Source organism: Sagittula stellata E-37 (genome assembly GCF_039724765.1).
GTDB lineage: Bacteria > Pseudomonadota > Alphaproteobacteria > Rhodobacterales > Rhodobacteraceae > Sagittula > Sagittula stellata.
On sequence record NZ_CP155730.1, the window covers coordinates 227134 to 283457 of the forward strand.

55 protein-coding genes and 3 pseudogenes (2 of these 58 only partly in view) are annotated in these 56324 nt (G+C 63.7%); 30 read left to right on the forward strand and 28 right to left on the reverse strand.

Annotated features, from left to right (window positions below):
• The 3 genes from ABFK29_RS22500 to ABFK29_RS22510 all read left to right on the forward strand — a co-directional run.
• Positions 1-790: the 3' portion of a LysR family transcriptional regulator gene (locus tag ABFK29_RS22500; protein ID WP_005859858.1), read on the forward strand. The gene continues 98 nt to the left of window position 1, outside the view; 790 of the gene's 888 nt are visible here — the last part of the coding sequence; its start codon lies beyond the left edge, outside the window; its stop codon occupies positions 788-790.
• A gap of 127 nt (positions 791-917) precedes the next feature.
• Complete coding sequence (locus ABFK29_RS22505) at positions 918-1079, forward strand: hypothetical protein (RefSeq protein ID WP_157136509.1); 162 nt, start codon at positions 918-920, stop codon at positions 1077-1079.
• Positions 1080-1140: 61 nt separating this feature from the next.
• Entirely contained in the window at positions 1141-2391 is a 1251-nt protein-coding gene (locus tag ABFK29_RS22510; RefSeq protein ID WP_005859856.1) for a glycosyl hydrolase family 8, read from the forward strand.
• A 28-nt stretch (positions 2392-2419) separates the two neighbouring features.
• Here the strand turns inward: ABFK29_RS22510 and ABFK29_RS22515 are convergent, their stop codons facing one another.
• From ABFK29_RS22515 to ABFK29_RS22560, 9 genes are all read right to left on the reverse strand, one after another.
• Complete coding sequence (locus tag ABFK29_RS22515) at positions 2420-2641, reverse strand: hypothetical protein (protein ID WP_005859854.1); 222 nt, start codon at positions 2639-2641, stop codon at positions 2420-2422.
• Positions 2642-3058: 417 nt separating this feature from the next.
• Positions 3059-3871, reverse strand: coding sequence for an ABC transporter ATP-binding protein (locus ABFK29_RS22525; protein WP_005859852.1), 813 nt, complete (start codon positions 3869-3871; stop codon positions 3059-3061).
• Positions 3868-4911 (reverse strand): FecCD family ABC transporter permease, encoded by a 1044-nt coding sequence (locus ABFK29_RS22530; RefSeq protein WP_040604645.1) that lies wholly within the window; start codon positions 4909-4911, stop codon positions 3868-3870. Before ABFK29_RS22530 ends, ABFK29_RS22525 begins: the two co-directional genes overlap by 4 nt.
• Positions 4908-5993, reverse strand: coding sequence for an ABC transporter substrate-binding protein (locus ABFK29_RS22535; protein ID WP_005859849.1), 1086 nt, complete (start codon positions 5991-5993; stop codon positions 4908-4910). The genes ABFK29_RS22530 and ABFK29_RS22535 overlap by 4 nt, the downstream gene beginning before the upstream one ends.
• A 14-nt stretch (positions 5994-6007) precedes the next feature.
• Entirely contained in the window at positions 6008-6724 is a 717-nt protein-coding gene (locus tag ABFK29_RS22540; RefSeq protein ID WP_040604644.1) for a Crp/Fnr family transcriptional regulator, read from the reverse strand.
• Between the two features lie 10 nt (positions 6725-6734).
• Positions 6735-8126, reverse strand: coding sequence for a PepSY-associated TM helix domain-containing protein (locus ABFK29_RS22545; protein ID WP_005859845.1), 1392 nt, complete (start codon positions 8124-8126; stop codon positions 6735-6737).
• Positions 8127-8171: 45 nt separating this feature from the next.
• Positions 8172-8558, reverse strand: a complete 387-nt coding sequence (locus ABFK29_RS22550; RefSeq protein ID WP_005859842.1) for a DUF2946 family protein — start codon at positions 8556-8558, stop codon at positions 8172-8174.
• A 3-nt stretch (positions 8559-8561) separates the two neighbouring features.
• Positions 8562-9035, reverse strand: coding sequence for a copper chaperone PCu(A)C (locus ABFK29_RS22555; RefSeq protein WP_005859841.1), 474 nt, complete (start codon positions 9033-9035; stop codon positions 8562-8564).
• Positions 9036-9258: 223 nt separating this feature from the next.
• Positions 9259-9618, reverse strand: coding sequence for a hypothetical protein (locus ABFK29_RS22560; RefSeq protein WP_040604643.1), 360 nt, complete (start codon positions 9616-9618; stop codon positions 9259-9261).
• A 300-nt stretch (positions 9619-9918) separates the two neighbouring features.
• Here ABFK29_RS22560 and ABFK29_RS22565 point away from each other — a divergent pair.
• The 4 genes and pseudogenes from ABFK29_RS22565 to ABFK29_RS25195 all read left to right on the forward strand — a co-directional run.
• Positions 9919-10276, forward strand: a pseudogene (locus ABFK29_RS22565) (IS66 family transposase); the annotation flags it as partial.
• Between the two features lie 67 nt (positions 10277-10343).
• Positions 10344-10703: a hypothetical protein gene (locus ABFK29_RS22570; protein WP_005859835.1), complete on the forward strand. Its 360-nt coding sequence runs from the start codon at positions 10344-10346 to the stop codon at positions 10701-10703.
• Positions 10700-11185, forward strand: coding sequence for a hypothetical protein (locus ABFK29_RS22575; RefSeq protein WP_005859833.1), 486 nt, complete (start codon positions 10700-10702; stop codon positions 11183-11185). Before ABFK29_RS22570 ends, ABFK29_RS22575 begins: the two co-directional genes overlap by 4 nt.
• The gene (locus ABFK29_RS25195; RefSeq protein WP_005859831.1) at positions 11133-11669 is read left to right on the forward strand and encodes a hypothetical protein; all 537 of its coding nucleotides are present in this window, start codon (positions 11133-11135) and stop codon (positions 11667-11669) included. The genes ABFK29_RS22575 and ABFK29_RS25195 overlap by 53 nt, the downstream gene beginning before the upstream one ends.
• Before the next feature lie 89 nt (positions 11670-11758).
• Here the strand turns inward: ABFK29_RS25195 and ABFK29_RS22585 are convergent, their stop codons facing one another.
• The 9 genes from ABFK29_RS22585 to ABFK29_RS22625 form a co-directional block, all read right to left on the reverse strand.
• Entirely contained in the window at positions 11759-12676 is a 918-nt protein-coding gene (locus ABFK29_RS22585) for a LysR family transcriptional regulator (RefSeq protein WP_005859829.1), read from the reverse strand.
• Between the two features lie 61 nt (positions 12677-12737).
• Positions 12738-14192, reverse strand: a complete 1455-nt coding sequence (locus ABFK29_RS22590) for a M20 family metallopeptidase (protein WP_005859827.1) — start codon at positions 14190-14192, stop codon at positions 12738-12740.
• Positions 14193-14269: 77 nt separating this feature from the next.
• Positions 14270-15814 (reverse strand): ABC transporter substrate-binding protein, encoded by a 1545-nt coding sequence (locus tag ABFK29_RS22595; RefSeq protein ID WP_040604641.1) that lies wholly within the window; start codon positions 15812-15814, stop codon positions 14270-14272.
• Positions 15815-15916: 102 nt separating this feature from the next.
• Complete coding sequence (locus ABFK29_RS22600; protein ID WP_005859823.1) at positions 15917-17545, reverse strand: dipeptide ABC transporter ATP-binding protein; 1629 nt, start codon at positions 17543-17545, stop codon at positions 15917-15919.
• On the reverse strand, positions 17542-18360 hold the full coding sequence (locus tag ABFK29_RS22605) for an ABC transporter permease (protein ID WP_005859821.1): 819 nt from the start codon (positions 18358-18360) through the stop codon (positions 17542-17544). The genes ABFK29_RS22600 and ABFK29_RS22605 overlap by 4 nt, the downstream gene beginning before the upstream one ends.
• The gene (locus ABFK29_RS22610; protein ID WP_005859818.1) at positions 18357-19301 is read right to left on the reverse strand and encodes an ABC transporter permease; all 945 of its coding nucleotides are present in this window, start codon (positions 19299-19301) and stop codon (positions 18357-18359) included. The genes ABFK29_RS22605 and ABFK29_RS22610 overlap by 4 nt, the downstream gene beginning before the upstream one ends.
• A gap of 7 nt (positions 19302-19308) precedes the next feature.
• Positions 19309-20235, reverse strand: a complete 927-nt coding sequence (locus ABFK29_RS22615; protein ID WP_005859816.1) for an alpha/beta fold hydrolase — start codon at positions 20233-20235, stop codon at positions 19309-19311.
• A complete protein-coding gene (locus ABFK29_RS22620; protein ID WP_005859814.1) occupies positions 20225-21115 on the reverse strand; it encodes an alpha/beta fold hydrolase in 891 nt (296 codons plus the stop codon). Before ABFK29_RS22620 ends, ABFK29_RS22615 begins: the two co-directional genes overlap by 11 nt.
• A gap of 318 nt (positions 21116-21433) precedes the next feature.
• Positions 21434-22252, reverse strand: coding sequence for a LysR family transcriptional regulator (locus ABFK29_RS22625; protein ID WP_232281568.1), 819 nt, complete (start codon positions 22250-22252; stop codon positions 21434-21436).
• On the opposite strand from ABFK29_RS22625, the gene ABFK29_RS22630 reads away from it, so the two are divergent.
• From ABFK29_RS22630 to ehuD, 11 genes are all read left to right on the forward strand, one after another.
• Entirely contained in the window at positions 22251-22817 is a 567-nt protein-coding gene (locus tag ABFK29_RS22630) for a hypothetical protein (protein WP_347100553.1), read from the forward strand. The genes ABFK29_RS22625 and ABFK29_RS22630 overlap by 2 nt on opposite strands.
• Positions 22818-23297: 480 nt before the next feature.
• Entirely contained in the window at positions 23298-24260 is a 963-nt protein-coding gene (locus ABFK29_RS22635) for an ABC transporter substrate-binding protein (protein WP_347100555.1), read from the forward strand.
• Positions 24260-25321, forward strand: coding sequence for a betaine/proline/choline family ABC transporter ATP-binding protein (locus ABFK29_RS22640; RefSeq protein WP_005859807.1), 1062 nt, complete (start codon positions 24260-24262; stop codon positions 25319-25321). Before ABFK29_RS22635 ends, ABFK29_RS22640 begins: the two co-directional genes overlap by 1 nt.
• Positions 25318-27330, forward strand: a complete 2013-nt coding sequence (locus tag ABFK29_RS22645; RefSeq protein ID WP_005859803.1) for an ABC transporter permease — start codon at positions 25318-25320, stop codon at positions 27328-27330. Before ABFK29_RS22640 ends, ABFK29_RS22645 begins: the two co-directional genes overlap by 4 nt.
• 8 nt (positions 27331-27338) lie before the next feature.
• Complete coding sequence (locus tag ABFK29_RS22650) at positions 27339-29003, forward strand: GMC family oxidoreductase (RefSeq protein WP_005859801.1); 1665 nt, start codon at positions 27339-27341, stop codon at positions 29001-29003.
• Between the two features lie 20 nt (positions 29004-29023).
• Positions 29024-30424 carry an amidase gene (locus ABFK29_RS22655; protein WP_005859797.1) on the forward strand — a complete coding sequence of 467 codons (1401 nt, stop codon included), beginning with the start codon at positions 29024-29026 and terminating at the stop codon, positions 30422-30424.
• Positions 30425-30488: 64 nt separating this feature from the next.
• Complete coding sequence (locus tag ABFK29_RS22660; RefSeq protein WP_005859795.1) at positions 30489-31040, forward strand: ureidoglycolate lyase; 552 nt, start codon at positions 30489-30491, stop codon at positions 31038-31040.
• A gap of 228 nt (positions 31041-31268) precedes the next feature.
• Positions 31269-32081, forward strand: a complete 813-nt coding sequence (gene ehuA / locus ABFK29_RS22665; RefSeq protein WP_050772427.1) for an ectoine/hydroxyectoine ABC transporter ATP-binding protein EhuA — start codon at positions 31269-31271, stop codon at positions 32079-32081.
• A 47-nt stretch (positions 32082-32128) separates the two neighbouring features.
• Positions 32129-32965 carry an ectoine/hydroxyectoine ABC transporter substrate-binding protein EhuB gene (gene ehuB / locus ABFK29_RS22670; protein ID WP_005859791.1) on the forward strand — a complete coding sequence of 279 codons (837 nt, stop codon included), beginning with the start codon at positions 32129-32131 and terminating at the stop codon, positions 32963-32965.
• A gap of 85 nt (positions 32966-33050) precedes the next feature.
• Positions 33051-33716 (forward strand): ectoine/hydroxyectoine ABC transporter permease subunit EhuC, encoded by a 666-nt coding sequence (ehuC, locus tag ABFK29_RS22675; protein ID WP_005859789.1) that lies wholly within the window; start codon positions 33051-33053, stop codon positions 33714-33716.
• A 2-nt stretch (positions 33717-33718) separates the two neighbouring features.
• Entirely contained in the window at positions 33719-34387 is a 669-nt protein-coding gene (gene ehuD, locus ABFK29_RS22680) for an ectoine/hydroxyectoine ABC transporter permease subunit EhuD (RefSeq protein WP_005859787.1), read from the forward strand.
• Between the two features lie 82 nt (positions 34388-34469).
• Here the strand turns inward: ehuD and ABFK29_RS22685 are convergent, their stop codons facing one another.
• Positions 34470-35462 carry a LysR family transcriptional regulator gene (locus ABFK29_RS22685; RefSeq protein WP_005859785.1) on the reverse strand — a complete coding sequence of 331 codons (993 nt, stop codon included), beginning with the start codon at positions 35460-35462 and terminating at the stop codon, positions 34470-34472.
• Positions 35463-35913: 451 nt separating this feature from the next.
• Positions 35914-36585 carry a DUF2848 family protein gene (locus ABFK29_RS22690; RefSeq protein WP_005859783.1) on the reverse strand — a complete coding sequence of 224 codons (672 nt, stop codon included), beginning with the start codon at positions 36583-36585 and terminating at the stop codon, positions 35914-35916.
• 258 nt (positions 36586-36843) lie between these two features.
• On the opposite strand from ABFK29_RS22690, the gene speB reads away from it, so the two are divergent.
• Positions 36844-37797, forward strand: coding sequence for an agmatinase (gene speB / locus ABFK29_RS22695; RefSeq protein WP_005859781.1), 954 nt, complete (start codon positions 36844-36846; stop codon positions 37795-37797).
• 1 nt (position 37798) lies between these two features.
• Entirely contained in the window at positions 37799-38737 is a 939-nt protein-coding gene (locus ABFK29_RS22700) for a 2-hydroxyacid dehydrogenase (protein ID WP_005859779.1), read from the forward strand.
• A gap of 112 nt (positions 38738-38849) precedes the next feature.
• On the opposite strand, the pseudogene ABFK29_RS22705 reads toward ABFK29_RS22700, so the two are convergent.
• The 4 genes and pseudogenes from ABFK29_RS22705 to ABFK29_RS22720 all read right to left on the reverse strand — a co-directional run bounded on the left by ABFK29_RS22705 (position 38850) and on the right by ABFK29_RS22720 (position 42632).
• Positions 38850-40119: pseudogene (locus ABFK29_RS22705) on the reverse strand (IS3 family transposase).
• Between the two features lie 118 nt (positions 40120-40237).
• Positions 40238-40555, reverse strand: a complete 318-nt coding sequence (locus ABFK29_RS22710; protein ID WP_347100667.1) for an SDR family NAD(P)-dependent oxidoreductase — start codon at positions 40553-40555, stop codon at positions 40238-40240.
• Between the two features lie 98 nt (positions 40556-40653).
• A protein-coding gene (locus ABFK29_RS22715; RefSeq protein WP_085983406.1) for an IS5 family transposase occupies positions 40654-41411 on the reverse strand; the annotation gives its coding sequence in 2 pieces (ribosomal slippage) (positions 40654-41090 and positions 41090-41411; 759 coding nt in all).
• Positions 41412-41438: 27 nt separating this feature from the next.
• A complete protein-coding gene (locus ABFK29_RS22720) occupies positions 41439-42632 on the reverse strand; it encodes a peptidase S41 (RefSeq protein WP_347100561.1) in 1194 nt (397 codons plus the stop codon).
• Between the two features lie 623 nt (positions 42633-43255).
• Between ABFK29_RS22720 and ABFK29_RS22725 the strand changes: the two genes are divergently transcribed.
• The 6 genes and pseudogenes from ABFK29_RS22725 to ABFK29_RS22750 all read left to right on the forward strand — a co-directional run bounded on the left by ABFK29_RS22725 (position 43256) and on the right by ABFK29_RS22750 (position 50203).
• Positions 43256-45136, forward strand: coding sequence for a PhoX family protein (locus ABFK29_RS22725; protein ID WP_005859768.1), 1881 nt, complete (start codon positions 43256-43258; stop codon positions 45134-45136).
• Positions 45137-45667: 531 nt separating this feature from the next.
• A pseudogene (locus ABFK29_RS22730) lies at positions 45668-46197 on the forward strand (tyrosine-type recombinase/integrase).
• A 480-nt stretch (positions 46198-46677) separates the two neighbouring features.
• A complete protein-coding gene (locus ABFK29_RS22735) occupies positions 46678-47802 on the forward strand; it encodes a CobW family GTP-binding protein (RefSeq protein WP_005859762.1) in 1125 nt (374 codons plus the stop codon).
• 23 nt (positions 47803-47825) lie between these two features.
• The gene (locus tag ABFK29_RS22740) at positions 47826-49037 is read left to right on the forward strand and encodes a GTP-binding protein (RefSeq protein WP_005859760.1); all 1212 of its coding nucleotides are present in this window, start codon (positions 47826-47828) and stop codon (positions 49035-49037) included.
• A gap of 8 nt (positions 49038-49045) precedes the next feature.
• Complete coding sequence (locus ABFK29_RS22745; RefSeq protein ID WP_005859759.1) at positions 49046-49522, forward strand: hypothetical protein; 477 nt, start codon at positions 49046-49048, stop codon at positions 49520-49522.
• 15 nt (positions 49523-49537) lie between these two features.
• Complete coding sequence (locus tag ABFK29_RS22750) at positions 49538-50203, forward strand: DUF1826 domain-containing protein (RefSeq protein ID WP_005859757.1); 666 nt, start codon at positions 49538-49540, stop codon at positions 50201-50203.
• Positions 50204-50234: 31 nt separating this feature from the next.
• On the opposite strand, the gene ABFK29_RS22755 is transcribed toward ABFK29_RS22750, so the two are convergent.
• From ABFK29_RS22755 to ABFK29_RS22765, 3 genes are read right to left on the reverse strand one after another with little or no spacing between them, the layout of a single operon-like run.
• Positions 50235-51047, reverse strand: a complete 813-nt coding sequence (locus ABFK29_RS22755) for a metal ABC transporter permease (protein ID WP_005859756.1) — start codon at positions 51045-51047, stop codon at positions 50235-50237.
• Complete coding sequence (locus ABFK29_RS22760) at positions 51044-51784, reverse strand: metal ABC transporter ATP-binding protein (RefSeq protein ID WP_005859754.1); 741 nt, start codon at positions 51782-51784, stop codon at positions 51044-51046. Before ABFK29_RS22760 ends, ABFK29_RS22755 begins: the two co-directional genes overlap by 4 nt.
• On the reverse strand, positions 51781-52275 hold the full coding sequence (locus tag ABFK29_RS22765; protein WP_347100565.1) for a transcriptional repressor: 495 nt from the start codon (positions 52273-52275) through the stop codon (positions 51781-51783). The genes ABFK29_RS22760 and ABFK29_RS22765 overlap by 4 nt, the downstream gene beginning before the upstream one ends.
• A 92-nt stretch (positions 52276-52367) precedes the next feature.
• Here ABFK29_RS22765 and ABFK29_RS22770 point away from each other — a divergent pair, with 92 nt between their 5' ends.
• From ABFK29_RS22770 to ABFK29_RS22780, 3 genes are read left to right on the forward strand one after another with little or no spacing between them, the layout of a single operon-like run.
• Entirely contained in the window at positions 52368-53432 is a 1065-nt protein-coding gene (locus tag ABFK29_RS22770) for a zinc ABC transporter substrate-binding protein (protein ID WP_005859750.1), read from the forward strand.
• A 43-nt stretch (positions 53433-53475) separates the two neighbouring features.
• On the forward strand, positions 53476-54129 hold the full coding sequence (locus tag ABFK29_RS22775) for a DUF1007 family protein (protein WP_005859748.1): 654 nt from the start codon (positions 53476-53478) through the stop codon (positions 54127-54129).
• Positions 54120-55025, forward strand: coding sequence for a nickel/cobalt transporter (locus ABFK29_RS22780; RefSeq protein WP_005859747.1), 906 nt, complete (start codon positions 54120-54122; stop codon positions 55023-55025). The genes ABFK29_RS22775 and ABFK29_RS22780 overlap by 10 nt, the downstream gene beginning before the upstream one ends.
• Here the strand turns inward: ABFK29_RS22780 and ABFK29_RS22785 are convergent.
• The gene (locus tag ABFK29_RS22785; protein ID WP_040604670.1) at positions 55022-56038 is read right to left on the reverse strand and encodes a GlxA family transcriptional regulator; all 1017 of its coding nucleotides are present in this window, start codon (positions 56036-56038) and stop codon (positions 55022-55024) included. The genes ABFK29_RS22780 and ABFK29_RS22785 overlap by 4 nt on opposite strands.
• Before the next feature lie 124 nt (positions 56039-56162).
• Between ABFK29_RS22785 and ABFK29_RS22790 the strand changes: the two genes are divergently transcribed.
• Positions 56163-56324 carry the 5' end (the start) of an S-(hydroxymethyl)glutathione dehydrogenase/class III alcohol dehydrogenase gene (locus tag ABFK29_RS22790; RefSeq protein ID WP_005859744.1) on the forward strand. 1002 nt of this gene lie beyond the right edge of the window, so the window shows 162 of its 1164 coding nt (coding positions 1-162); the start codon lies at positions 56163-56165; its stop codon lies beyond the right edge, outside the window.

Consider the following 56324-nt stretch of genomic DNA (forward strand, 5'->3'; position numbering starts at 1 on the left):
GCAATCGGCGCTTTCGACGCAGGTGCGTCAGCTTGAGAAACGGCTGGGTCACGACCTATTCGAGCGCACGGGCCGGGCGATGATCCTGACCGAGGCCGGGCGCATCGCGCTGGACCATGCGGAACGCATCTTCGATGTCGGCGACGATCTCGTGGCGACCTTGAAGGCCAGCGGCACGGCGTCGAAGCCACTGCGGGTCGGCGCGCTGTCGACCCTGTCGCGGAACTTCCAGCTGCGGTTCCTGCAGCCCGCCCTGGCACAACAGACCGAATTGATCCTGTCTTCTGGAAACGGGCTATCGTTGCTCAGGTCCCTTGAGGATCTGGCGCTCGACGTGGTGCTGCTGACGGATCCGCCGCCAAGGGACACCTTCCCCGATCTCGTTGCGCACCGCATCACGGAGCAGTCGGTCGGCATCCATGGCCATGCGCATCGGCTCAAATATGGATCGCTGCCTGAACTGCTCGCTGCCGAACCGGTGATCCTGCCCACCGAAAGCTCGATCCGCACAGGGTTCGACAGCCTTGTCACTCGGCTTGGCGTCATGCCCAGGATCGCGGCCAACGTCGACGACATGGCAATGATCCGTCTGCTCGCCCGGGAAGACGTTGGTCTCGCCATCACGCCATCGGTCGTGCTGGCCGACGAATTGGCGCAAGGACGTCTTGTCAGCGCGCCGTTCCCGCTGGACATCGTCGAAAGTTTCTATGCGGTGACGGCTCCGAGGACCTTCCCACACCCGCTGCTTGGAAAGCTCGTGGAGCGGCTGGAAAACACTGGCAACGATTGATCCGAAACCGCCGGATGGACAGCACCGCAACGGGCCGGTCCCCTCGTTCGGTCTTGGGCGCAGACCAACGTGCAAGAAACGATCCGCGCGTCCGGAGACACCTCAGTCCCCCAAAGGACCCACTCCCATGTCTGAAGACATCGTTCTGACGCTGGCGGCGGCAAAGCCAGCAGAACAAACTGCGGAAGGCAGCGCCCAAAAAACTGAACAGACCACTCGTTTGACCAATCCCGGTCACCAGATCGGCAACCTCGACCCTGAACCTTTCAAGTCCCGAGAATGCTGGTAGTCTGCGCGAGATTTCCATCTTTCGAGCCGTCGCGCAGCCCGGAACCAAAGGGAAGAACCGAATGGGGAACATCCGGTCCAGATCGGGTTATGCGATCGTTGCATTTTCGGTATCAGCGGCGTGGACCACATTGGCCGCCGACGTCGCCGCCGGCCCAACCCTGCCCGTGGCGCCCGAAGACGCTTCGGTCATCTATCCGTCGGTGGACAAAGATCACCGGCGGGCCGTGTTGGATCGGTTCTGGCGGGAATGGAAGCGCGTCTATCTGCATCAGGGCTGCGGCGGTGCCTATGTCGATATAGCCGGCGACGGCAAACCGACGTACGGAGACAGCGTGCCGAACACGCTCACCGTGTCGGAAGCTCATGGCTACGGCATGCTCGCACTCGTCAGGATGGCCGGTCGGGACACGCAGGCAAAACCTCTCTTTGACGAGATGCTTGCCTATTTCCGGCTGCATCCCGCCGAAAGCGGACCCGGCCTGATGGCGTGGAACCAGACCCGCGATTGCAAGGATGCACCTGACGGTGAGATGACAGCCAGCGACGGCGACATCGACATAGCTCTGGCACTGCAAATGGCAGAGCGGGTATGGGGTGGCTACGCCGAGGATGCCGCCGAGGTCCGTGAGGCCGTTCTGAGCCGCGAAATCACCCGACACGATCTGGTCAAATTGGGCGATTGGGCGAGTTACGATGTGTATGCCGAGGCCTCCCGGTCGTCGGATTTCACGCCTTTCAATTTTTTCGCCTTTGCCGATGCCCCGGGTGGCGACGCGACCCGGTGGACCGACATACGGAACACGGGCTATGCCGTCTGGGGCCAGATTTCCGAAACCTATGCGCCGGATACCGGCCTTGTGCCGGATTTCATGGTCGGGATGCCCAACGATCCGCGCCCGGCCCCGGCGGAGTTTCTGGAAGGGGAGTACGACGGTTTTTATTCGTGGAACGCCCTGCGCTATCCGTATCGGCTCGCCGCCGATTTCCGGGTCAGCGGAGATCCTCGCGCGGCTGAGCGCCTGCGACGGATCAATAAATGGATACGCGCCGCAACAAACGGAGAGCCGTCCCGTATCGCCTCGACGTACCAGCTTGACGGCAGCATCCCGCAGGATGGCAGGTGGACAGGAGAACCGGGCTGGATTTCCATGTTCACGGCCGGTGCGATTGCGGGCAGCGGCGACCCGACGGCGGATCAGGCCTGGATGGATTCTCTCTGGGCGGCCATGGTCTCCATTCCCATCGAGGAGGGAGATTACTTCGGCAACACGCTCAAGCTGCTCGCGATGATCGATCTGGCCGAGATGTGAGCGCCGCGCCATGCGTGGATGGACGCCTTTATTCTGGACGAGATACAGTTTCCATTTTCTTGCAGTGAAGCCTGAGCAAGCGCCCAACGCTCTGTTGCGCAAAGAAGGTGATTGCGGCACGTCCCCTTTCCCGGGGCGCACTCACCTGCCTGCGGCTCAACGCCAGCAAGTTCGCCGCATTGCCCGCCGCCATGCGGCCCTGGACGACCAAGCTCAGAATCTCGATGCGGTTCTGATCTCGTTCGCTCATCAGCACCAATCCCACGGTTCACTCGAATCCTGTCGGACACAGGCGCAAGCTCAGAGCCCATCGAATTGAGCCGAAAGGCATGATTCACCGCACGAAAAAAAGCGGGATCTCTTCTGGCTGGAGGCGCGTTGCCAGGCGCTATGACCGTTGCCCTAAGGTCTTTCTCTCGGCCATCGCCCTCGCAGCGACGGTCATCTACTGCTTATGTGTCCTGAGCTTAAGCAACTTGACTACAGACCTTGGCGCAACTGCAGCGAACGGTGGCTTCTCCGTCGGCACTGCGGACCTTCCGATCCAGCCGGGGTTCGCAAGTGCGGCGAACGGCTGCTCGACCCGGCGGTGGGTCTCACAGCACCGTCGCATGTCTGATCCGAGCCCAACTCAACCATGTCTATAGCCGCCTGTCGGGCGCACGCTTCAAGGGCGGAGCAGGGTGAGCTGAGAGTGCTTGTTGCACTGCCGAATATCGCCATCGTTGCCATCTTCCGGATGGCGCTCTTCCGGACGATGGGCGATTACGACGGGGGCGTTGTTACGGTCCGACAGAATCTGGCTGTCGATGGCGTAGACATGGTCGAGGTGCATCGAATGCAGGACGATCTTCGGTTGGCCTGCGGTTCTCACCGCGCCCTGTTCGATCAGGACGACCTGCTCTGCGAAGCGACCGACAAGGGTCAGGTCGTGCAGGCTCACGAGCACCAGCCTGTCCCGAGAAAGCCGCTGCAGATGCGTGAGCACCTCGAGCTGGTGGTGCAGGTCGAGCGCGCTCGTCGGCTCGTCGAGGATCAGCAGGCGCGGGTCGCGCAGCAGCTTCTGCGCCAGCAGGACGCGCTGTTGCTGGCCCCCGGACAGTCGGTCCATGCGCGCGCCTGCAAGCGCCCCGAGATCGAGGTGCGCAAGGACGCGGGCGACCTCGGCCCTGTCGCGGGCGGTGATCCACCAGCCGAGCCGTTCGCGCCTTCCCAGAAGCACGCATTCAGCGACCGACATTGCTGCGCTGACGGTGAAATCCTGCGGCAGGTAACCGATCCCCGCAGGGTCGGGCCAGCCGCCCTCCAGCGATTTCTGCCCGTCGTGGGGAATGACCCCGGCCAGCGCCTTCATCAGTGTCGACTTGCCTGCGCCGTTCGGGCCGATGACACCGACAAGCCCGCGCGAGGGCAGCTCCAGCCCGGCGATGTCCAGCAGGCAGCGGCGGCTTGCGTGGACGCGAAACTCGGTCAGGATCATGAGCGGCCTTTCATCAGGATGACTGCCAGCAGCATCGGGATGCCCGCGATGGCGGTGATGATTCCGACGGGGATCACCGCGCCGGGCGAGAGGATCTTGCCGGTCACCGAGGCGGCGACGAGCACGATGGCGCCCATGATCCCTGCCATGGGCAGGCCAAAGCGGTGATCTTCGCCCACCAGCGCCCGGCCCACATGCGGCGCGATCAGCCCGACAAAGCCGATGGTGCCGGTGAAGCTCACCGCGCCTGCGGTCAGCAGCGCCACTAGCACCAGAACCCGGCGGCGCAGCGCCGCGACGTCGAGTCCGAGGCTTGCCGCGTTGCTGCTCCCGAGGCGCAGCGCGGTCAGGTTCCAGACCTCGCGCAGCACAAAGGGCAGCGTCAGAAGGAGGATTACCGTCAGTACCTTGACGCTGGTCCATGTCGCCTTGAGCAGACTGCCGAAGAGCCAGAAGACGATCTGCTGCAGCACCTCGGGCGCGGCCATGAATTGCAGCAGCGATTGCAGCGACTGGAAGAAGAACAGCACCGCGATCCCCGCCAGCACCAGCATCTCGGGCGAGGCGCCCCGGTAATGCGCCACAAGCTGCACCAGCCCGGCGGCGATGAGCGTTGCGGCAAAGGCCGCGACGGGAATACCGATCCAGGTGGCGACCGGCAGCGCCGTGCCGAACAGGATCACCAGTGCCGCGCCGAAACCGGCGGCGGCGGAAAAGCCCAGCGTGTAGGGGCTCGCCAACGGGTTGGCGAGGATGGTCTGCATGAGCAGCCCCGCAATTCCCAGCGCACAGCCGACCAGCGTCGCCATCAGCGTCTGAGGCATGCGCAGGTGCCACAGGATCGTGGCAAGGCGACGGTCCTCGCCCTGCGGTCCGTCCGACAGGCCGCGCAGCACTTCGTCCAGCGGCAGCCCCGCCGGTCCGGTCACCAGATCCGCCACCATCAGCGCGCTCAGAACGGCGAAAGCGGCAACAACCGCCCCCGCCCGGGGTATGCCGGAGCGGTCGAAACCGCTCCGTTCACTTGGTGCAAAGCTCATTCCGCGTGCAGCATGAAGGTGCCGTCCAGTTCAATCGGCAGCCAGTCGGCGTAGAACTGCGCCAGCTCGGCCTGCGGATCGACGTCCGCGAAGGCCTCGGGGTGCAGCGCTTTGCCCATGAAGCGGAAGTAGGCGAAATCCGACAGGGTGCGCGACCCGCCGTGATAGATGCCATAGACTTCGCTCTCTTGCACGGCGGGCAGATCGGACCAGCCCGGACGCGCGAGATAGGCGTCCATGCGGTCCTGCGCCAAAGCTGGGTCGGCGGCAAAGCCCATCGGCACGGCGGCGGGCCTGTTCAGCCATTCGGAGCCCGACAGGAAGATCACCTCAGGCGCCTCGGCCAGCACGTATTCGGGCGACAGCGGCCCCCAGTTCTCGATCTGGCCATTGGCGATGTTGGTCCCGCCAAGCCGGTCGATCACGCCGCCCCACATGCCGCCCGCATAGGTGTTGCCCACCTCGTCCGGGCCCTTCTGCGCCAGCTCGACATAGACCTTCGGCGAGGCCGTTGCATTCTCAACGCGGGCGGCGGTGTCGGCGGTCATGTCCTCATAGAGGGTTGCAAGCGCCTCGGCCCGATCCTCTGTGCCCATCGCTTTCCCCAGCGCGCGGGTCGACGCAAGGTGCGCGTCCAGCGTCTGCGCGTTGTAATCGAGCACCAGCACGGGGATGCCCGCCGTGTCGAACTGCTGCGCGGACTCACCTAGCGAGTCGTACTGCCAGCCCGCGAGGATCACGAGGTCCGGGTCCGTCGCCAGCGCCGTCTCGATGGAGAAGGTGCTGCTTTCGGTGTCGCCGACGTCGGGCAGATCGGCCAGCTGCGGGAAGGCGGCGGTGTAGATCTCCCACTGCTTCGGGCGCCAGTCGGCCCAGGGGCCACGCGACAGGCCGACGATGCGGTCCACCGCACCTTCGCCTGTCACGGCAAGGAAATCCTCGTAGTAGAAGCCCAGCAGCACCTCCTGCGCGGCGGAGTCGAGCGTCACCTCGCGGCCGCGCAGGTCGGTGATGGTGATCTCGGCCCAGGCGGGCGCGCTCAGCGACAGCAGGGCGAGGGCGGGAAAGGTCAGGTGTTTCATGGTGTTTCCTTTGGTCAATGAAGGCGTTGCGTTCGGGCGTCGCCGGACAGAGTTTGCAGCGCGCCCGGGTCGATCACCCGGACACGGCTTGGCAGCGGCAGATCGATGACGCCTGCCTTTTCGAAAGCACGGACCTGCCGCGACACGGTTTCCATGGTGAGGCCCGCCATCTGCCCCAGCTCGGTGCGGTTCACAGGCAGATGCAGCTCGGCGGGGGCGCCCTGCCGCGCGTGGAACCAGTGCAGCATGGAGGCGACCCGCTCGGAGGCGTTCTTGCGGCCCAGCAGCACCTGCCAGCGGTGCGCCTCGGCCAGTTGCTCCTGCACCAGCCCGAGCAGGTTGAGCCTCAAGCGTGGCACAGCCTGCGCGATCCGCTCGAACCCATCTCGGTCACAGGTCAGAAGCCGCACCGCGCCAATGGCGCTCAGCCGTCCCCTGCAGCGGCGCGGGCCGAGAGGCGAGAGCGTCTCGCCGGGAAAGGTCAACGCAAAGAGCCGTTCGCCGTCCGGCGATGTGGCGTCCTCGCGCAGGCACCCGTCCAGCAGCAAGCCCACGAAGGGCGCGCGCGCGGGATCACGGGGAACCGCCTCGTCGCCCTCGTAGAGGTCTTCGGTGAAGACACGGCGGACACGCCGCATCTCGGGCGTGGTCAGCCCCCGGAACAGCGCCGGGCGAGCGGGACGTGCCGCCGGAGGATGCCCCCATGCGTGAGATTGCGGTGCGATCTGCATGCCAGCCCCCTCACGACACTGCGCGCTTGAGGCGCGGAGCGTTGGACAGCACCAGAAGATCCACGGCGATCACCGACAGCAGCGCCACCCCCGCCATCGGGAAGGCCATGGCCAGAACCAGCGCCACCAGCACCGCGCCTTTCCACATCGGCATGTCCGCAGGCACCGGCGGCGCGGCAAGCCGGCCCGCCCCGGCCGGGCGACGTTTCCACCACAGCACCAGCCCCGAGATGGAAACGAAGATCATCGCGACAATGAAGGCGGTGTTCAGCGCAAAGTTCCAGACGCCGAGGTCACCCTCGTGCAGCGCGATGCCCCAGGCCATCGCCTTGGCATAGGTGGAATAATCGGCGTAGCGCACATCGGCGAGCACGTTGCCCGAGTAGCGGTCGATATGGATCGTCCGGTCCGCCGCCGGGTCCGGCCCGTCGTTCGACATGCTGTCATGGCTGATCGTCCACACGCCTGACGGGCCGTCGGGCAGGTTCAGGTTGTAGCGCCGGTCAAAGCCCAGCCCGTCGGCAAAGGCCGCAACGCTGTCGATGGTCACCGGCCCTTCGATGGCCCGCGTTCCGGCCAGCGAACCCGACAGTGGCATCGGCGTCTGCTCCAGCGTCCAGGGCACCTCATGGGAGCCTTCGTGGTTCATGCTGGCATGGGTTTCGTCCGACAGGGGCGCGCCCCATTTCTCGGCGGGAAAGGTGTTCCACGCCTGCACCATTTTGCCGCCCCAGATCCCGGCCCAGCTGAGCCCAGAGATCAGGAACAGCACCAGCACGATCGAGAACCAGAAGGCCGTCACCCCGTGCAGCGACTTCCACAGCGCCCGCCCGCGTTTGTGCAGCGCCGGCACCAGCATATCGCGCAGGCCCGATCCGTTGCGGGGCCAGTGCAGGTAGAGTCCGGTGATGACCAGCAAAAGCCCGAGACTGGCGGCGGCCTCGATCAGCAGGTCTCCGGTGGTGCCGATGAGCAGCGTTCCGTGGATATCGTTGGCAAGGTCATACCAGCCTGCCCGCCACGGGAAGCTGTGCAGCACCTCTGCGGTATAGGGGTCGAGCGTGACGCCGGTGGCGGTGCCCTCAAAGCTCACCCGGAAGACGGCGGCATGGTCGGGGCCGAGGGGCGCGACATACTGGCTGGCGGTGCTGCCCGGCACAGCAGCCTCGGCCGCGGATTGCAGGGCGCTGACGGGCAGCGGCACCTCGCCGGGGATGACGCTGCGCTTCTCGTCGCCGATGCCCTGGACATACGCGATCCAGAGCATGACGAGGCCGGTCACGGCCAGCATCAGGAGGAAGGGAATGACGTAGAGCCCGGCATAGAAATGCCAGCGCCACGCGGCGAAATAGAAGGCGCGGTCACGCTTTTGCGTGTCGGCCGCGTCCAGGGGGGATGTCATGACTATATGTCCTTGTCCGACGGAAAGAGTTGAAGGCTTTCGGGGTCAGACGGGACGTGGCGGCGCGCGGGCTGCGGCGATGCGCAGGGGCGGGCCTCGGGCAAGGATCTGGTGCTCCCTGCGCCAGAGGTTCACACGGTGCGCCGCCCCCTTGAGCCGGACGACGGTGAGATCCGGAACGAGCGTCGGTACGAGCCCTGACAGGATGCAGGACGCGCTACGATGATCTTCGTCGGGTGCGTCACCGGTATCATCGTCGGGGATCGGCGCACCGCTCGCATCGACGGTGATCTCCTGCGGACCGTCCCCGGTACAGATCACGAGGCGTATGCCCTCGGGGCCGGATACGCGCATGAAGCCGGTCGGCACGACGCTCGTGCCGATCAGCCCCAGAAGCAGCAGCGCCCGTGTTATCGTCCTGAGGAAGGGCAAGGTTTAGTGGCCGGAATGGTTCGAATGATCGCCGTGATCGTGGCCGGCCATCGCATCCACGGCGAACTCGACCGCGACCTCGCCCGCGTGACGGAAAACCAGCGTGGCCGGGATCAGGTCGCCCTCGGCGACCTTGTCCTGAAGGCCCATGAACATGACATGCAGACCGTCCGGTTGCAGCGTTGCCGTCTCGCCGGGGGCGATGGGCAGAGTCATGACATGGGTCATCTTCGCGACGCCGTCGGAATGCTCGGTGGTGTGCAGCATGGTCTGCTCGGCGAAATCGCTGCGGACCTCGACAAGCGCGTCAGCCTCGCTGCCGTGGTTGGTGATGACCATATACCCGGCGGCGGATTTCGCCGTGGCCATCGGCACCGGCATCCAGGGATGATCAATGTGCAGGTTGCCTGCAGTGGTATCGTGGGCCGCCAAAGGCGTGGCGAGGGCAAGGAAGATCAGGGTCAGGGCGCGTTTCATGACGGTCCTCTTCTGAATTGGCCGGCAATGCCGGGCATGAGAGAATGGTGAGAGGCACGGGGCGATCTGTCCCATGGCCGGATGACGGAAGGCTCTGATCGGATCTGGCGCCACTCGGGCGCTCGCGCTGCCGTCTGTCACGCAACGGCATCGCGCGAGAGATCAGGCAGACTGCCGAGGGGTGCGATATATCGGAATGCTCTCGATCCCGACCGCAAGAGGATCAGACGGTCGGGGGCGCCCGCGCGTGATGCGGGAGCACCGCGGCAAGATCGTGCAGGATCGGGGGCCGGGACGCCCAATCCACCGGATCAAGCGAGAGTTCGGCAAGGATGAGGCCGACGGCTGGTTGCGGCAGGCTCGTGACGGCATGAAGCCGACAGGCCTCACAGCCCTTCCCTCCCGACGTCTCTCCCGGCCCGCCGCAGATCTCCGAAACATCGACCCCGTAAGCCTGTGCAAAGGCGATGGCAGCCTGCTCGTCCGGAGAAGCGATGCGATGCGCGAAGCCGGACGTCGCCAGAGCGACGAACAACAGCGCGACAAGCGCGCCGAAGGGGAATGTCCTGATCAGCACTCGCATGGTTCTGCTTGCATAGCAGCGATGCCCGAATCCGCAAGCACCCCGATTGTCGCGCCTCGGCCGAAGCAAGGAATGCTTGAAATACCCATCGTTACCCGGACGTAGCGCATCGACTGCCCCGCTATCTGCGCTATCCAGTCTGCTCAGGGCGCCTTCCGACCGTCAACATTCTGCGCTCGCAAACGAAACGGGTGTCTTTCCACCAAATGGCGGACAGCCGAACTTCACTGCGTCTTGGACGAACGGCAGCGATGCGCAGGAAGCGGAACTTTGTAACGTCGCGGTGCCTGCGCTTGACACCTGTGGCAGCAAACACTGCCGACCTTCTCCGGCAAGTCGAAGCGGGCTGAGGTCATCCGTTATGCCATCGCCCGGCGCGAGATCTTTGATCGCTTTGCTTCCACACCGATGGGCCGGCAATGGGCTACTCCAACATCGTCGAGCCGGCCATCAGGCGCCAGACCATCACGAGGAAGAACAGCCAATTCGCCGGGTCAGACGGCGGCTGAATGGGCCGCCATCGCCGCCTATATCCAGACCTGCAAGGTGGACAACGCAGATCCGCTGGCGCGGCTCACCCAGACCCTGGGACGTATCGCGAAACCGATGGCCAAGCGCCGAAATCGACGCTCTTACGCTGTGGACCTCCAAACTCTGAACGGCCTCGGTTGCCCGCTTACGGCATAGCCGAGTGGTAATACCTTGAGATTACCAACACTTTTTCCATGAAGCCGCTAGTGATTCTCGAATGGTTTAAGGCTCTGACGGTGCGCTTCACCCTCGGCCTGCTGTGGACCGTTTCCGCGACCCTGCTGATGGCGGCGTCTTTCGATATCCATGAGCTGTACGTGGCCAGTTCATCCACCGGCAACATCACGCTGACCGACAGCCTCGAGAGTCATGCGCCCGGAGCCACAGCGCTCTTCACCTCGACGCCGGACAACGATACATTTTCGAATTCGCTGACCTCTGGCGTGCTGAGGGGCAGGATCACCTGCAGCGATGTCACGATTAGTGGCGCTTCCGGGTCGCAAGGGGAATTCGTCCGGCCCCGCCCACCGGGTCGTCGGCGATTTCCGCCGTGACCTTTCTTGCCGAAACCGGTTCCCCGCTGGAGGCCTATTTCGTACAACAGGAATTCCTGGTCGTGATCGGGGATGTCTCTGCCTATCGTCTCGGCGGCAGTGTCTTGCCCTCGGCCAACGCCAATGGCACAGCCATCGCGGCGCAGCTCGACAGCTATTTCGCAACAGTCGACAGTGTCACCAGCGCCATCGGGCCAGAAGGCACGACGTTGGTCCACACGGCCACGCTCTCCGTCACCAGTGACGGGTCCGAGCGACTTGGTTTCCTGCGCGGGAATACCTCCACCAGCGATGCCGATGTCGGTGCCATCAGCTATTCCGATGGCGTCATTCTGAGCGGTGGCAGCCTGGTTTTGCCTGCCGGACTGACCAGTTTCACGATCAGTGTCGCCACCGTGGACGACAGCGAGGTGGAGAGTGACGAGGTCTGTGGCCTCTCCGTCGCAGGCATCCCGGCGACCGGAACGGATCCAGGACAATGACTCCTTTGTCGTCGTCACCGGCATATCCGATGCGACGCAGGCCGACGGCACTGATCTCGTTCACGTGGTCACGCTTTCCGGCGCCACTGCGGTCGCACAAGACTTTGCCTTTGCACTCAGCGATATCACGACAACGGCGGCGGACTACGGCACAACGACTTTTTCCGACGGTGTGACGCTCAACGGTTCGACCCTGACGATTCCGATCGGGGCTTCCTCCTTCAATGTGACCGTCAGTGGCGCCGACGATCTGCTGGACGAGGCGACAAGCGCGCTCGATACGCGAACAGAACGCGCGATGTCCCAAGCGCTGGACGGGCTGTCGAAGGTCCGCACGACCATCACCATCAAACACCGGCTCTCGACCATCCGTGAGGCCGACCTGGTCGTCGTGATGCAGCGCGGGCGGGTGGTCGCGAACGGCAAACATGCCGCTCTGGCTGCGCAGGGCGGCGTCTATGCCGGGCTTCTGGCTGGTGCGTGACGACCCATTTCAGCGTCGCACCATCACGGCACGGCGCGTCTCGGACAGCAGGACGAACGCCCACTGGGGGAGACATCGAAGATCTTTTACTACCGGGTCAGACGTTGCCGCATGATTTCGCCGAAACTTGTCGCCGCACCCGACAGGCTGTGGCCTTCGAGATGCAGGAACGCGAACTCGTAGTCCAGCCGCGAGCCGTGGATCGCGCGGTGCGTCAGGCGGCGGCTGTCGAAGTTCTCGACCACATAGGACGGAAAGATCACGATCCCCAGTCCATTCGACGCCATGCCCATGGCCGTGGTGATGATCGAGACCTCGATGGCCTTTTGCAGGTCGACCTGCATGTTCTGCGTCACGACCTTGTACATGTGTCCGAGGCCGCCGCTGGACCGCAGGCTGATCAGCTTGTAGGGCGTCAGGTCTTCCCAGCGAATGACATCGGCCTCTTCAAGCGGATGGCCGGGCGAGAAGCCCACCGACATCTGCTGCTCGACCTGAAGGATGCGCGTGGTTTCGAACTCTGCCGGGAAATTGTGGTCCTGTCCGATCATGCCACCGATGATCCCGAACTCGGCCGATCCGGTGCGGATGTACCGGATCATGTCCTTGCGACGACAGTCGTAATACTCGATCTGCACCAGCGGGTTGCACGCCGAAAATGTTGCAAGGACCGGCGGGATGAGGGTCGAGGACAAGTGCGGGGCCGCCGTCATCCAGAGACGGCCCCGCTCGCCCTTTGCCATTTGCCGCAGGTCCGAGACGGAACGGCGGACCTGCTCCAGGATCGCTTCCGCCATCTCCCTGAACTCCCGCCCCTCGACCGTGAGGTGCAGCCTGCGCGTCGTGCGGTCGAAGAGTTTGACCCCAAGCTTCAGTTCGAGATCGGCGATCCGCTTGCTCAGCGCCGACTGCGTGACGTGCAGGTTCTCCGCCGCAAGCGTGAAGCTGGCGGAGTTCGCCAGCTCGACGAAGGTTTGCAGATCCTTGGTGGAAAATTGCTCGTCCATGTCGCTCTGCCTTGGGGCGATCCCGCCCGTCTTGGCAAGACCATAGCGGTGGGCGCTTCGGTCAGACAACCTCTCGCGGCGGCTGCGGTTCGACTCCGTCCGGGATGGGCGAGACGTAACGCTTGCCGTTCAGGCGTTCCTGCCATTCGGCGCGGGCGCGCTTGAGCACCTCGGGATCGGTGAGCATCTCGAGGCCCGTCGCGGCCAGCGCCTTGCCGGCGTGGATCATCGCCTTGTGCGCGCCCGGGCTCTTGCCCTGAGCCACCACCTGCCAGGTATGAAGCGGCGTGCCGAGCGCCCATGTGGCGGTCCAGCATTGCACGGTGGGCGCCAGCCAGCTCACGTCGCCCACGTCGGTCGAACCGGCACGGTGATGCGGGGCACCCTCGAACTGGCGGATCCCGGTGTGCAGGGCCGCGTCCGGATCGATCCGGTTCAGGACCGCATCCTTCTGGGCGTGATAAAGCTTGGTGCTGGCCTCGACCGCGCCCTCGGGGAAGGTCGCTTGGATCCTGCGGGCGAAGGCATGATCCTCGGCGTCGAAGGGCACCGGACCCAAGGCCACCAGCTTGTCGTGGATCACCTGCTCCAGCACGGTGTTAGGCACGAGGTTGGATGTGCCCCGGTCGACGGAGATGGTGACCTCGGTGCCGGTCATCAACGCTGCACCGCGCGCCACGTCGTTGACCCGCTCGATGACCTCGAGCGCCGTGGTCACGTCCAGCGCACGAACGTAGTAGAGCGACTCTGCCCGGGCCTGCACCACGTTGGGGGAGGACCCGCCGGTGTCGGTGATGGCATAGTGCATGCGGACATCGGGGGGCACGTGCTCGCGCAGGAAATTGACCCCGACATTCATCAAATCCATCGCGTCGAGCGCGCTGCGGCCCAGATGCGCCGAGTGGCTGGCATGGGCGGCGCGGCCCTCGAAACGGTAGTAGACGCTGATGACGGCCAGGTTGGTGTTGGAGCGCGCGCCGGTGATCGGGGCAGGGTGCCATGTCAGCGCGGCGTCCACATCGTCGAACAACCCCTCGCGGGCCATGAAGGCCTTGCCGGAGCCGCCTTCCTCGCCGGGGCAGCCGTAGTAGCGGACCCTGACCGGAATGCCTTGCTCTTCCGCCACGCGCGCCAGCGTGGCCGCGGCCAGCATCGCGCCGCTTCCCAGCAGGTTGTGCCCGCAGCCGTGACCGGTGCCACCGGTGACGATGGGGTCGTGGTGATCCAGCCCGGCCTTCTGGCTCAGCCCGGAGAGGGCATCGAACTCGCCGAGGAAGGCGATCACGGGGCCTTCGCTTCCGCGTTCCGCAACGAAGGCGGTTTCGATCCCGGCGGCGTTGCGGGTGATCTTGAAGCCGTGCTTTTCCATGACGGCGATCTGCGCCTGACAGGATTTGCGCTCAACGAAGCGCAGTTCCGCGTGGCCCCAGATCTCGTCGCTGACAGCGGTGAAGTCATCGCGCAACGTGTCGGCCATCTCGAAGATGCGCGCTTGCGGGTTTCCGCCCTTGGTCATTTGGGTTGCCTCCATTCGGCAGATAAAAACGGGGCGGCATTCCGCGATGCCGCCCCTTTCGAAGACCCGGTCGGGTCTTATTCGGCTTTTGACACTTCCCAGGCACGCGGGAAGGACTGCCACACCGGCTTGCCTTCGACCTCGGAGGTCGCGACCCAGCTGTAGACGAGGTTGTACATGAAGACGGCCGGCATCTGGTCGAGCATCAGTTCGTGCATCTCGTCGAAGATCTTCTGGCGTTCCGCCTGATCCAGCGTGGTGAAGGACTTCTCCATCAACTCCATCGCTTTCGGATCATCCCAGAGCTTGCCCTTGTCGGCGTCCTTGTCGCCGATGAAGAAGGCGTAGGTCAGCGAGGGATCGAAACGCGGGCCGATCGAGACCGAGAGAAGCTGGCCTTCGCCGTTGCGGCGCCGGTCGGTCTGGGTGGCATAGTCGAGCACGTCGATCTGCGCGTTCAGACCCACCTGCTGCATCATCGCCTGAGCCACGATGGCAGAGGCGTAGCTGGGCACGTTGCCGCGCTTGTTGGCGATGATCGAGATCCGCTCGCCATTGTAGCCGGCGTCCTGAAGGCGCTTCTTGGCGCTTTCGGGATCGTAGGCGCGGCGCTTCTTTTGCACGTCGGAGTAATAGGCCGAGTCCACGCTGATCATCGACATGTTGGGCACACCGACGCCATGCGAGGCGATTTCGACCAGCTGGTCGAAGTCGATTGCCTCCGCGATAGCGCGGCGGATCTCGACCTTCTCCAGAAGCGGGTCGCGGATCTGGAAGTACATCACGTTGTTGCCGAAGTTGCGCACGTTATAGAGCGTCATGTTCGGGTCGTCCTTGAACTCCGGCAGCAGGTCCGGAGAGATCGAGGCCACGTCGATGGCATTGGACCGCAGACCCGCAGAGACGGCGGCCGCGTCCGGAATGACCATGAAGCGGACCTTGTCGACCAGCGGCTTCTTCGCACCGACAAGGCCGTCGGGCTCGGTCGCGCCATCGAGCGCTGCGTAGTCCTCGAAGGCGACGAGGTCCACGAACTCACCCTTGCGCCACTCGCTCCACTTGAAGGGGCCGGTGCCGATGGGGGCGACCCAGTTTCCGTCCGCATCGACCGAGGCGGGGTGCAGGATGCCGGTCTGGCCGCATTCGGGGCGCGCCATGAGGGCAAGGAAAACGGCCGACGGGGTGTCGGTCTTCATCACGATGGTCTTGTCGTCGGGCGCCTCGACCGAGGTCACTTCAAGGTTGCGCGAGCCATCGAAGTCGCGGGCGCAGGCCCACTCGGTCGCCTCGTCCATGTAGTGTTCCCAGCTCCACAGCACCTCTTTCGAGGTCAGCGGTTCCCCGTTGTGGAAGGTGACACCGTCGCGCAGCGTGAAGGTGAAGGTGGTGCCGTCCTCGGACACATCGACGGTCTCTGCCAGCATCGGAACCACTTCCGTCTGCTCGGTGTAGCCGACCAGACCCTCGACCAAGTGGACCATGATCCCGTCCGAGTTGCCGTCCCGGTTGACGCCGGGATGGCTGTCGCGCAGGTCAGCGTTCATTTGCACATTGAGCGTTTGGGCCGACACGCCCGTCGCGAGCGCGGTCAAGGCCGCGGCAGTTAACAGTTTCGTCTTCACGTTAAACTTCCTCTCTCTCTGTTGGATTTCGCGGGCTTTGTGCCCGGTGTCTTGAAGGCCGCCGGACGGGGTCGTCGTCGGCCCGTGGCCGGAGGCCCGCTTTCAAGCGCCGCGCCATGTCATCTCGATGCCGCCCTGAGGGGTGGCCTTGAGGGCGGGGATCGCGGCAAGCAGCTGGCGCGTGTAGGGATGGGCGGGCGCGTCGAAGATCTGGTCGCGCGTTCCCTGTTCGACGATCTCGCCGTGCTGCATCACGATGATGCGATCCGACACCTGTTCGACGACGCCAAGGTCATGGCTGATGAACAGCGAGGAGAAGCCGTGGCGTTTCTGCAGGTCGGCAAACAGCGCGAGGATCTGCGCCCGCACCGTCACGTCCAGCGCCGAGACGGGTTCGTCCGCGATCAGCAAGCGGGGGCGGCGGATGATCGCGCGGGCGATGGCGATGCGCTGGCGCTGACCGCCGGAAAGCTGGTGCGGAAAGCGATCGTAGAAATCGCCGCCCAGCCCGACCTCTTCGAGGATCATCTCGGTCCGCGCCCGCTTTTCCCGGCGCGAAAGGTTGGGTTCCAGCCGCAGCGGTTCCCTGACCAGATCGCCCACGCTCATGCGCGGGTTCAGCGAGGAATAGGGGTCCTGAAACACCATCTGGCAGTTGGCGCGGTAGTCGCGGTCCTTCCGCGCGCCCACCGGGCGTCCGTCGAAGCGGATCACGCCGGAGGTGGGGCTCAGCAGCCCGGTGACCGCGCGTCCAAGCGTCGTCTTGCCCGAGCCCGAGCCGCCGACGATGGCCAGCACCTCGTTCGGGCGCACGGTGACGCTGACGCCCTTCAGCGCGCGCTTGGGCTTGGTGCGCCGGAACATCCGTTGACGCCCGGCATATTCCACCACGAGGTTGTCGACGGAGAGCACCGGCTCGGCGCCATCGGGAAAGCTGCGCGCGGCAGGACGGAAGGGAAGCGCCGCCAGAAGCTTGCGGGTGTAATCGTGCTTTGGCGCCGACAGGACCTCCGCAGAGGTGCCGCGCTCGACCACTTCACCCGATTTCATCACGAGGATGTGGTCGGCGTAGCGCGCGACCATGGGCAGGTCGTGGCTGATGAGAAGGACGGCGGTGTTCACCTCGCGGGTGAGCTCGACCATCAGTTCCATCACGTCGCGCTGGATCACGGCGTCGAGGGCCGTCGTCGGCTCGTCGGCGATCAGCAGCGCGGGCTTCAGCAGCATGACGGAGGCCAGCATGATCCGCTGCCTCATCCCGCCCGAGAACTCGTGCGGATAGGCCGCCAGTGCGTGGTCCGGATCGCTGATGCCCACGCGCTCCAGCATGTCGGCGATCCGCGCGCGGCGCTCCTCGGCCGAGAGGGCCGTGTGCAGGGCCAGACCCTCGGCCAGTTGCTGCCCGATGGTCAGCGAGGGGTTCAGCGAGGTCATCGGCTCCTGGAAGACCATGCCGATTTCCTTGCCGCGGATCGCGCGCTTCTGCGAGTCGGTCAGCGCGTAGAAGTCCTGCCCCTGAAACGTGCTCGACCCCGAGGCGCGCGCGATGGCAGGGTTGGTCAGGTCCATCACGGCACGGGCGACCTGTGTCTTGCCCGAGCCGGATTCCCCTACAATGGCCACGACCTCGCCCGGCCTGACATCGAGGCTGACGGCGTCGACCACGGTCTTCTCGGTTGCCTTGATCTTCAGGGTGAGGTCGCGGACCTCCAGAAGGGTGGAGTGGGTCACGATACACCTCTCATCTGCGGATCGAGCCGGTCGCGCAGCGCGTCGCCCAGAAGGTTGATGCCAAGGAGCGTGAGCGAGATGCAGAGCCCCGGGAATATGCCAAGCCATGCGGCCTGTTCCAGATAGGGCCGGCCCCCGGCCAGCATGTTCCCCCATGTCGGTGCGGGGGGCGGAACGCCGAGACCGAGGAAGCTCAGCGCGCTTTCCGACAGCAGCGCCCAGCCGAACATCGACGTGGACAACACGATGAGGGGCGCGAGGCAGTTGGGCAGGACGTGGCGCACCATGGTGTAAAGCTCGCCATTGCCCATCACGCGGGAGGCCTCGATGAATTCGCGTTCACGCAGCGACAGCACCGTGCCACGCACCACGCGGGCCACCGACGGCGTGTAGGAAAAGCCCAGTGCGAAGATGATGCCGTATTTGTTCGCGCCGAAAACGGCCAGCAACCCCAGTGCGAGCAGCATCCCCGGGAAGGCCAGCAGCGCGTCGTTGACGGTCATGATGCCGCGGTCCAGCCAGCCGCGGGTGTAGCCGCTCAGCAGGCCGATGGTCGTGCCCATCAGCAGGGCCAGCCCGACCGTCAGGAACGAGATGGTGACGCTGGTCATCGCGCCGACCATCAGGCGGCTCATCACGTCGCGCCCGAATTCGTCGGTCCCCAGCGGGAACTCGGCCGAGGGCGGGTGAAGGCGGGCCATCAGGTTGAGGCCCATCGGATCGTGGGGCGTCCAGAAGATCTGGAGCACGGACACCGCGAGCAGGACACCGATCAGGGCCGTGCCGATTGCGGCGTTTGCGGCAGGTCGTTTCATGACGCGGTGACTTTCGGATCGAAGAAGGAATAGAGCAGGTCGATCACGACGTTCACGACCACGTAGACGAAAGCGATGAACAGCATGCAGCCCTGGATGACCGGGTAGTCGCGGGCGTAGATCGCGTCGATCATCAGGCGCCCAAGCCCGGGGATGGTGAAGACGGTCTCGATCACCGCGATGCCGCCCAGCAGGTTGCCAAGGATCAGGCCGAGCAGCGTCAGCGTCGGCCCGAACGCGTTCTTGAACACGTGGCGTCGCAGGATGGTGCTTTCCTTCAGGCCCTTAGCGCGGGCGTGGGTGATGTATTCAAGGCGCAGGACCTCGAGCGTCGAGGCGCGCGACATCCGGATTACCGACCCTAGTTCGTGCAGGAAGAGGGTCGTTACCGGCAGCACGAGGTAGAGCAGTCCGGTCATCGGGTTCTCGGTGACCGAGACGTAGCCCACGACCGGGAACCAGCCCATGTTCAGGCCGAAGAACAGCAAGAGCAGCAGGCCCAGCCAGAAGGTCGGGATCGACAGCAGCACGGTGGCGAGGCCGACGAAGGCGATGTCCGTCACGCTGTTCTGGCGCGCGGCGGCGATGATGCCCGCGGGCACCGCCACCACAGTCGCCAGCAGCACCGCCGGCAGTACGATCTGGATGCTGACCATGAACCTCTCGAGGATCAGGGGCAGCACCGGTTCGTCCAGCCAAATGGACTGCCCGAAATCTCCCATGAGGATGTTCCGTCCCCAGATCAGGAACTGGTCGACGACCGACAGGTCCAGTCCCAGTCTCTCGCGCAGCGCGGCGATGTCCGCCGCATCGGCCTGATCGCCCAGCAGCAAGGCGGCCGGATCGCCCGGAACCAGACGGATCAGGGTGAAGACGGTCACGGCGACCAGGAAAAGCGTCGGAATGGCCGACGCGAAACGCGATATAAGGAAACGGCCCACTATGTCCTCACTTCCCGGAAGCTGCGCGACCGGCGGCGTGCCGCTCGGCCTCTTTCGCGTAGGAGCCGACGACCCGTGCGAAGGTCTCGGGGTGCTCCCAATGCGGGAAATGGCCTGCGGTGTTGAAGATCCGGATCTCCGTATCCCGCTGTTGCGGCGTCAGAAGTTCCAGCAGGTACTTCCCGTTCTCCAGCGGCGCCACGGGATCGTTCAGCCCCCAGACCAACAGGGTCGGGCAGGGCAGGCCGGTGTCGTGGAACTGCCGGTGCAGCGCAGAGCGCTTGGCCGTCCACTGCGCCACGTAGGTGCGCAGGTGGGTCTCACCATCCGACATGACGCGGATCGCCTCGCCGGTCTTGTCCAGCGTCGCGATCTCTTCGGCCTCATTCATCCACTCGGACCGGACCGCGAGGATCGAATGACAGGCGGTCTCGTACATCCAGCGCAGGCTCGTGCGGCCCAGATAGGGCCGGGGCGGGTGTGCGTGGACGACATTGCGACGGCTGACGCCGGGCGTCAGGGCGTTCGCCACCACGAGCGCGACGCTCGCGACCAGCTCGGGTTCTTCGATGGCCAGCTGGGCGGCCACGAAAGCGCCCTCGTCATGGCCCACGAGATGGACGCGGTCATGGCCAAGCGCCCGGATCACCTTCAACGCGTGGTCCTTGCTGGCCTCGAGGCTGTAGTCGTCCGCCGAAGCCGGGTTGTCCGTCCGGCCCTGACCGAGACGGTCGATGGCGATGACGGTGAAGTGCTCCGCCAGACGGTGAAAGACCGGGGCCCACATCACGGCCGAGGCGACCTCGTCGGGCTTGCCCATGTAGCCGTTGTGCAGCAGCACGAGCGCCGGTCCGTCGCCCGCCACGTAAAGCGTGGTGCGGATGCCGTCGACTTCGATCTCGCGTCGGGTGGTCTTCATGTGTTCAGCAGCCATCGGTGACCCCCTCGAGATGATCCTTGAGCACGCGGATGAAATTCTCGAACCGCTCGCGGTAGAGCGAGTGGCCGGACTGGTTGACGATGTGGATGCTGGTCCGCGGCTGATGCTTCGCGATCAGTTCGAACAGGCTGTAGCCCATCTCGATCGGTGCGGTCGGATCGTTGTAGGCCCAGAGGATCTGCACGCGGCGCTGCAGCGGTTCGTTGGCCAGCCGCATGAACAGCTCCTCGCGGTCCTTCGCAAGATCCGGAAGGAAGTGCTTCACCCGGTAGCCGCCCGGACCCATCCGGGCGATGGCCTTGCGGATCTTCGGGGTGGCGAGGATTTCCAGCTTCTTGTCGATGGACGCGGGCGACAGCGTCTCGGGCGAGAAGTAGTAGGCGTTGGTGGTGAACTCCATCGCCTCGCGCGTGCCCGGCTTGTGCGGGTTGCGCAGGTGGATGCCCTCGTTGCGTGCCCCGCCGGGGGCGACGGTGTTGCTGTCGCCAATGGTCAGCGAGGCGACGAGGTCTGGCCGCTCCAGCGTGGTGCGCGTCACGACATAGCCGCCGCGCGAATGGCCGACGAGGTGGTAGGGGCCCTTGCCGAGTTCTTCGAGGAAGGCGATGAAATGCTGCACCGAGCCCTTCATCGTCCAGCCGATCACCTCGTCCTCGGACGGGTTGTCGGTGTAGCCTTGGCCCAGCCGGTCGACGGCGATGGCAAGGCGGTCCTTGCCAATCTCCGCGATCAGGGGTTCGAAATCCTCGGCGTTCGAGGCCGAACTGACGTCTCCGATAGTTCCGCCATGGACGAAGACGATGGGCGTTCCGCCCGATCCCTCCGATAGGTATCGCGTCCGGATGGCACCGACGTTGATGAAATTTTCCTGCATGACCCTCTCGCAAAGTTTCCGTCAAGAAAACGGAGGACTACTAACAAGTCAAAAGAATTAAAAATCTTAATCCATTCCCCCTGGGAATACAAAATGCAGCTGGCGTGACGCCCTCCGGATAACCGCGAGGGCCCGACATGCGCTCCTGCGCAGAACTGACGGAAAGTGGGTTTTCCCGGCTGGTCGCCTGCTGAAACGCGTCTCGACAAAACGGGTTTCCGGCAGTCGGACACATGATCCAACAGCCCTCAATGGCAGGAATAAATCGCTTCTCTGAAAGCACTTATCCGATTGAAGGAGGGCGCAGAGGGTCTGACCCTAGCGGTCACTCCGCCACCGGCTCAGCAGCATGGTGTGGAATTGCTCCGCGGCGGGCGACAAGGTCGATTTGGGGACCCTCACGATCCCGGCCGTGCGCGAGACCGTCGGCTGAACCAGCGGGATGGCTGCGATGAAGGGGTGGGGATCGGCCGGAAGCGATATGCGGGGCAGGGCGGCGATGCCGAGACCCGCCTCGACCATGCCGAGGGACGTGGAGAGGTGCTGAACCTCGTAACAGGGGCGCAGCCGAATCTCTGCGACAGCGAGAGCCAGATCCATGATGAGGCGGTTGCCGCTTGAACGGCCAACCGTGATGAGACGATTCTGCGCCACCTCGGCCCAGGACACCTGATCCGTCTCTGCAAGCGCGTGATCACGTCGGCAAGCCAGATAGAAGGGTTCCTTGATCAGCGGCTCGAAGGTGGCTTCGGGTTCGTTCTCTCCCAAGAGCGTGATGCCGAAATCGACCTCGCAGCTGATCACGGATTGCAGCACGCGGTTCGCACCGGCATCGAGGATGCGAAACCGGATCGCGGTATATTCCGCCGCCAACTGGCCCATGACATCGGGGAGGAAGTAATTGGCCGCCGTCGGGATACAGGCGATGCTGACCAAGCCCGAGCGCCGCTCGGCAATCTCACGGACCGACAGCAGCGACGTTTCCAGATCGTCCAGCAAGCGCTTGGCGCAGGGCAGGAAATCGCGTCCGACGGCTGTCAGAAAGACCCGCCGGGTGGTGCGTTCGAAAAGCAGAACGCCAAGGACGGCTTCGAGTTTCTGGATGCGCCTCGTCAGGGCGGGCTGCGACAGGGTCATGTTGTCCACCCATGGCATCCGCGCCGACATGATCGTCATCGGCAAGCCCATCGCCTCGGGCATCCCGGCGGCGGTCTATGGCTTTGCCTCGGACCTCGCCCGGACCATCGAAAGCCGCTATCCCGCGCCGGAAGATGAGGATGCATTGGGCATCGGCACGACCCTGACCGGGTCGGCCGTGACACTGGCCGCCATTCGCGGGACGCTGGAACATGTGCTGACCGAAGAGGCGCATCGGCACATGAACGCGCTGGCCGAACATTACGAGGCGGGGGTGAAGAGCCTGTTCGCGGACCTCGGGCTTGACTGGTCGGTGATCCGCATGGGCACGCGGATCGAGTTCCTCTACGAAAACACCAATCCCCGGAACGGGTCGGACGTGCTGAATTCGTTCAAGGATTACGACCTCAACGCCTATCTGCACGTGGCGCTTCTGAACCGGGGATTCGTGCTGACGCCGTCCCACAATATGGCGCTGATGTGCCCCGCGACGACGCGGGCGCAGGTCGACGCGTTCCACGCCGCCTTCCGGGAGGTTCTGGAGCCGGTCGTGGGCCGCGACTGAGCGTCCGCATCTGCCCGGAACGGCGGAGCCTGTCCCGCGAAGCGGCCACCCTGCGTTTCAGGCAGCACCCACCGCATGGAGACGAAGCCGTTGGTCGCGTGTATCGCCGCGCGGCCTCCGGCCTGCCCCTGCCGCAGCCCCAATCGAAATCGTTGTGCGCAAGCCCGTTTTGCGGGTCCAAAGCACAGGGCCGCCATGGGCGGGCGCTTCGCCGAACGCGTGTTCGCTGGGGCGGTCAGCGCGTTTGCAGGGTCGGGCCCAAGCGTCGCTGCGGCGCATCCTGCGGCAAAACATCCGGCCTGACAGCGGAGGGTTGAGAACGCAGGGGGCAAGACGCCTGGCGCCGTATCGTCAGGGCTCCGGGCTGTGCGCAGATACTTTGATGACCCGGAATGCAAAGGCCAAGAAAAACGTATGTTACCAGCCTTTCGGGTCCCTACGCTCATTGACTGGGAGCAAACCGAAAAATCGGAGATGAAAATGATCCGCGAAATGAAAACTTACGGTAGGAAAGTCCTAGCGTCGATGACGGTCCTGTCGATGCTCATGTGCGGCCCGGTTGCGGCCGAGGATCAGAGCGGGCCCATAAAAATCGTCGTGACCGGGATCACGGACGCGGATTTCATTGCCAACGTCTATGCGACGTTCCTGGAACAGCAGGGTTTCGAGGTCGAGCGCATCAAGGCCGATTACGCAGCGCAATTCGTCGGCCTCGAGGCGGGCGATCTCGATTTCTCGACCAGCATCTGGGAAACCAGCCGCGATATCTTCGATGCCGCGCTCGCGACGGGCGATGTCGTGAACATGGGCGCGACCGGTGTGAAGATCCGTGAAGGCTGGTGGTACCCGACCTATGTCGAGGAAGTCTGTCCCGGCCTGCCGGACTGGAAGGCGCTGCTCGAAACCGACTGCGTCGAGGCGCTGTCGACGATCGAGACCTCTCCGCTCGCCAGGTTCGTCGAGGCGCCGGCCGACTGGACGACCAACAATGTCGCGCGGGTGAAGTCGCTCGAGCTGCCGTATTCGCTGGAGTCGACCGGCACGCCGGCGGCGCTCCACGCTGCCATTGTCGGGCCGATGCAGCGCAAGGAGCCGGTGATCGGCTGGGGGTTTGCCCCTGACTGGATGACCACCGAATACGAGGGCAAGTTCGTCGAGTTCCCGGACTTCGAGCTCGACTGCATCAACGACCCGGCCTGGGGCGCCGATCCGAATGAGATCTGGGATTGCGACAACCCCGCAGGCTACGTCTGGAAGGTGGCGCATGCCGGCTCCGAGGCCAAGTTCCCGCGCGCTGCCCGCATCCTGCGCCTGTTCCAGCTGAAGACCGACGACGTGGCATGGGGCGTGCGCCGGGTCGATGTCGACGGTGTCGACAGCATCGAAGCGGCCACCGAGTGGCTTGCCGAGAATGCAGACATCACCGCGGACTGGGCCCTGTGATGAAATCTGTGGCGATTCCGAAGAACGAGATCATGCGCTGTTCCGGTGTCTGGAAGTTCTTCGGACCGCAGTCGCGACAGATAGAAACCGGTCGTTTGCGCGGCGTTACCGCCGCGCAGATCGACGCATCCGGGCGCCATCTTGCGGGCGTCCGGAATGTCAGCCTTTCTGTCCGACGCGGCGAAATCCTTGTCCTGATGGGGTTGTCCGGCTCGGGAAAGTCCACCCTCCTGCGCTGCATGGCGCGGCTGATGACGCCGACCTTCGGAGAGGTGTATTTCGACGGCCTCGACATGGGGGACCTCGATCAGCGCCGCCTGATGCAGGTGCGCCGCGACAAGATGGGCATGGTGTTCCAGGGCTATGGCCTGCTGCCCCACATGACCGCGCTGCAAAACGTCAGCTTTCCGATGCGGGTCAAGGGCATAGACAGAGCGCATCGCGAGGCGCGAGCGATGGACATGCTGGCGCTGGTCGGCCTGGAAGACCGCGCGGACCACTATCCCGACCAGCTGTCGGGTGGCCAGCAGCAGCGCGTCGGGATCGCCCGGTCGCTGACGCTCAAGCCCGATATCTGGTTCCTCGACGAGCCGTTCTCGGCGCTGGACCCGCTGGTGCGGCGGGAGATGCAGGATGAGATCATCCGCTTGCAGACCATGCTGACCAAGTCGATTGTCTTCGTCACCCACGATTGCATCGAGGCGATGCGCCTGGCCGACCGGATCGCCATCATGAAGGACGGCGAGATCGTCCAGGTGGCAACGCCGGAGGACCTCGTGCTGCAGCCTGCCAACGACTATGTCGCCTCCTTCATCCAAGATGTGCGCCGGGCGGAGGTGCTGACGGTCGCATCGGTCATGGACCGCGCCGCCGGTGATGCCGACGCCACAGGTCCGGCCATTCGCGAAGCGGACAAGATCATCGACATCGCCGGGCCGGTTCTGGGCCAGACCGACCCCGTGACGGTGCTCGGCAAGGACGGCACCCCCGTCGGGGCGATCAGCCGCGCTGCCGTGCTCGATGTCATGCTCGCCGGAACCACGGAGGGCAACCGCGCATGAGCCGATCCATCTTCAGTGCCTTCACCGCCAACGCGCCGCGGGCGTTCATCGGCTCGAAGCGCCTGTCGCGGGTCCGGGCAGGGTCGGCGGCCTCGCTTCTGCCGCGGGCACTTTTCGCGATCGGTCTTGCCCTTTGCCTTGCCCCGATGGTCGGGCTGGACCTGCCGGAGGCCCTCTCCACGGTGCCGGATGCGTTTGTCCCGCCATTCCTCGAATGGTCGGGCAGGGCGGTGACCTACGTGGCCAAGGAGGCGGCGATATTCGGCGTCGAGGTCAACCAGATCACACGGGGGTTCGCGAGGGTGTTCCTCTACCCGATGCAATTCCTGCAAGGGGTGCTGGTCAAGGGCCTGACCGTGGGCGGCGTCACGCTGCCGCCGTTGCCATGGCTCTCGATCATCCTCGTGGCAGGCCTTGCAGGCCTGAAGCTTGGCGGCTGGAAGCTGGCCGGGCTGGTGTCGGCGGCCTTTCTCTATGCGCTGCTGTTCGACCTGTGGGCCCCGACGATGCTGACCCTCTCATCGGTAATCGTGTCGGTGATCGTGGGCACGATCATGGGCACGCTGCTGGGCATCGCGGTGTTCCGGCAGCCGTGGCTCGAGAAGATATTCACGCCTGTCTACGACATCATGCAGACGGTGCCGATCTTCGCCTATCTGGTCCCTATCCTGTACCTGTTCGGGTTCGGGCCGGTCGGCGCCATGATCGCGACGGTCATCTATGCCACACCGCCGATGGCGCGGGTGGTGACGCTGGCCCTGCAGGAAGTACCGCCCTCGATCCGCGAGGCATCGGCAATGGCGGGAACCACGCCCTGGCAGTCGATGTGGCTCGTCTTGCTGCCCTCGTGCCGGGCGAAGCTTCTGGTGGGCATCAACCAGCTGATCATGCTTTCGCTGGTCGTTGTCATCATCGCCAGCGTGATCGGGGCCGATGGTCTGGGCGCGGTGGTGCTTCAGGCCCTGCAATCGCTCAGGATCGGCAACGGCGTCGAGGCCGGGGCGGCCATCGTGCTGCTTGCCATCGCGCTTGATCGGCTGGGCCGGGCAGCTGCAACGCAGGTTCCGAACCGGCAGGTGGCCCGCTATCTGCGCGGTCCGACCTTCGGCATGGCTCTGCTCGTGGCGTTGGCCGGTCCCGCCCTGCTTCAGGTTGCGCTGCCGTGGGTTGTCAGTTTTCCGGACTGGGCCAGCCTTTCGATGGCCTCGCACTGGGACGATCTCGTCCTTGCGATCAACGAGAGCTGGTCCGAGGAGCTGCGCGCGTTCAAGACCGCCACGTTCATCTGGCTGCTCAAGCCCGCCAAGCTGCTGGCGCTTAGCGTTCCGTGGTCCGGCGCCGTGATCGCGGTGGGTGCGCTGGCCTATATACTGCAGGGCTGGCGGCTTGCCTTGCCCTGCGTCCTGATGATGCTCTTCGTTGCAACGTCGGGTCTGTGGGTGCAGGCACAGCTGACAACGTATCTTCTGGCGGCGAGTGTTCTTCCGTCGCTGCTGATCGGCATTCCCCTGGGCATCCTGTGTGTCGCCTATCCGAAGGTCGACGCCGTGATGAGCTGGGTGATCGACACGGTCCAGACGCTGCCCACCTTTGTCTACATCATTCCGGTCATCATGTTCCTCGGGTCGGGCGACTTCGCCGCGCTCATCGCCATCGTGGCCTATTCGTGGACACCAGCAGCGCGCTACACCGCTGCCGCTTTGCGCAACATCCCGGCTGCGGTGACAGAAGTCGCCGACATGTCGGGCGCTTCGGCGTGGCAACGGCTGGTCTGGGTGCGGCTGCCGGTCGCCCGGTCCGGGCTGATCCTTGCCGTCAACCAGACCATCATGATGGCCTTCGGTGTGCTTGTCATCACGGCGCTGATCGGAACGAAGGGCCTTGAGGCAGAGGCGCTTGTCTCGCTCAGCAAGGCCGATCCGGGGCGCGGGATCGTGGCTGGGGCCGCCATGGTGTGCCTCGCAATCATTGCCGACCGGCTGCTCCGCGCGTCACTGGCCAAGAGATGAGAGTTGATATGAAGACTGACGCTTATGATTACATCATCGTCGGCGCGGGCTCTGCGGGCTGTGTCCTCGCCGGCCGGCTGACGGAAGACCCGGACTGCCGGGTGCTGCTGGTGGAAGCCGGCGGCGGCGACCGCAATCCGCTGATCCGTCTGCCGACGGGCGAGGTCTTTACTGTCGGCAGCAAGATGGACTGGCAGTTCCGGAGCGCGCCAGAACCCGGCATGGGCGGGCTCAGTGTCAGCCTGCCGCGCGGCAAGGTGATCGGCGGCTCTTCCTCGATCAACGGGCAGATCTATGTGCGCGGACATCGCGACGATTACGACGAATGGGCGTCCATGGGGGCAGAGGGGTGGTGCTTCGACGATGTCCTGCCCTATTTCAAGCGATCCGAGAGCTGGAAGGGCGATGACAGCACGGGATTGCGCGGCACCTCGGGGCCGCTCAGAACGGCGTTCGGCAACTACGACAACCCGATCTTCGACGCCTTCTTCGAGGCGGGCCGTCAGATGGGCCATCCGGTCAACCCCGATCATAACGGCGCCGAGCAGGATGGCTTCAGCTGGTCGCAGTTCACGCATATGCACGGGTTTCCGCTGCGCTGTTCTGCGGCCAATGCCTATCTGGCACCGGCCCGCCGCCGACCCAACCTGACGGTGCTGACGGGCACTCACGTCGCGCGGCTGAAGATGGAAAAGGGCAGATGCCTCGGGATCACCTGCGCAACGCGCGGCGGCGTGCCCTACGACATTCTGTGCGGTCAGGAGGTGATCCTTTCCGCCGGCACCTATCAGTCGCCGCAACTGCTGATGCTCTCCGGGATCGGGCCTGCCGACGAACTGCGCCGGCACGGCCTGTCCGTCACGCAGGATCTGCCGGGCGTCGGCGCCAACCTGCAGGAACATATCGGGGGCATGGTGCAGCACGCCTGCCTGAAGCCGATCACCTATTACAGCCTGCTCAACCCGTTGAAGGCAGCCTCTGCGGCGGTTGAGCTGGCGGCTCTGCGCCGCGGCCCGCTGTCCGTCTTCCCGATGAATGCGCAGGCGTTTCTCCGGGGCGGGCAGGGGACGGGCCGGCCCGATCTGCAGTTCTACATGTTTCCCGCCGCGATCACCGAAGACAATTATCGCCCGGCCTTCCATGGCTACAGCATCCACTGGGCCGTGCTGCGCCCGAAATCACGCGGGCGGATTTCGCTGCAATCGGGCGATCCGTTCGACGCGCCTACCATTCTCAACAACTTCCTCGTCGAGCCCGAGGATCGCGCCCTGAATCTGGAGGGCCTGAAGATCGCGCGCGAGATCCATGCGCAGACGGCCTTCGACCAACTCCGCGGCGCGGAAACCGCGCCCGGCGCGGACATGGTCCACGATACGGACCTCGAGAGCTATCTCGAACGGACCTCCGTTCCCCATTATCACCCTGTCGGCACTTGCCGCATGGGACGGGGTGACGAGGCGGTTGTCGGGCCGGACCTGAAGGTGAGGGGGGTGGAAGGTTTGCGCGTGATCGACGCGTCGGTCATGCCGCTGCTGATTGGCGGCAACACCAACGGACCCACGATCATGATCGGTGAGAAGGGGGCAGACCACATCAGAGGCCTGATCCCGTCTCGGGGACAGCAGAGTGTCGCTGCGGCTGCCGGTCAACCTGCTGACGGCGTTCCGGCGTGAGGGAAGGGGAGGATGAAGCGATGAAGACCCGGGACATGCTGTCGGCCAGCGCCATCGCCGCGTCCGTACGAGCAGGCGAGCTTTCTGCCGTCGAGGTGGTCCGGCATTCGCTCGGCCGCATCGCGGAGATCGACGCGCAGTACAATGCGTTTTGCCTCACTTTGCCGCAGAGCGCACTGGAGGCGGCCGAAGAGATAGACCGGAAGCGCCGCGCGGGCGAGGCGCTGGGGCCGCTGGCAGGGGTTCCGGTGGCGGTCAAGGATTTCACGCCAACCGCCGGTATCCGGACAACCTTCGGATCGCGCGCCTTCGAGGATTTTGTGCCCACGACCGACGCGGTCATCGTCCGGCGGCTGCTGGAGGCCGGCGCCATTCTCGTCGGCAAGACCACGACGCCGGAATTCGCAAGCTCGTGGTTCACCCGGAGCGAGCTGTTCGGCGCAACACGCAACCCGTGGGTGCCCTCCCATACCTGCGGCGGCTCCTCCGGCGGGGCGGCTGTGGCGGTTGCGACAGGATGCGTGCCATTGGCGGAAGGCTGCGACATGCTCGGCTCGGTCCGTGGGCCGGCCTCGTTCTGCGGCATCGTCGGCCTCAAGCCGTCGCTGGGCCGCATTCCCTTCGATGCACTGCCATCGACATTCGACGATATCAGCCATTTCGGCCCATTGGCGCGGACGGTCGAAGATGCCGCCCTTTTCCTGCGCTCGGTCGCCGGGCCCGATCCTGTCGACCTGTTTTCCTACATCCCGTCGCTGAACCTGCCCGAAACCATCCCGGCGCGGCCGGACGGCCTGCGGATCGCGCTCTCGGCCGATCTGGGCTACGGCGTCGTGCATCCCGAGGTCCGGGCCGCTGTCAAAGACACCGCCAAGGCACTCTCCAACACCGGTGCCCGCATCGAGGCGGTCGATCTCGGGCTGGACGCGGACGATGCCGAGCTGACCGCGAATGCCTCGATGGTCTGGATGGCCGCACATTACGGCGCGCTTCGGGACACCTGTCCGGAGAAGCTTTCGGAACTCACGCTGAAGATGATCGACATCGGCCGGACCTTCGGCGCCGCCGAGATCAAACGCATCGACTTCCTGCGCGCAAAGCTATGGCGGAAGCTGGCGGGTGTCTTTCAATCGTACGATGTGCTGCTGTGTCCGACGATGGCGCAACCGGCCCCGGCGCTCGGCGGCGATGATTTCGACTATGGCGGCCGCACCGCCGATGGCCGGATCGCCACGCTGGATCTGACGGGCATGTTCAACCTTGTCGGCGCATGTCCGGCGGTTTCGGTGCCATGCGGAACGACGGCGGACGGTCTCCCGATCGGCGCACAGATCGTCGGGCCGCCGCATGACGAGGCGCTGGTCCTGTCGGCGGCGGCGGCCATCGAACGCGTGAGGCCGCAACCCGGCTGGCACCAGTGACAGCACGCAGATCCCGGAACGGGTGATGCGGACGAGACCCCTTGCAGACGAAGGACACCGCCCGATGACCAAGAGCATTTCGGTTCTGATCGAACCGGTATCGCCAGAAAACTTTCGCCCCTTCGGTCACATCATGGCCCGATCCTCGTACACCCCGGAGTTCTTCGGACCGGACTATTCGTCCGCGCGCATTCCGCTCGTGCTCCGCGGTCAGGCCGACCTGACGATGTTGCGGCACCCTTACGGGCCGGTGGCGTGCAGCACGTTCGAAAAACACCCGACGATCACCGAGGTGCGCGTGCCGCTCGACAACGTGCCGTCGATCGTCTTTGTCGCCGATACGAAGGACATTCCGCAGCCAGAGGACATGAGGGGCTTTCTCGTCGACGGCGAGACGGCGATGCTGATCGGCCAGGATATCTGGCATTCCGCGTCGTTCCCGCTCGATCCGCGCGGCGCGCATTTCATTCTGGTGTCCGACCGGGAGACCGAGGGCGAACTCGAGGCTGCCGGCGAGAACGGCCCGCCGTCCGTCTACACGCAGATGGTCGACTGGACCGGCAGGTTTGCACTGGTCCCCGATTATGCGCGGCTTGCCCGCGCGGATGGCGGCTGAACAGGCGCGGCCGGTCATGGGCCTCGAGCGCGCGGTCGTGCCGGCCCGGTTGCCGGCCTCTGCCCGGCCAGTGCTGGGCCAGTGCCCGGTCTGCGCAAAGGGCTCGCATTGGTCCTCGGCAATGTTTGGATTGACCGTTCGATATATCCCGTGGAAGGGCCGTTCCCTACCCTGTGAGCAGATCGCCCGCCTCGGAGCTCAGGCATCCGAAGGCGCGCAGAAAAGCCCATGGGGAAGGTACGAACATTGCAATCGCAGCAAGACTTCATCGTCTTCGACCAGGTCGTCAAACAGTTCGGGTCCAACAGGATCCTGAACGCGCTTTCGCTTGGGATTGCGAAGGGAGAGAAGATCTCGATCATCGGCCCAAGCGGGTCGGGGAAGACAACGATCCTTCGTATCCTGATGACACTCGAGACCATTCAGAGTGGCAAGGTGCACGTCGGCGGCGAGCCGCTCTGGCACATGAACAGGAACGGCGCGGACGTGCCGGCCAACGAACGCCACCTGCGCAAGATGCGGCGCAAGATCGGCATGGTGTTTCAGCATTTCAACCTGTTTCCGCACATGACGGCCCTGCAGAACATCGCAAAACCGCCGCAGCTTTCGCTGGACGCTGACAAGGCGGGTTCGGAACGGCGCGCCATGGAGCTGCTCGACATGGTCGGGCTGGCGGACAAGGCCGCGTCCTATCCCTCCCAGCTGTCAGGCGGGCAGAAGCAGCGGGTCGCGATTGCACGCGCGCTGGCCATGGACCCGGAAATCCTGCTGTTCGACGAGGTCACCTCGGCGCTCGACCCGGAGCTGGTCGAGGAGGTGCTGAACGTGCTGCGCGACATCGGGACCACCACGAACACAACCATGCTGCTCGTCACCCACGAGATGAGCTTCGCGCACGAATTTTCGGACCGGGTCTTGTTTGTCGACGGCGGTGTCATCGTCGAAGAGGGCGCCCCCGACGATATTTTCTCCGCTCCGAAGGAAGAGCGCACACGGGCATTTCTGAAGAAGATTCTGGCCGCCGGCGTAAGGCTGGACTGAGTGCCGTCCAAAGTCACCAAAAACAGACAACAGAGAGGAACAGCGCCATGAAAACCACGTTCGGAGTCTTCGCAGCTTCGCTGCCCGTGCTTGTCGCAACGGGGCATATGTCCCACGCGATCACGCTTGAAGAAGCGCAGGCCAAGGGCAGCGTCACCGTTGCCGTTGCGATCGAGCCGCCACTGACCATCATGGATGGAGAGGGCAACCTGTCCGGCGCCATCCCGGAGGTCACCCGCGCCGCTCTTGAGCGGCTCGGCATCGACACCATCGAACCCGTCGTCACCGACTGGGGCTCGCTTATCCCCGGCCTGCAGGCACGCCGTTTCGACATGATCGCCGCCGGGCTCTATATCCGGCCCGACCGCTGTGCCGCGATCCTGTTTGCCGAGCCGGACAGCTGTGCGGTCGATGTCTTCGTGCACAAGACCGACATGGCGGATGCGCCAGCCAGCTTCGCCGATGTCGCCGCCAATCCGGAGCTGAAACTCGGCGTCTGCGGAGGATGCTCGCAGGAGAAGGATGCGCTTGCCGCGGGCGTGTCCCGCGATCAGCTCGTTCCGATCAACGACCCGCAAGGCGGCCTCGATCTTTTGATGTCCGACCGGATTGATCTGTTCGCGTTTCCCGATCTGTCAGCGAATGCCGCCGTCGTGGCCAGCGGGGCGGACAACATCACCTCCGTGACCATCGAGGGAAGCCAGACCTACTGCGGTGCCGCAGGCTTCCACATGCAGGACGCGGAGTTCAGAGACGCCTTCGACGGCGCTTTGGCCGAGCTCAAGGACTCCGGGGCATACTCGGATATCGTCACGCCCTACGGCTTCAACGCGCAATTGGCGTCCGACTATACGCGCGCGGACTATTGCCCCGCGAGCAACTGATGGACGCGCCCCGGCTCTCACCTCTTCGGGGCAGACCCGGGGCGCCACTGCCGACCCTCGTGCACGCTGACGGACCAACTGGCCGATGAACACTCTCGTAGAATATGCGCCCATCCTGTGGGACGGCTTCTTGAAGACGCTGCTTGTCGCCGCCGGCGCAGGCGTCGTGATGCTCGTGACATCCTTCGCCTTCGGTGTCGCAGGCGTCAGCCGAAGCGGCTGGCTCAGATGGCCGATCCGGGTCATGGTCGAGTTTCTCCGGGGCACATCGGCTTATGTGCAACTGTTCTGGGCCTACTTCGCCCTGCCGTTGTTCGGCATCTACATCGACGCCATCATCGTCGGAATCATCGTGCTGGGGCTCAATGTCGGCAGCTACGGCTCCGAGGTGGTCCGGGGGGCCATTCTATCGGTGCCGCGGGACCAGACCGAGGGCGCCGTCGCGCTCAACCTGTCGCGGTTCCAGTCGATGCGGTACGTGATCCTGCCGCAGGCCCTGGTGTCCATGATCCCGCCGATGGGCAACCTCGCAATCGACCTGCTGAAGATCACGCCGCTCGTGTCGTTGATCACCATCGCGGATCTCACCTTCCAGGCCCAGGTCGTCCGCCAGCAGACGAACGACACGATCTTGATCTACGGCTTTGTTCTTGTGGTTTACTTCATCCTGTCCTCGGCCGTCGCGCATGTCTTCACGAAGGCTGGCGCGCATTTCTCCCGCGGCATCGACATCCAGAGAGGAGGCCGCTGACCATGAGGTGGGATTGGGCATATGCGCAGTCGATCCTCCCCCGTATCGCGGAAGGACTGACGGTCACCCTGCAGGCGACAGTCCTCGCCACGGTGCTGGCGCTGGTCGTCGGGCTGGGTTTCGCGCTAGGGCGGCGCTCATCGAACGTGATCATCCGCAACGTTTTTTACTGGCTCTGCGAATTCATCCGGCGCACACCGGTTCTGGTTCAGATGTACTTCGTCTTTTTCGTGCTGCCGCGCCTCGGGCTGACCCTTCCCGCCCTGACGTCCGGCATACTCGCGCTCGGGCTGCACACCAGCGCCTACATGTCGGAAGTCTACCGGGCCGGCATCGAATCCGTTGCGAAGGGGCAGTGGGAAGGCGCCCGTGCGCTGAACATCCCCATCGTCCGGCTCTGGGTGCATGTCATCCTGCCGCAGGCTCTGCCCCCCATGATCCCTGCCGCGGGAAATTACGTGTTGATGATGTTCAAGGAGACGGCGCTTCTCTCCACCATCACCGTCCTTGAGATGATGGGCACGGCGCGCGTGATCGGAAATGAAACCTATCGCTATTTCGAGCCGATCACGATTGTCGGGGCGATCTACCTCGCGATCAGCCTGCCCGCCGCCATGGTGGTCCGGTGGGTCGAGGAAAAGATCAGGCGCAGCAAGAAGTCTGGCGCCTGAGCCGGGCACGGCGCCGCCGGACGCCGGCGCGCAGGCCGTTGCCTCGAAGGCGATGGCGACCCGCGTGCCCGACCCGCAAAGCTCAGTTCAGGGCGACCCGGTCTTCCTTGGCCGGACGCCGGGACTGCCACGACGCCACCGCCGGCAGGTCGGACGACATGGCTTTTTCGCGCATCTTTTCCCCGACCGCCCTATGCACATCCTGGATGAACGCCTTCATCGTCGGTGTCGTGCGTATGCCCTTGCGTGTCGCGAGCTGGAACCACACCGAGTAGGAGGTCTCGTCGGGAAGCAACGGCCGCAGCTCGCCTTTGTCGACCCATGATTGCGCGTAATGGTTCGGGAGGAAGGCAAGATAGGCTCCGGACAGCACCAGCAGCAACTGCGCCTCGACCTGTTCGACCGTGGCGGTGTTCTTCTTCGTGCCGATGCGCTCCAGATCCTGATTGCACCAGTAGGACCGGCTGGCGAAGGCATAGTCCCGAACGGCATCGAGCGACAGATCGTCGTCGTCGATGTCGAACAAGGGGTGCCCCCGCCCGCAGAAGAGCGTGCTCGTTTCGGGATAGAGGTCTTGGTAGTGGAGGTTTGTGAGCCGCGGCACGAACCCGAAGATCGCGAGATCGATCTGCCGTTCCACCAGGAGTTTCTGGAGGCCGGGAGGGCTGTCCACGACAAGGTTCACATTCACGTTGTTCGGCCGCGCGGAGAAATGAAGGAAGGCCGAGGAAATCGCCGAATGCGGATCGGTCACAGTGTTGTCCACGATACCAACCCGCAGGCTGCCCGTCAGGACCGAGTGGAGCGATTCCGTTTCGTTGCTGAATTCCTCGAGCGCCTCGAACAAGCGGATCGACGCCTCGAACACCGTGCGCCCATGGTCGGTCAGGGCGAAGCCCGAACGCCCTCGCTGACAGAGCTTCAGGCGCAGGCGTTCCTCCAGCGCGATCATGTGGTTGCTGATGGTCGACTGGCTGATGTTGAGTTCGGCCTGTGCCGCTGAGAACCCGTTGCATTTCACGACGGTGGTGAAAACGCGCAGCAAGCGAAGATCGGCGTTTGCAATATTGACCATAGGCATCTCTCTTCCACAATGTCCGGCGGGTCTGCCAGCCGGAGCGACCAGGAGGGAACGGTGCCAATCGTCTATGGAGCCAGTCTCGCGCTTCTTGCCATCGGGCGCCGCGCGATTATTGCCAACGCGTCGCGACACCCTGGCGGGATGACCCGAAAGATCACTGTCTTACGACATCCACGCGGGCGAAGGTTTCGGCTCCGCTCTGACAAGGATGTTCGATTTCCCCGCCTTGCTGGCGCTTGTCCGGCGCCCATTCCCACCGCGCAAGTGGATGCCGACTGGGCACTCCGGTCAAGGAATAGAGGCTTTTGCTCAAACATCCGGCGGGAAACGGCGCTGTGAGCGGAAAGAGTAACCGTTCCGCTCACGTTTTGGGCAGTTTAAATCGCCGTGTTCTGTTCGTCTCCGCCCTGTCCCTCCTCCTGCTGGAAGGGCCGGGCGCAGCGCCTCAGAAGAACGGAACAGTCGGTTCGACCGTGTAGGTGTGGACGATCTTGCGCTCACGCACCGGGTCGCTGAGGGTGATGGTCATCTCGGCCGCCTCGCCGGGGCATCGACCGTGCATCTCGAGCGTACCGGAGAAGATCATCCGCCCTTCGTCCTCGTCGCCGTCGTGCTCGGCCACGAAGGCCTGCAATTGCGCCGGGGTCATGATCTGCGCGACGCTGCCCTGCTGCATGACCTTGCCGTCGCAGACCAGTGACAGCTCGAGACTGTCCCAGTGGTCGAGCAGCTCATCGAGAGGCCAGGCTTCAGGTGCAACGGTCTTCAGGCACATGTTTTTCGAAATGGGAGCGTTCTGCGACTCCATCACGGAATCCGTCTGATCGCTGCCGACCGTCACATAGTCGCGCCCGTCCTGACGGAAAATGACGTATTCCACCTCCGGCGCGGTGTCGGACCCGAGGACCTGCGTCTGCCGCGATTGCGACAGCAGGCCGGGAATGATCGGGAACAGCATCGGAATATGCGGCGGCGGCGGAATGCCGATGTCCTTGAGCTCCTCGATGTGGGTTTCAACGAGGTGGCGGGTCCGCCCCGTGTAACCGGCGGCCACGACGCGCCGGATGCTGGCCGCGAGCGGACCCCCGGGCGTTTCAAATGTGATGTCTACAGTCATGAGTGCACGCGCCTTCCGAGGTGATAACTGTTGTGTGGCAGAGGGTAGGAACGCCGGGCCGCCGGGAAAATCCCGCGTTGCCAATCATCATTGTGAGGAAAGCGAATGTTTGGGCCCGGGCCCATTACATTGACGGACATCTGAGTATCGTCCGGACTGCCGCTCTTGATCGGCAGCCGCGTCCCATCGAAGTTGCACCCAGAGCGAAGCTGCCATTGCTGCAAAGCTTCGCGCGAACGACATCAAAGAGGTGGTACGATGAATGTGTCCCTGAACCAGCCGCAGAGCGGCAATGACATGCCCCGTTTCGGCGGAATCGCGACGATGATGCGCCTGAAGCAGGTCGCGGACGCGTCCGGTCTCGACGCGTGTTTCGTCGGAATCCCCCTCGATCTGGGCACGAGCAACCGGAGCGGGACGCGCTACGGCCCGCGGCAGATCCGGGCTGAATCGGTCTTGCTGCGGCCCTACAACATGGCGACCCGCGCCGCGCCCTTCGACTCGCTCAAGGTTGCAGACGTGGGAGACATTCCGACGAACCCCTATAGCCTGATCAAGTCCATCGACCTGATCGAGCAAGGCATCAGCGAGATCCTGTCGCACGGATGCAAACCGCTCTCGATGGGCGGTGACCACACCATGACCTTGCCGATCCTGCGCGCGATCGCGAAGAAACACGGGCCGGTCGGGCTGATCCACGTCGATGCCCATGCCGACATCAACGACACGATGTTCGGGGAGCAGATCGCGCATGGCACGCCGTTCCGCCGCGCCGTGGAAGAGCGGCTCATCGACCCGAAGCGCACCGTGCAGATCGGTCTGCGTGGCACCGGGTATGCGGCCGACGATTTCGACTGGTCGCGTGAGCAGGGGTTCAAGGTCTACCAGGCGGATGAGCTGTGGTATCGTTCGCTGGCGCCGCTGATGGAAGAGGTCCGCGCCCATGTGGGCGACGGCCCCGTCTACATCACCTTCGACATTGACTCGCTGGATCCGGCTTTTGCTGCGGGCACCGGCACGCCGGAGATCGGGGGCCTCACGACCACGCAGGCCCTCGAGATCGTCCGTGGCTGCTGGGGCCTCGACGTGGTCGGCTGTGACCTCGTGGAGGTCTCACCGCCGTTCGACACCTCCGGCAATACGGCGCTCACCGCGGCGAATTTGCTCTTCGAGCTTCTGTGCATCCTCCCCGGGGTGAAAAGGAGAAACTGATATGGCTAAGCAAACGATCCTGTTCGCCTCGAACATCGACGATCCGGCGCCCTGGCAGGCGCTGTTCGCCAAGGAACGTCCCGATGTCGAGTTCCGCGTCTGGCCTGACATCGGCGATCCGCTGGACATCACGCACGCGTTGGTCTGGCGCATCCAGAACGGTGTTCTGGCAACCCTGCCGAACCTGAAAGCGGTCTTTTCACTGGGGGCCGGTATCGACCAGATCATTTTCGACCCTGACTTTCCCAAGGACGTGCCGCTCTTCCGGCTGGTCGACGCGGGCCTGCGTGAGCAAATGACCGAGTATGCGCTCTACGGTGTCCTTCACTGGCATCGGCGGATGCGCGATTACGCCCGCCAGCAGGATCAGGCTGACTGGCAGATGCATCCTGCTGTTCATCCCTCGAAGCGGTCGGTCGGTGTCATGGGGATGGGCGTATTCGGCACGGATATCGCGCAAAAGCTGGTGAGCCTCGGCTTTCGCGTTTCGGGCTGGAGCCGCAGCCGCAAGGACGTTGACGGCGTCGAAAGTTTCGCGGGCGACAGCGACTTCGGCAGCTTCCTCACCCAGAGCGACATTCTGATCAACGTCCTGCCGCTGACCGACGAGACGCGCGGCATCCTGTCGTCTGACCTCTTCGGTCAGCTGCCGGGAGGTGGGGCGCTTGTCCATCTTGGGCGCGGCGGCCACCTCGTGGAAGCGGATCTGATCACCGCGCTCGACACCGGTCGTCTCGACTGGGCCATGCTCGACGTGTTTCCCACCGAGCCGTTGCCGGCCCAGAGCCCGCTGTGGAGCCACGAGAAGACATTCGTCACCCCGCATATCGCCGCGCAGCCGGTGAGCGATGCGGCCGAGCGCCTGATGATCGACAATTTCAACAGGTTCGAACAGGGCGGGGAGCCGGTGGGCCGGGTTGATCTGAGCGTTGGATACTAAGTACGCGGCCCTGCTTTACTGGGCCCGAAAGGTGGGTGCGCAGCACTCGGCCGGGTGAGCTATCGCAAGATCGCCGGGACGCCGACTGACCTGCACCCTGCCGGTCCCTCATTCATAACGAGAGTCTGCAAGTTGGTTTTGGGTATTCGGCTTCGTCGTCTTGCGCACGCGCGCCGGGCGCGGAGCCCTTAAATTGCTCAAGCGTCCGGCGCGCTTGCTGCGGCGTCTGGTTGGACAAGGACGAGTGCGGGCGGACCGTGTTGTAGTCATAGCGCCAGAGGGCCAGCTTTCTCCGTGCGTCGTCCAGGCTGTCGAAAATCTCCTCGTTGAGCAACTCGGCCCGCAGGCTGCCGTTGAAGCTTTCGATGAACGCATTCTGCTGGGGCTTACCCGGATCGATGTAGTGCCACGGCACTTCGTTCTCATCGGCCCATTTCAGGATCGCCCGGCTGGTGAACTCTGTGCCGTTATCTACTGCCCGGCAGGGCATCCCACAGGGATGCCCCGAGAGGGGCTGACAATGCAGCCGGGCTTGCCGTAGACTTGGATCAGGGTACTGAGCTCCCGGGCGACCCTTGCCCCGGAGAGGCTGGTGTCCGCCACGAGGCACAGGCATTCGCGCGTGCAGTCGTCGATCACGGCGAGGGTCCGTAACTTCCGCGAGGCACCGAAGCTGTCGGATACAAAGTCCAACGATCCCGCTGCCCGGCAGCCGTTTGCGCAGCATAACCGCGAGAGGGGCGCGCGCGTTGACGCCCACGGCCGATGGCATCGGGGTTCTTGTGCCACGCGCTCGCTTGCGACCGCGCCGCCTTTTCACGGACAGCCCTTCCTCGCGGTAGATCCGGTAGAGCTTCTTGTGATTCATGATCATGCCCTTGCGCTCCAACAGGACGCCTATCCGGCGGTAGCCGAACCGTCGTCCATTGGGCTCGGACCAATGGCGCCTTCAATGGACGACCGCTTGCCGACGATCTCCTGCATCTCCCTGCGGATCTCGACACAGTCCCCTCTCGGCAGAGTTGCTGCGTAAATCGCCTGCCGGGCAATGGGACGTTGCGAGAAGTCATAATCCCGCATCACGCGGCGCGCCGCGTCTCGCCGCTTGATCAATGTCGTCAGTTCTTTCCCAGGAGGTCCTTCAACACGACGTTATCGAGCATGGTGTCTGCCAGCAGGCGTTTGAGCTTGGCATTCTCATCCTCAAGGGCCTTTAGCCTCGCAGCCTCGGACACCTCCATACCGCCATACCTGGCCTTCAGTTTGTAGAACGTCGCCGTGCTCAGGCCGTGCCTGCGGCACACCTCCGCAGTCGGCATTCCGGCCTCCTGTTCCTTGATCATCCCAATTATCTGCGCCTCGGTGAAACGGCTCTTTCGCATGTGTCTGCTCCTTCAGAGTTGGCGCAGACTCTACATCGCGGTGAGGGATTTCGCGGGGGGCAGGTCACGAGGCCCGAACGCTGCCGGTGCATCGTGGGCAGTACCGCCCGTGCCACGTTCATCGCGCCGAAGAGGTTGATCTCGAACTGTCGGCGCACGTCCACATCACGGATCGTCTCAAACTAACCAAGCTGCGCGCGACCGCATCGTTGACCAGCACGTCGATCCGGCCGAATGCCTCAATGGCGGCGTCATGCGCCGCTGAGGCCGCCTCGGGATCGGTGACGTCAAGTGGCAAAACGAGCAGCCTGTCATCCGTGGTGGAGAGATTGTCCGCAATTCCGTCGACGGTCACGCTGGTCGCAACGACCCTGTCGCCCGCCTTGAGGACATCGCGAGCGAGCAGATGCCCGAGCCCTTTGCCTGCGCCGGCGATGAACTACACTTTGTCAGTCATCGTCAGCTCCTTTTGCTGGCTGACCCATGATTAGTACATCTTTGCTAAGTTTGATTAGGGTCAGGACTCGTTCTCTCTCAAAGCCAGAAGATCACGGTCGCAGCGAGTGCGATCGCTGAGAAGAAGGTCTTTGGGCATCGGTCATAACGGGTCGCCACCCGTCTCCAATCCTTGAGCCTGCCGAACATGATCTCGATCCGGTTGCGACGCTTGTACCTGCGCTTGTCGTACGGGACGGGCGTCTTCCGTTTCGTCCGGCCCGGGATGCAAGGGCGTATCTTCTTGTCTTGCAAGGCTTCTCTGAACCAGTCGGCATCGTAGCCGCGATCTCCGAGCAGCCATTTCACGTCTGGCAGCCCGCCGACCAGCGCACGCGCCCCGATGTAGTCGCTGACGGGGCCGGCAGTCAGGAACAGGTCGATGGGCCGGCCATGGCTGTCGCAGACGGCGTGCAACTTCGTGTTCATGCCTCCCTTCGTCCGGCCAATCAGCCGTCCACGCCCCCCTTTTTCACGCCCAGGCTGGACGCCGTGCGATGGGCCTTCAGATGAGTTGCGTCGATCATCACGGTCGTCTCCTCACCATGCTCGCCCGCCAGCCCAGCCATGATCCGGGCGAAGACGCCTCTATCGCTCCACCGCTTCCAGCGGTTGTAGAGTGTCTTGTGCGGGCCGTATTCCCTTGGCGCATCTCGCCACCGCAATCCATTGCGATTGATAAAGATAATACCGCTCAGAACGCGCCGGTCATCAACCCGGGGCTTGCCGTGCGACTTGGGGAAGTAAGGCTCCAGACGCGCCATCTGCGCATCGCTCAACCAGTAGAGATCAGACATGTTCACCGCTCGTTTTCGAACGGTGAATCACGCTCGCTCAACCAAATCAATGGGTCCTGAACCTAGAACCTCGCTGCAGAACTGTTTCAGCGCTTCGGTATCGTCCGAGGGCGCGACCCAGACGCGGTCCAGCTCCAGTGTTCCGATTGGCACAATTCGCTCCGCGATTTCGACCGGAGTGGTCTCGTCGGTACGACCACCGGCCCAATCATGAAAGGCCGTAGAATACCGAACGGCCGCTCCACTGGACGAAAGGTCGATCGTTCCTCCTTCCGCAAAGAATGTCAGCCCGTCCCCCATCTCTTCCCCGATAAGTACGAGCCGTTCCCCCAGACGGTGCTTCAAGATGGCGGTGAAGACGATGGCGGCGGAGAAGGTGAACTTGTCGATGAGCAAACCGACCCGCCGGCCCTTCGCGCCCTCGGATATCGCATCGATCAAAGGCATGGTCCGAATAAAGTCGCCGCCCGTATTTCCTCGAACGTCAATAATCAGGGGAGTGTCCGGGCGCGACCTTACGAGTTCCGCCGCCTTGGAAACTGCAGATGGAAGTGCCGCTTCACCGGGGTCAAAGAAGCTTGGGAGGACCAGTAATAGCCCGGCTTGGCCGAAGTCCTTGAACTTCAGAAAACACTGAGGTGTCCAGGATGCGTCGGCTCTGCCATGCTCGCTGCGCGGGTAGACCGTGGAACCGGGAACCCCATTCTTGGGATCCAGAAGAATGTCTCTGATCTGGCCTGCTTCACTCTGCATCCGGTATTCGATTGCATCGTCGCCTGAAGAAACTCTCAGGTGCCGCAATGCACCTGGCCAAGCGAAAAGGATTGGCCCGATGACACGCTTTCGTTGGCGCGTTCCCGCCAGAAATTTCTCGGCGGCGACTTCAATGTCACCTGTGGGAACACCATTGATGGATATCAAATCGCCCCCGACCGCCTCAGAGAGGCCCGGTGCGGCGTCCAGCAGGCGTACAGTGGTGCCGATGGTTGCGAACCTGAGAGGAAGAACCGAGATGGCATCGTTTGGGATCAGACGCGTATGCCCGTTCCCCGGAAGGGCCAGAAGGCGCATCAAGGAGAGCAGAAACTCATCCTTCGAGTTGGCGAGTGCGCTCTGCCGGGCTTGGTTGACGTGTCGCTCCAACTCTTCGCGCCCGATTGATCGGAAGCTGGGGTCGGTCGGCAGGACCGTTGTCACGATTTGCTCTAGGTCTTGGATCATCGACATGCGTCATTGTGTAGTCATGTGTGCTGCAAACGCCAAGATGATCACGAAGTGATCATGCGGCGCTGCCGCAGGTCACGTGACTACCTGGCAGAGCACCATGACTCTACCGGCCCAGAGCCGACCTCCACGCTAGGCGCAGCGGATGACCAGTCGCAGCCCTGAAAGTCCGACCTTTGGGTGATGCTGCGCTTTTCACGAGGGGCCGTAAAGGGCTGATCGCGGCGGAGATAGGGCAGTCGAAGACCACTCCGGGCACACGGGTCAAGAGCGACGACGTCGATAGCGCCCAAGGGAACGCAGTCGGCGTTTACTGGGCGTAGGTCCCGCAGCGCCCCGGGCGATCCCTGCGCGAGAGGGACACCGCCAACTGACCCGCCAGAGTCGCGCACTGCGCCCAGCTCGCCGGGGTTGACCGCTTCATGTCCCGCACTCGGATCTTCGGACAGCCGCACCGGGTGATGCGAGGGGAGGTGGTTTCACCCGGATCGGAAACGCGCGCATTTCGCAAAACCTACAAGCGACGGTCACAAATCTTACAATCTGGTGACTCTAAAACGACTGGACACCGCCGCCGAGACGACGGCGGCACACTCATCCCCAAAGCCAGAGAGCCAACCATGGATATCAAGAAGACAATCGACCTTTCCTGGGACGACTTCGATGAACTGCGCGACCCGCGCCCTGCGGAAACCGACTTCGACCAAGTGGTCGAAACGGCCCTGTCCCGCCGCGGCTTCCTCAGCGGTGTCCTTGCTTTCGGTTCCGGTGCGGTGGCCTTCGGATCGGGCCTGATGGGCTCCACCAGCGTGGCGCGCGCCCAGTCGTCCGGTTTCGACTTCGAACCGATCGGCATCGCGACGGACTTCGACATTCACGTACCCGCCGGCTACCAGTGGAAGCCGCTGGTCAAATGGGGGCAGCCCCTGTTCTCAGAGGCTGAAGGCGCCTTTTCGCCCGAAACCGGCGTTTCCGTTGCGATGTCGGACAAGGTCTTTGGTGAGAACACCGACGGCATGGAGCTGTTCGAGGTCGATGGCGCTCAGGTCATCGCGGTCAACTCCGAGTACGTGAACCCGAAGATCAACCTGCCCGAAGCGTCCGAAGGCATGCCCGCCAACGTCGACGAAGTGACGCTGCTCAAGAACATGCAGGGCGTCACGGTGATGGAAATTGCCGATACCGGTAACGGCTACGAGGTTGTCGTCGACAGCCCTTTCAACCGCCGCATCACCCATGAAACACAGATGACCATGGACGGCCCAGCCGCCGGTTCGGCCCTGGTGCAGACCAATGCGGACCCGGAAGGCATGTCGCCCAAGGGCACCATGAACAACTGTGGGTCGGGCAAGACCCTCTGGGGCACCTACCTGACCTGCGAAGAGAACTTCAACGGCTACTTCGGCACCACCGGCGAAATGCCCGAGGGCGAGGGCTACAGCCGCTACGGTATCGGCGGCGAAGGTCGCTACGCCTATGAAAAGTACGATGCACGCTATGATCTGAGCCAGGAGCCGAACGAACCGCATCGCCACGGCTGGATCACCGAGATCGACCCTTCGGATGCCTCGAGCACCCCGGTCAAGCACACTGCCCTCGGCCGTTTCAAGCATGAGAACGCCGAGATGGTGCAGGCCGCGGATGGCCGCGTCGTGGTCTACATGGGCGACGACGAGCGTGGTGAGTTCATCTACAAATACGTCTCGAACGGCACCTGGGCCGAAGGCCAGCCCACCGATGGCCTTCTGTCGGACGGCACACTCTACGTCGCAAAGTTCAACCCCGACCAGACCGGCGAATGGCTTGCTCTGACCCCCGAGTCCACCAGTATGAGCCTTGAAGAAATCCTGGTCTTCTCGCGCATGGCAGGCTCGAAGGTCGGCGCGACGACGATGGACCGACCCGAGTGGATCGCCTGCAATCCGCTCAAGGCCGAGGCCTATTGCGCTCTGACCAACAACAAGAACCGCGGCCTCAAGACCAACGCCGGTGGCGACGAGACCCCGGTTGGCGGCCCTAATCCGCGCGAGGCCAACAACTACGGCCAAATCGTGCGCTGGACGCCGGAGAACGGCGATCATGGCACCATCGATTTCACCTGGGACCTCTACGTCATGGCGGGCAACCCGGAGGTTCATGCCGATGCCTATGCCGGCTCGGATAATGTCACGACGGGCAACATGTTCAACTCGCCCGACGGCATGGCCTTCGACACCAAGGGCAGGCTGTGGATCCAGACCGATGGCGACGACAGCAACGAAGGCGACTTCGCTGGCATGGGCAACAACCAGATGTTGGTCGGCGATACCGAAACCGGTGAAATCGCTCGCTTCCTGACCGCGCCGAACGGCGCCGAAGTGACAGGCCTGTGCTGGTCGGCGGACCGCAAGGTGGCCTTTGTGGGTATCCAGCACCCGGGCGGCTCCTGGCCGGACGGCGAAGGCAAACCGCGTTCCTCGGTGATCTCGGTCTGGCGCGAAGACGGCGAAACTGTCGGCTAAAAGCTTCGGCTCCCGTCCCGGCGCCGCGCCTCATGCGGCGCCGGGCGACCCCGAGGCCGCTCCGTCTTCAAACAGCTGAAGCTGGAGAAGGACCTCTTCAAACAGAAAGATATCAAGATCGGCATCGTCGCGTCTTGAGCCAATCGTCGATGCCGATCTTTTCTTTCGAGTTCCGTGGCCCGGATCAGGATCCGAGCGGCGCGCGTCCGATGTCGCCAATCTGCCCGGATTGCAGCACGCTGAGGTGCAGAGACGCCGCTCCTGCGTTCCGCTTCCTGCGCTTTCTGGACCTTCATCTTCTGCATGGTACCGAGGCCAGCGGCCCGGAGCGGCCGTTGAGACCCAGCTGCAGCACGTTTGTGGTATGCTTGCGCGCCAGCACGAAGTTGACGATGTGGCTGGGCGCGGCAGATCGGAGGAACTGACATGCCTACTGCAAACCTACCCGCCATCCGCGCCTGCCGCCCTGCATGGAATAGGGGACGGATCGTCGGTCAAAAAAGTCCACTGCTGCCAAAACACGTCTAGGCGATCAGGGTCAGGCTTGAACTTGCGGAGCCGCACCGTGACCTGGCACTGTTCAATCTCACGAGCGACAGCAAGCTGCGAGGTTGTTATCTTGTGAAACTGCGGGTCGTCGATGTCTTTGCCACGGGTCAGGTCAAGGAGCGGGCATCCGTGATCCAGAGCAAGACCAGTCGGCAGGTTCGGTTCGAGATCACCGAGGGCACACGGCGGTCATTGGCCCGCTGGATGGCCGAGCCGTTGTTGATCTGATCCGAGCATCTCTGGCCCGGACGCTTCAATGAACGCCTTCACATCTCGACGGGTCAGTATGCCGGGCTCGTGCGTGACTGGGTCACGTCCATCGCGCTGGAACTCTCGTCGTACGGCACGCATTCCATGCGGCGGACAAGGTTAGGGCAGATCTATCGGAAGACAGGGAACCTGAGGGCCGTGCAGCTTCTTCTCGGGTACGACCCACGATGGACAGCACTGTCCGATATCTGGACGTGGACCTGGAAGACGCCCTCACGATCTCAGAGGGCGTCGAGATCTGACGAAGTGGGGCGGTTGCTACGCCGACCCAATCCTGAACTTCGCAACACGGGATGCGACGGCCGGTGCCAGCCCTCTTTTCTCATCTGCTAGCCAGAAAAATAGTGGATTCTGAAAGTCTTCTGATCAAACCATGTTAGGGGCAGGATTTGCTCTACGATAAAAGAACGGGGTTATCTCATGATCGCGTCCTCCGCTGTGCGGGGACGCGTCATGCTTGCGGCGTGACAGACCGGGACTAAGGTCAGGGCACCGCCAAGCGGGCCGACGAACGGTTCCGACATTGCTTGTTTGGTCGCCGTCGCGCCTCATGCTTGTAACCAGATGACCCCGGGAATCGGCGTTGCTATTGGGCAAGCTGTTGTCCCTGTTGTGCTTTTCAAAGCCGAGCGCAACGAGTATCCCTGACCCATTGCGTTATGATATAACGTTACTTTATATGCTCTGTACCGGGTTTTGGAGTGCCGAGGATGGTAGCAAAGATGGATGACAGAATTCCGATAACCGTTCTCACCGGTTTCCTTGGGGCGGGGAAGACCACGGTTCTGAACCACTTGATCCGCGATCCCGACGCCGGGCGGATTGCCGTCGTGATGAACGAATTTGGCGATGCCGGTCTCGATCACGATCTTATCGAAGAGGCTGTGGAGGAGACTGTGCTGATGCAGTCGGGCTGTATCTGCTGCACCATGCGCGGCGATCTGCTCCGCACGCTGGGCAAGCTGATGGCGCGGCGGCAGCGCGGGGATTTGGACTTCGACCGGGTGGTCATCGAGACCACAGGCATCGCCGATCCGGGTCCGATCCTGCACAGCCTCATCATGGACCGCATCGTCGGACCTCATTACCGGATGGATGGGATCGTCACGCTGGTAGATGCGGCGAACGGGCTGAACACGCTGGACCGTCAGTTCGAAGCAGTTCAGCAGGTGGCGATGGCGGATCTGATCGTCCTGTCGAAGGTCGATCTCGTCGCGGCGAGCGCTTTGGCGCGGCTGGATGCGCGGCTTGCGGATATGAACCCATCCGCGAAACGCATGCGGGCCGAGCATGGGCGCATGCCGGTGGGGGCGCTGTTCGGTGTGACGGCGATGCGCCTTGGGGTCTCTTCCGATGATGTTGGGCAGTGGCTGGGGCAGCCGGATCCTCTGGCCGGATTGTCCGGCTTCTCGGCAGATCCCAACACCACTGACCGGGCCCCTGCTGTCCTGCCGACGGTTGGAGCCATGCCCGCGAGTGCCGATCACAGAATCGTCTCCGTGTCTTTCGAGATCGACGGCCCGATTGCCGCCGAGGTCTTCGATCTCTGGCTAGATACGCTCATCGGGCTGAGAGGTCCGAATATTCTGCGCATCAAGGGTATCGTGCATCTGAAAGGGCTGGAGTTCCCCTTCGTGTTCCATGGTGTGCAGCACATCTTCGATGAGCCCGTGCCGCTCAAGAATTCGTCGGGGATGGATACTCGCTGTCGCGTCGTGGTCATCGCGCGGGACATGTCCGAGGCGGATCTGCGTGCCAGCCTCTCGATGCTGAAGATGCACCCCAAGGACATGCCCGCAGCCCCATCCGATCCTGACCTAATCCACTCCGGCGAAATGCCGTTTTGACAAATAAACAAAAGGAGACAGCCATGTCCGCCATCGATACCCGTCTACCCGTCACCGTCCTCAGCGGATTTCTCGGCGCCGGGAAGACCACGCTTCTGAACCGGGTGCTGAACAACCGTGAAGGCCGCCGCGTTGCGGTCATCGTAAATGACATGTCCGAGGTGAGCATCGACGCGGACCTCGTGCGCGAGGGCACTGAGCTGTCCCGCTCCGAGGAAAAGCTGGTGGAGATGTCCAACGGCTGCATCTGCTGCACCCTGCGGGACGATCTGCTGAAGGAGGTGCGTCAACTCTCGGAAGAGGGGCGTTTCGACTACCTGCTGATCGAGAGCACCGGCATCTCCGAGCCGCTGCCCGTCGCCGCGACCTTCGATTTCCGCGACGAGCAGGGCGAGAGCCTTTCGGACGTGGCGCGGCTGGACACGATGGTCACGGTGGTGGATGCGGTGAACCTGCTGAACGACTATTCCAGCCATGATTTCTTGACCGACCGGGGCGAGAGCCTTGGCGATCAGGACGACCGCAGCCTTGTGAGCCTGCTGACCGAGCAGATCGAATTCGCTGATGTGGTGATCCTAAACAAGGTGTCGGACGCCGGAATGGACAAGACCGACAAGGCGCGCAAAATTATCCGCGCGTTGAACGCCGATGCTAGGATCATCGAGACGGATCACTCCGAGGTCGCCTCCGATGCGATCCTCGACACGGGGCTGTTCGACTTCGACACCGCGCATGAGCATCCGATGTGGGCCAAAGAGCTCTATGGTTTTGCCAACCACGTGCCCGAGGACGAAGAATATGGCATCACCTCCTTCGTCTACAACGCGCGCGCGCCCTTTCATCCAGAGCGCTTGCACGCGGCACTGAATGGCACGCTGCCCGGCACGATCCGCGCCAAGGGACATTTCTGGATCGCCTCGCAGCCCAATTGGGCGATGGAATTCTCGCTGGCGGGGGCCATGTCCTCGGTCAAGCCGCTGGGCTGGTGGTGGGCCTCCGTGCCTGAGGATCGCCTGCCCACGCACCCGGAGGCGCAGGCCGAGATCGCGCGTATGTGGGCGGAGCCTTGGGGCGACCGGCGGCAGGAGATCGTTTTCATCGGCGTCGGACTTGAGCGCGAGGTGATCTGTGCCAAGCTGAATGATGCGCTGATGGATGTGACCGAGTTCACGCCTGAGGAATGGGCAGATCTGCGCGACCCCTTCCCGCGCATGGACCGCCAGCGCGCGGCATGAGGGACGATATGCAGGCAATCACATCCGAAGACATCGCCGCGGCCCTGGTCATCTGGGGCAACGGCAAGGTCGCAATCTCCGTGGCTTTCGAGGATGGCGGGATCGAAGCCGCCCGGCAAACAGCTGCCGCCAACCTTGATGCCTATTACGGCTACACACTCGGCCCGGTGCTGTTCAAACCGACCATGGCCAGCGGTGCGCAGACCTTCCGCCCGACCCGCGAAGGCGCTGTGGCCTACTTCTGCGGCCATTCAAATGACTACCCGCTGGACGCGGGCTTCGCGATCCAGGGCTGGCGGTCGATAGAAAGCGAAACCGCAGCCGAGTTCATTCAGGGCGATGTTGCCATGTGGATGGGTTGGGTGAGCCTCACGGACAAGACCGGCGCGGCGACCAAGGTCGACAAGAGCTTTGGCTACAAACGCGACGATGCGGGGGTGCTACGCATCGTGCTGCACCATTCCTCGCTGCCTTATCAGCCCTGACCCAAGGACGACACGATGACCCAAGCGATGATCTATACGATCAATGCCGCCCAGACGCTGGACGACTGCGTGTTTCTGAGTGACGCGACCGAAGAGTTGGCCGCCATCCGCAGGCCGGATTGCGCGGCGGCGATCTGGACACGCCAGCCTTTGGCACGGTTCCAGAAATGGCTCGACGCTTTGTCGCGTGAGCAATTGCCTGCCACGCGCATGATCCTGCGGCCCGCGCAGGTCTGCGATGCGCTGATGCGCGTCTCGGACATGCATGGCACCCCAGCGACCCCCGAGCGCGACATGCTGATCGGGGATGCCTCGGCACTGGCCGCGATCTTTGCCGATGTGATGGACACGCCGTTTCTGCGGCTGCGCTTCGACGTGGTGAGCACCAATGCCTGCCGCAAGTTTCATATCGATGCGGTGACGGCGCGTTTGGTCTGCACCTATCGCGGCACCGGCACGCAATACGGCCTTTCGCAGAATGGCCAGGATCCGGAGCAGATCGTGACCGTGCCCACCGGGTCGCCCATCGTGCTACGTGGCACACGTTGGCCGGAGACGCCGCTGTCGGGGCTGTTGCACCGCTCACCACCGATTGCCGGAACCGGCGAGACGCGGTTGTTGCTGGTGCTGGATCCGATCGTCGATCCCGAAGAGGAGATCGACTCGGTCTACATAAACTGAGGCCGCGCGGCCCCTGACCGGGTCCGCCGCCTTAGCGCCGCGCCAGAAGCTGACCCAACGTTACCGACAGCGCGAAGAGCCCGGCCACGACGCATACGATGGTCGGGCCGGTGGGCGTATCAAAAATCCAGGCTGCGCGGATGCCGCCCACCACCGAGGCGCAGGCCATTCCTCCGGCCAAAAGCGCCATGACCTCGGGCGTGCTGGTCAATGGGCGTGCGGCGGCGGCGGGGATGATCAGCATCGCGGTGATTAGCAGCGCCCCCACCACCTTGATCGCGACGGCCACCACGATGGCCAGTGCCACGTTCAGCATCATCTGCTCGCGCCGGGGATCGACGCCCTCGGCATAGGCCAGGTCGGGGTTGAGCGTCGCGGTCAGGAGCGCCGACCAGCGCCAGATCAGCAGGGCCACAACCAGCGCACCGCCGCCCCAGATCACCGCGAGATCACGCGGCATCACCGAGAGGATGTCGCCGAACAGATAGGCCATGAGGTCGACCCTTATCCCTGACAGGAAGGAGGCGGCGACGAGGCCAAAGGCCAGCGCCGAATGCGCCAGCACGCCCAGCATGGTGTCCATGGCAAAGCCGCGCCCGCTGAGTGTGGACACGGTGAAGGCCATGACCAGTGCCACGCCCATCACCCCCATGAAGATCGACACGGAAAAGGTCAGCGAGAGCGCCACGCCAAGGATCGCCGCATGTGCCGTGGCATCGCCGAAATAGGCCATCCGCCGCCAGACCACGAAGCATCCCAAAGGCGCCGCAGCGAAGGCCAGACCGATCCCGGCGAGAATGGCGCGCATCACGAAATCGTCGAGTATCGCGTTTGCCCAGCTCATTGCGCGTGCTCCTTCTGATCGTCTTTGTGGTCATGCGGATGGTCATGATGGTGTGAGTAGAGCGCCAGCGCCCCGCCAGTGCCTTCGCCGAACAGGGCGCGATATTCCGGAGCGGAGACCACATGCTGCGGCGTGCCTTGGCAGCAGATGTGCCCGTTCAGGCAGATCACCCGGTCAGAGGCGCTCATGACCACATGCAGATCATGGCTGACCATCAACACGCCGCAGCCATGCTCCTGCCGTACGCGCTCGATCTGCCGATAAAAGGCCGCGACACCCGGTTGATCAAGGCCCTGTGTCGCCTCGTCCAGAACCAGCAGATCGGGTTCACCCAGCAGGGCCCGTGCCAGAAGGACGCGCTGCAACTGCCCGCCTGACAGCGCGCTGATCTGACGCTGCTCCAGCCCCGGAACGCCCGCCTCTTCAAGCGCTTGCGCCATCCGGGCGCGTCTCACGCGCCGTCGCAGGCTCAACAGGCGGTCGACAGTCATCGGCAAGGTCGGATCGAGCGCCAGCTTCTGCGGCACATAGCCGATCCGCAATCCCGCCTGACGCGTAATCCGCCCGCCGCTCGGCGCGATGGAGCCGATCAGAAGCCGCAGCAACGTCGATTTTCCGGAGCCGTTCGGCCCGACGATGGTGACGATCTCGCCTGCCGCCATGCCGAAGGACACGGATCTGAGGATCGCGCTGTCTCCGATGGTCAGCCCGACGCTGTCGAATGTGAAGATTGTCATGTGCTTGGCGCAACCCCTGCGTCGTCGCAGCAATCGGGGCAGATCCCGACGGCCTCCAGTATCGTTTCCTCGACCACGAAGCCAGTCTCCCGCGCGAGCCTTTGCATCATATCGGTGGAGGCCGGAGAGGCCGTTTCCGTGACCTTGTCGCAGAGACGGCAGATCATGAAGGCCGGGGCGTGATGCGCGTGGGGATGGGTGCAGGCCACATAGGCGTTCAGGTGTTCGATCTTGTGAACAAAGCCGAACTCTACGAGGAAATCCAACGCGCGATAGGCGACCGGTGGATGCGGCGCCTTGCCGTCGGCCTTCAGCTGGTCGAGGATCTTGTAGGCGGTCATCGCACAGCCCTGCGCCAACAGTATCTCCAGCACCCGACGACGGATCGGCGTCAGGCGCTTGCGCTTGCCTTCGAAGAAGAGTTCGGCGCGCTCAAGACAGGCAGAGACGGCCCGGTTCGAGGGATCGGGGGACTGTTGGTGCGGCTTCATCTGCATGCGCCCGGGGTCATGTCTTCTTTTTCTTCTTGATAGGTTATAACATAACCATTACATCCTTGGCCAATTAGATCAAGGAGTTCTACATGTCCCGTACCCTGCTTTTCGGAACCGTCTCGGCCATCGGCATCGCCACCTCCGCTGCGGCGGACGTCCCGAAGGTCGCCACCGATATCGCGCCTGTTCATTCGCTTGTTGCAATGGTGATGGGCGATCTCGGCAGCCCGGATCTGCTGGTGCAGCCGGGCGCCTCGCCGCATGGCTATTCCATGCGTCCCTCGGAGGCGCAAGCTCTGGAGGCGGCCAATCTGGTCTTCTGGATCGGCGAAGGGCTGGAGCCTTGGCTGGAAGGTCCGTTGGAGGCGCTGGCCTCGGATGCGCAGGTCGTTGAGCTGATCGGAGTCGAAGGGGTGACCGAGCTGGAGGTGCGCGAAGGCGCAACATTTGAAAAGCACAGCCACGATGACGACGAGCACCACGATGACGAGGATCATGCGGAAGAGCACGGGCACGACGATCATGACGACCGCCGCGAGGAAACGCACGCCGAGGCGCATGAGGATCACGATGACCACGATCACGACGACCACGCGCATGAAGAGGCGCATGAAGAAGACCACCATCACAATGGTGGCCACGACCCGCACGCATGGCTTGATCCGGAGAATGCGCGCGTCTGGCTGGGTGTGATTGCCGCTGAGCTCTCCGAACTGGACCCGGAAAATGCCGAAACCTACAGTGCGAATGCCGCGGCAGGTCAGCAGCTGATCGACGCGTCGATCAATGATGTGATGGCCAGCCTCCAACCAGTCCGGGGCAAGGCCTTCGTGGTCTTCCACGATGCCTACCAGTATTTTGAGAACCGGTTCGATTTCCCGGCCGCGGGCTCGATCCGCGTGGGCGACAGCTCCGACCCCAGCCCGGCCCGCATTCAGGAAATCCATGACAAGGTTCAGGAACTGGGCATCACCTGCGCCTTCTCCGAGCCGCAGTTCAACGCCAGCATGATTGACACCGTGTTCCGGGGCAGTGAGGCGACCGTCGGTGTTCTTGATCCGCTGGGCGCCGATCTGGAACCGGGCGCCGACCTCTATCCACAACTGATCCGCAACCTTGGTTCAAATCTTGCCGAGTGCCTGGGCGCATCCTGAGCGTGACTTGACGGGGGCGCGAGAGCGCCCCCATCTGGCGCCCATGCGCATCCTCATCTCCCTCCTCGCCGTCGTGATCCTCGTGACCAGTTTCCCCTCCAGACCACAGGCCCATCCGCATGTTTTCGTGGATGTGACCGGCAGCTTCGTCTTGAATGACAGCGGCCAGCTGGAGGCGGTGCGCATCCACTGGCTTTACGATGCCTTCACGACGCTCATGGCCATGCAGAACCTCGGGCTTGATCCCGACAGGGACGGCAAGCTCGACGAGTCCGATCTGCGCCGCGTCATCGAGGGTGAGACTGACTGGGCACCGGACTACGAAGGTGATACCTACCTCCTCATCGACGGCGAAAAGGTCCGTTTGTCGCGTCCGCAGAAGGCCTGGGCGGAGGCGCCCGGCGACCAGATCGGCGTTGGCTTCACTCTCTCTTTGAGCAAGCCCATCGACATGAACGGACGCACTGCGACGCTCGAACTATACGATCCGATCTACTATTACGCCTACACCGTGACGGACAAAAGCGCGGTCGAGGGACCGGTGGGTACCTGTCGTTTCGAGATCATCCACTTCGATCCCGATGAAGAAATTGCCAAGCTGCAAGACCAGCTGCGGGCACTGTCACGAGAAGAAATCCCGGAGAACCCCAATGTGGGCGGGCTGTTTGCCGAAAAACTCGAACTGACATGTCCCTGACACGCATCGCCTTGATCTTGCTCACTGTTGTCGCGGCGGTTGTCCTTCTGGTGACTCTGGTGGATACCACGCGGCTGACGTGGTGGGCGGCACAGGCACAGCGGGAGATCCAGAACACCATGGCCACCGGCGTTCGCGCCGTGCAACGCGGCGATGCGGGCGCTTTGCCGTCCTTGTGCGGCCTGACGTTTACCTATGGTGTGGTCCATGCTCTCGGTCCCGGGCACGGCAAGGTGCTCTTGGGCGGAACGGCGCTGGCCAGTCGCGCGCAGATGCGTCGACTGACGGTGCTGACCCTACTGTCCAGCCTCGGGCAGTCGCTCACCGCGATCCTGCTTGTCCTGATTGGCATCGGCCTGATCCGCGTGACCAGCGAGCAATTGGTTGGCCTGACCGAGGAGGCGCTGGCCCCGCTCAGCTATCTGTTCATCGGGTCGATTGGTCTGTGGCTTGCCTTCCGTGGCGCGTGTGCGCTGTGGCGGCAGCGCGGGGTTCAGGCGCAGCATAAGCATGGCCACGAGCACATCCATGCCGCCTGCGGCTGTGGCCATGCGCATGGCCCTGAGCTTTCCGACATCCGCGAGGAGATGAGCCTGCGCGAGATGAGCGCCCTCGTGATCAGCATCGCCATGCGACCTTGCTCCGGTGCGCTCTTCCTTCTGGTGATCTGCTGGCATTTCGACATCCTGCCCGCAGGGATCATCGCGACCTTTTCCATGGGCCTTGGAACGGCAACCTTCAACCTTGGTGTTGCAGGTGCCGGGCTTGGCCTCGGGCGGCTGGCGATGCGCCTCGACCCCAATGGCAAGCTGAGCCTCGCCGCACCCGTGATGCAGGTGTTTGCCGGCCTGCTGATCGTGACGGCGGTTGCGGCACTGCTGCGGCCCTTCGTTTAGGCCTGTTCCGATCCCGCTGTCGCAAAGCGTGCGCGGTAGTCGCGCGGCGAGAGCGAGAAGCGGCGGCGGAAGGCCTTGCGCATCTGCTCATCCGACTGGAACCCGGCGCGGAAGGCCACGGTCTTCAGGGGCAAATCCGTATCGAGCAGAAGCGTCTTGGCGCGGTCACAGCGCAGCCGCTCCAGCGTGGCCATCGGCGAGGCCCCGAATTCAGCAGTGAACCCGCGCGTCAGGCTGCGCACGCTTATTCCGGCGGCGCGGGCGATGTCTTCCAGCGTCAGAGCCTGATCCAGCCGTGCGTTCATCCACGTCAGCACATCGCCCATGCCCGACGCACCGGCGGACTGGCCGGTAAGCAGTGTACTGAACTGCGACTGACCACCCGGACGCTTGAGATACATGACCATGTCGCGCGCCACGGCCAGCGCGATATCCCGGCCGTAGTCTTGTTCGACAAAGGCCAGGGCCAGATCAATCGCCGCCGTCACCCCCGCCGAGGTCCAGAAACTGCCCGCCTGCGCAAAGATCGCATCCGCATCGACCATCACATCCGGAAAGCGCTGACGCATCCGCGCGGCGTAGTTCCAATGGGTCGCAGCGCGCTGGCCATCCATAACACCCGCCTCCGCCAGAAAAAACGATCCGGTGCAGAGCGCGGCACAACGCGTTGTTTTGCGCCCGAATTGGCGACACCAGCGCACCACCTCCGGCTCCGCGTCGAGCACCTCTTCGATGCGTGGCGCGCCTGCGATCATCACCGTGTCGCAGGCCCCGAGATCGCGCAGGGCGACCTTCGCCTCCAGCGAGACAACAGTGTCCGAAGGGATCATCCCGGTGCGCGGCGCGGCGATGCTCACATCGTAACCGCCCCCGAAGCCCTGCGCCGCGAGGTGTTGCGACGCATAACCCAGCACGCTGAGCGGGCCGGTGGCTTCCAGCGTTTTGAAACCGGGATAGACGATCAGTGCGACGCTGCGACGGCGCTCAGAGCGGCTGCTGCTCGTATGAGACATCAACAAAATCAGGTTCCTTGGCCGGAAAGACAGGTCGTTTGGCCCGATCTGCCGGGTGACCGCCATCGCGGTTTGTCTGTTATATTATTACAACCATGGTCTGGGAGATGACAAGGAGAGACCCATGAAAACCCGTGCCGCCGTTGCCTGGGAGGCAAACCGTCCGCTGGAGATCGAAGAGATCGATCTGGACGGTCCCAAAGAGGGCGAAGTCCTTATTCGCATCGTCACGACAAGCCTGTGCCATACCGATATGTTCACCCTGTCCGGTGCCGATCCCGAGGGG

Coding starts and splice junctions, on each gene's coding strand:
- ABFK29_RS22505 (WP_157136509.1), top strand. CDS start 918: ATGTCTGAAGACATCGTTCTGACGCTGGCGGCGGCAAAGCCAGCAGAA.
- ABFK29_RS22510 (WP_005859856.1), top strand. CDS start 1,141: ATGGGGAACATCCGGTCCAGATCGGGTTATGCGATCGTTGCATTTTCG.
- ABFK29_RS22515 (WP_005859854.1), bottom strand. CDS start 2,641: ATGAGCGAACGAGATCAGAACCGCATCGAGATTCTGAGCTTGGTCGTC.
- ABFK29_RS22525 (WP_005859852.1), bottom strand. CDS start 3,871: ATGATCCTGACCGAGTTTCGCGTCCACGCAAGCCGCCGCTGCCTGCTG.
- ABFK29_RS22530 (WP_040604645.1), bottom strand. CDS start 4,911: ATGAGCTTTGCACCAAGTGAACGGAGCGGTTTCGACCGCTCCGGCATA.
- ABFK29_RS22535 (WP_005859849.1), bottom strand. CDS start 5,993: ATGAAACACCTGACCTTTCCCGCCCTCGCCCTGCTGTCGCTGAGCGCG.
- ABFK29_RS22540 (WP_040604644.1), bottom strand. CDS start 6,724: ATGCAGATCGCACCGCAATCTCACGCATGGGGGCATCCTCCGGCGGCA.
- ABFK29_RS22545 (WP_005859845.1), bottom strand. CDS start 8,126: ATGACATCCCCCCTGGACGCGGCCGACACGCAAAAGCGTGACCGCGCC.
- ABFK29_RS22555 (WP_005859841.1), bottom strand. CDS start 9,035: ATGAAACGCGCCCTGACCCTGATCTTCCTTGCCCTCGCCACGCCTTTG.
- ABFK29_RS22560 (WP_040604643.1), bottom strand. CDS start 9,618: ATGCGAGTGCTGATCAGGACATTCCCCTTCGGCGCGCTTGTCGCGCTG.
- ABFK29_RS22570 (WP_005859835.1), top strand. CDS start 10,344: ATGAAGCCGCTAGTGATTCTCGAATGGTTTAAGGCTCTGACGGTGCGC.
- ABFK29_RS22585 (WP_005859829.1), bottom strand. CDS start 12,676: ATGGACGAGCAATTTTCCACCAAGGATCTGCAAACCTTCGTCGAGCTG.
- ABFK29_RS22590 (WP_005859827.1), bottom strand. CDS start 14,192: ATGACCAAGGGCGGAAACCCGCAAGCGCGCATCTTCGAGATGGCCGAC.
- ABFK29_RS22605 (WP_005859821.1), bottom strand. CDS start 18,360: ATGAAACGACCTGCCGCAAACGCCGCAATCGGCACGGCCCTGATCGGT.
- ABFK29_RS22615 (WP_005859816.1), bottom strand. CDS start 20,235: ATGGCTGCTGAACACATGAAGACCACCCGACGCGAGATCGAAGTCGAC.
- ABFK29_RS22620 (WP_005859814.1), bottom strand. CDS start 21,115: ATGCAGGAAAATTTCATCAACGTCGGTGCCATCCGGACGCGATACCTA.
- ABFK29_RS22630 (WP_347100553.1), top strand. CDS start 22,251: ATGTTGTCCACCCATGGCATCCGCGCCGACATGATCGTCATCGGCAAG.
- ABFK29_RS22625 (WP_232281568.1), bottom strand. CDS start 22,252: ATGACCCTGTCGCAGCCCGCCCTGACGAGGCGCATCCAGAAACTCGAA.
- ABFK29_RS22635 (WP_347100555.1), top strand. CDS start 23,298: ATGATCCGCGAAATGAAAACTTACGGTAGGAAAGTCCTAGCGTCGATG.
- ABFK29_RS22640 (WP_005859807.1), top strand. CDS start 24,260: ATGAAATCTGTGGCGATTCCGAAGAACGAGATCATGCGCTGTTCCGGT.
- ABFK29_RS22645 (WP_005859803.1), top strand. CDS start 25,318: ATGAGCCGATCCATCTTCAGTGCCTTCACCGCCAACGCGCCGCGGGCG.
- ABFK29_RS22650 (WP_005859801.1), top strand. CDS start 27,339: ATGAAGACTGACGCTTATGATTACATCATCGTCGGCGCGGGCTCTGCG.
- ABFK29_RS22655 (WP_005859797.1), top strand. CDS start 29,024: ATGAAGACCCGGGACATGCTGTCGGCCAGCGCCATCGCCGCGTCCGTA.
- ABFK29_RS22660 (WP_005859795.1), top strand. CDS start 30,489: ATGACCAAGAGCATTTCGGTTCTGATCGAACCGGTATCGCCAGAAAAC.
- ehuA (WP_050772427.1), top strand. CDS start 31,269: ATGGGGAAGGTACGAACATTGCAATCGCAGCAAGACTTCATCGTCTTC.
- ehuB (WP_005859791.1), top strand. CDS start 32,129: ATGAAAACCACGTTCGGAGTCTTCGCAGCTTCGCTGCCCGTGCTTGTC.
- ehuC (WP_005859789.1), top strand. CDS start 33,051: ATGAACACTCTCGTAGAATATGCGCCCATCCTGTGGGACGGCTTCTTG.
- ehuD (WP_005859787.1), top strand. CDS start 33,719: ATGAGGTGGGATTGGGCATATGCGCAGTCGATCCTCCCCCGTATCGCG.
- ABFK29_RS22685 (WP_005859785.1), bottom strand. CDS start 35,462: ATGGTCAATATTGCAAACGCCGATCTTCGCTTGCTGCGCGTTTTCACC.
- ABFK29_RS22690 (WP_005859783.1), bottom strand. CDS start 36,585: ATGACTGTAGACATCACATTTGAAACGCCCGGGGGTCCGCTCGCGGCC.
- speB (WP_005859781.1), top strand. CDS start 36,844: ATGAATGTGTCCCTGAACCAGCCGCAGAGCGGCAATGACATGCCCCGT.
- ABFK29_RS22700 (WP_005859779.1), top strand. CDS start 37,799: ATGGCTAAGCAAACGATCCTGTTCGCCTCGAACATCGACGATCCGGCG.
- ABFK29_RS22720 (WP_347100561.1), bottom strand. CDS start 42,632: ATGATCCAAGACCTAGAGCAAATCGTGACAACGGTCCTGCCGACCGAC.
- ABFK29_RS22725 (WP_005859768.1), top strand. CDS start 43,256: ATGGATATCAAGAAGACAATCGACCTTTCCTGGGACGACTTCGATGAA.
- ABFK29_RS22735 (WP_005859762.1), top strand. CDS start 46,678: ATGGATGACAGAATTCCGATAACCGTTCTCACCGGTTTCCTTGGGGCG.
- ABFK29_RS22740 (WP_005859760.1), top strand. CDS start 47,826: ATGTCCGCCATCGATACCCGTCTACCCGTCACCGTCCTCAGCGGATTT.
- ABFK29_RS22745 (WP_005859759.1), top strand. CDS start 49,046: ATGCAGGCAATCACATCCGAAGACATCGCCGCGGCCCTGGTCATCTGG.
- ABFK29_RS22750 (WP_005859757.1), top strand. CDS start 49,538: ATGACCCAAGCGATGATCTATACGATCAATGCCGCCCAGACGCTGGAC.
- ABFK29_RS22755 (WP_005859756.1), bottom strand. CDS start 51,047: ATGAGCTGGGCAAACGCGATACTCGACGATTTCGTGATGCGCGCCATT.
- ABFK29_RS22760 (WP_005859754.1), bottom strand. CDS start 51,784: ATGACAATCTTCACATTCGACAGCGTCGGGCTGACCATCGGAGACAGC.
- ABFK29_RS22765 (WP_347100565.1), bottom strand. CDS start 52,275: ATGAAGCCGCACCAACAGTCCCCCGATCCCTCGAACCGGGCCGTCTCT.
- ABFK29_RS22770 (WP_005859750.1), top strand. CDS start 52,368: ATGTCCCGTACCCTGCTTTTCGGAACCGTCTCGGCCATCGGCATCGCC.
- ABFK29_RS22775 (WP_005859748.1), top strand. CDS start 53,476: ATGCGCATCCTCATCTCCCTCCTCGCCGTCGTGATCCTCGTGACCAGT.
- ABFK29_RS22780 (WP_005859747.1), top strand. CDS start 54,120: ATGTCCCTGACACGCATCGCCTTGATCTTGCTCACTGTTGTCGCGGCG.
- ABFK29_RS22785 (WP_040604670.1), bottom strand. CDS start 56,038: ATGTCTCATACGAGCAGCAGCCGCTCTGAGCGCCGTCGCAGCGTCGCA.